This window comes from Streptomyces sp. NPDC006259, assembly GCF_042870975.1.
Classification (GTDB): Bacteria; Actinomycetota; Actinomycetes; order Streptomycetales; family Streptomycetaceae; genus Streptomyces.
This window is the reverse complement of sequence record NZ_JBIAHY010000001.1, coordinates 153,672-211,342: the sequence shown is the minus strand read 5'-3', so window position 1 is coordinate 211,342 and position 57,671 is coordinate 153,672. Positions and strand designations below refer to the sequence as shown.

Sequence of the window (57,671 nt, the reverse complement as noted above, 5' to 3'; positions counted from 1 at the left end):
TGAAGTGCCCCGCGCCGACCGCCACCATCGCCGAGAGCCTCGGGGGCATACGCGAACGTCCAGAGCGGGTCGGGGGAGGAGCCACCGACCCGGAGCGGTGCAGCCGACCCGGCGTGGTGCAGCCGACCCGGCGTGGTGCCACCGGCCTGGCGTGGTGCCACCGGCCTGGCGTGGTGCCACCGGCCTGGCGTGGTGCCACCGGCCTGGCGTGCCGCCACCGGTCCGGCGTGGTGCCGATGACCCGGCGCGGCGGCGCCCCCTGTCTCAACGACCGGCGGCTCCGATCCCCGCCTCCCACCCCCACCCGCCCAGCACCGCCTCCACGCCCGCCGCGATCCGCCGTCGCGCCTCCCGCCGCGGCACCCCGCTCATCAACAACCCGTCGTACGAAGTGTCCAGATGCCGTACGGACGCCGCGACCGCCGAGACCACCGCACCCTCGGACAACGCCCGCCCTGCGGCACTGCGCCCCACCCGTCCGCTGCCCCGCACCGACGCGTGCGCGGCGATCGCGGCGGCCCGGTCCTGCGGGCAGCCGGGAAACAACCGCAGGATCTCCGCCGCGAACGCCTCCGCGAACCGCGCGTCCTGTGCCGCCCGCCGCCGGGCGTCCCGCACCCGGCGTCGTCTGCGCGCCTCCACGTCGGCCAGGCATCGTGCCTCCGCCCGCACCAGCCCCGCCTCCTCGACGAGGACGCCCTGACGTTCGTAGCGCCCCCTGCGGCGGTTGAACCGGACGACGACCACCGAGAGCGGGCTCTCTTCCCGCGCCCTGCGGGTGAGCGCCGTGTCACCGCGCGGCAGGAACACCAGATGCCCCAGGTCCGCGCAGCCGAGGCAGCGCGGCGCGCCGTCCTCGACGACCAGCATCGGCAGCGGCCCACGCCGACATCCGGCACAGTGCCGCTGCCGCGACGGCTGGATCACGACAAGCCCGCCACGAGGCGGTGGAGTTGAGAGGACCTGCATACCGGCTGCATTCCCCCTCCCGAGCCACGCGGCACCACGCGATCACCATGCCGAACCGGAACACGCCCGCCGGTCCCCTCCGGGGCGACCACCGGCCCCGAGCCCGTGACGCGTCCGGACCGGCACCTGTCGCATGATGGCCGTGTGCGACTCGAAGCGATCACCTGGGAACGGCTCGGCGACCACCTCGCCGACCGCCTGCTCGACCTGAAGCCGGAGGACGGCGGTCCCTGGCCGCGGGTCGCCTTCGACGGCGCCCCGGCGGCCCGCCCCGGAGACCTCGCCGAACGCGTCGCCGAGGCGCTGCGGATACGGGGCCGCCCCTCCCGTGTCGTCGACACCCGGGGTTTCCTGCGCCCTGCCTCGGTGCGTCTGGAGTACGGCCATCATGATGTCGAGGCCTACTACGACGGCTGGTTCGACACCGGTGCCCTGTGGCGTGAGGTGTTCGGCCCTCTCGAACCCGGCGGCGACGGACGGATCCTGCCCGATCTGTGGGACCCGGTCACCGACCGCGCCACCCGCAGCCCCTACGTCCAACTGCCACCCGGCGGCGTTCTGTTGCTGCACGGACCCTTTCTGCTGCGGCACTGGTTCCCCTTCGATCTGACCGTCCATGTCCTCCTCTCCGCGCCCGCCCTGCGCCGGCGCACCGCCGAAGCGGACCGGTGGACGCTGCCCGCCTTCGAGCGCTACGACCAGGAGACCGGTCCGGCGGCCGCGGCGGACGTGCTCGTCCGCGCGGACGATCCGCGACATCCGGCGTGGAACGGGTGATCCACCACTGATCCGTAACCCTTTCACCGCGCCCCTTTTTAATGCACATGCATGAAACTAGAGTGCTGCCATGACGAACTCCTCCAGCGCCCCTGTCTCCCTGGACGCCTCGGTCCGCACCCTGCTGGACGGCAGGAACTTCGCGTCCGTCGCCACCCTCGGCCCCGACGGGGCTCCCCAGAACTCGGTCGTCTGGATCAAACGCGAGGGCGACACCGTCCTGTTCTCGTCCACCGACGGACGCCAGAAGGTGCGCAACCTCCGCCGCGACCCCCGCATCAGCCTCTCGGTCTTCGACCTCGCCAACCCCTACACGTCCGTGGAGATCCGCGGCACCGCCGAGATCCTCCCCGACGGCGACAAACGCCTGCCGCACGAGCTGTCGCACAAGTACCTCGGCATCGACCCGCCGGCCGAGAAGGACGACGAGGTGCGCCTGATCATCCGCGTCGTGCCACGGAAGGTCGTCGGGTTCTCGGCCTGACCCCCGGCCGCCCCGGCCTCCTCCCTGATGGGCGCCGCGCCGCACCCGCCCCCGCCTGGCGCGGCCCGACGCTCCCCGCCTGCCGACTCGGTCCGACCGCCTCCTGCCGGCTCCCACGGCCGCCTTCCGCACACCGCCGGACCTGCGGTCGGTGACCGGCCCGGCGAGAAGGGGGTGTGGGGGCACGAGTGCGGGGCGCGCCAGGACAGTGACGTACACCGTGCCGCGCCGACCGTCCCCTGCCGGGAGGCACACCATGCCGGTCGGACGGCCAGGTGGCCGCCGGGGCCTAGAGCGTCCACACCAGACACCAGGACCGGCGCCCCCGCTCCTGACACGTGCCGACCGCCCGCAGGCGCCGCCTCAGAGCCAGCCGTTGCGCCGGAAGCCGCGGTACAGGGACAGGCAGGCGAGGGTTATCAGCCCGATGGCCATGCCGTAGCCGTACTTCCAGTGCAGCTCCGGCATGTGTGCGAAGTTCATGCCGTAGACCCCGCAGATCATCGTCGGCACGGCGACGATCGCGGCCCAGGCGGTGATCTTCCGCATGTCCTCGTTCTGCGCGACGGTGACCTGTGCGAGGTGCGCCTGCAGAATCGAGTTGAGCAGTTCGTCGAAGGCCGCGATCTGTTCCGTCGCGCGCAGGAGATGGTCGGAGACGTCCCGGAAGTAGGCCTGTATCTCGGGGTCGACCACCCGCATCGGCCTGGTCGCGAGATCCTGGAGCGGCCGGCTCAGCGGCACCACCGCCCGCTTCAGCTCCAGCAGTTCGCGCTTGAGCTGGTAGATGCGACCGGGGTCGGCCCGCGCGCCGTTCTCCGCGAAGACGTCCGTCTCCACCTGGTCGATGTCGCCCTGGACGGCGTCGACGACGTCGAGGTAGTCGTCGATCACGTGGTCCGCGACCGCGTGCAGCACCGCCGACGGTCCCTTGGCGAGCTGACCGGGATCGGACTCCAGTTCCTCGCGCAGCGGGCCCAGCGAGCCGTGCCTCCCATGGCGCACGGTGATGACGAAGTCCGGGCCCACGAACACCATGATCTCGCCGGTGTCGACCACCTCGCTCGTCGCCGTGAGCTGCTCGTGCTCGACGTAACAGACCGTCTTGAACACCGCGAACAACGTCTCGCCGTACCGCTCCACCTTCGGGCGCTGATGGGCCTCCACCGCGTCCTCGACCGCCAGCGGGTGCAGGTCGAAGAGGTCGGCGATGCCCGCGAACTCCGCGTTCGTCGGCTCGTGGAGGCCGAGCCAGACGAATCCGTGTCCGCTCTTGCGCACCAACTCCACGGTGCGCACCAGATCGCCGCCGACCGGAACGCGCGAGCCCTCGCGGTAGGTCACGCAGTTCACCACCGACGACCCCAACGGCGACCGCGCCGGATGGCTCAGATCGACCCGCGCCCGACGACGGGCCAGACGCGCCACCCCGCGCAGACCGCCGACCCCGCGCAGACCGACGACCCCGCCCAGGCCGGTGACCTTCCGCAGATTCCCCGCCATGGTCATCCCGACCTCCTTCTGTGGTTCCCCGTGCGTGACCTCCACGCTCTGGCGCGCCAGTCTGCCAGGCTCGCGCAGACCGTGGGCAAGCCTGTGGAAAGGGGACGTTCCGCTTGGTTCCCGCCTGTGGACAAGGTGAACGGGGGTCTGCCCCGGAGACGCACTAGCTTCGTCGTCTCCACCCTGCCAGTACCGTCCCCGGCCACCGCGACCAGGCCGTGCGGTCCGCCTCGGCCGTCGGGAGAACTGGGATGCTTCCCCGTATGACGCGCAGCGACCGCTACCTCCTGGACAACCAGCGGACCGAGGCGGGGGAGCGTTTCGACGCGTTCGCCACCCTCTTCGATCCCACGACGTTCCGGCACATCGAAGGGCTGGGCGTGGGCCCGGGGTGGCGCTGCTGGGAGGTCGGCGCGGGCGGCACCTCGGTGGTGTCCTGGCTGGCGAAGAAGGTCGGCCCCACCGGCAAGGTCGTCGCCACCGACATCGACACCTCCCGACTGACCGGGGCCGCGCGCCCGCCGGTCGAGGTACGGGTGCACGACGTCGGTGCCGAGGAACCGCCCGACGAGGGCTTCGACCTGATCCACGCACGGCTCGTCCTCGTCCATGTGCCCGAGCGGGAACGGGCGCTGCGCTCCATGGTCGGAGCCCTGCGGCCGGGCGGACGGCTCCTCCTGGAGGACGCGGACCCGGCCCTCCAGCCGCTGCTCTGCCCCGACGAGCACGGCCCGGAGCAGCGGTTGGCGAACCGCCTGCGGCAGGGCTTCCGCGCACTCCTGGCCGACCGCGGCGCCGATCTGTCCTACGGCCGCAGGCTCCCACGCCTGCTTCGCGAGGCAGGACTGAACGGTGTGGAGGCCGACGCCTACTTCCCGCTCACCTCGCCGGCCTGCGCCGCCCTGGAGTCCGCGACGGTCCGCCAGATCCGCGCCGAACTCGTGACCGCCGGCATCGCGACCGACGAGGACATCGACCGCCACCTCGCCAACGTCGCCTCCGGCGACATGGACCTCGCGACGGCACCACTGATCTCGGCATGGGGGAGGAAAGCATGAGGTGGGCGGGCCACCGCGCCTCGGCCGACCCGGCGAGCAGCGGTCATCGCCTCCGACTCCCGTCGCGACCGGGCCTTGCCGGGCATTGAGGGCGGTGTGGCCCCGCCGCCGACTTCCGCCCCGGCGCGCCTCATCGGCAGTGGTGGCGAGGTGTGGTCGGCGGTGTCGGCTGCGTGTGTGTCTTGACTCCTGTCCTGTCCGCCGGTGTCCGCCGCCGTCCGCAGCGTCGGCCGTGTCGTCGTCGCAACTCTGCGTGTGTCGGCCGGTGTTCGACGCCGTCCGCGGTGCCGGCCGCGTCCCCTTCGTGACTTACCGCGTGTCCCCCGGTGTTGGCTCCTGCCGACAGTGCCGACAGTGCCGACAGTGCCGACAGTGCCGACAGTGCCGACAGTGCCGACCGGGCGGCCGTCCCCCCTCGGCGTACGACCCGCGGCGCCGTGCCGTCATCGCGCGGGGGTCGTCGCCTCCGCCCCCGTGGTCGTCGGAGGCCGGCCGCCCACCCGCTCCACCGCCAGCGCGCCGGCCCGGCACCCCTCGACCGCGGCCCGCGCGGGCTCGGCACCCGCGAGCAGGGCGGCGAGGAACGCGCCCGTGAAGGCGTCGCCCGCGCCCGTGGTGTCCCTCGGTGTGGCCGGGACGGCGGGGACGCGCGCGACCACGGCGCCGTCCCGGGCCACCACGGCTCCGGCCGCACCCTGCTTCGCCACCACCAGCGGCACGCTGCGGCTGAGGTCGGCGGCCGCGTCCGCTCCGTCGGCCGCTCCGGTCAGCAGACACGCCTCGTCCCGGCTGGGCAGCAGCAGGTCCACGCCCCGCACCAGAGCCAGGAACCGGTCGGCGCCCAGCTCGGCCAGGAAACCCGCCGACGCCGGATCCAGACTCACCGGCACCCCACGCGCGCGTGCCGACGCCAACGCCGCCCGCACCAGCGCCCGCCCCGACGCGGAGAACAGCAGGTAGCCCGACAGATGGAGCCGGGCGACCCCGTCGAGCATCGCCTCCGACCAGTCGGCCGGGTCGAGCCGCAGCGAGGCGCCGCTGTCGGTGAGGAACGTCCGCTCGGCCGCGGCCTCCGTGTCGACCAGACAGATCACCGTCCCGGTCGGCGCCTCGGGATCCACCACGAGCAGGGGCCGTACGCCGGAGGCCGCCAGCTCCCGTCCGTGCCAGGCCGCCGCCTCCGCACCCACCCGACCGAGCAGCCGTACGTCGGCACAGCCCCGGTGCGCCGCCCAGCACGCCACGTTGGCGCCCGCACCGCCCGGCAGGGTCCGGACCACCGCGGCCGTGTCCGTCCCCGAGGCCAGCGGCCCCCGGTGGCGCGCGACGACGTCCGTGACGACATCCCCGACGACCAGCAGCGCCCCGCCCTGCCGCCGTCGCCGCCCGAGGACCGACGCCGGAGCCGGATCCGTAGCCGTCCCTGTCCCGGAGCCGTCGGAGCCGTGCTTCACCTTGCTCGCCTCGCCCGTCACTCCCCGGTCCACGCCGAGGCGATCCGCGCCGCCAGCCGGACGTTGCCGCGCACCGCCGCCAGGTTGGCGCTCAGTGAGGCACCGTCCGTGTGGCGGACCAGGTGGTCGAGGAGGAACGGCGTGACGGCCTGGCCCGTGACCTTCTCCGCCGCACAGGCGTCCAGCGCCTCCGCGAGCACACGCGCGTGCAGCGCCGGATCCAACTGATCCTCCATCGGAACCGGGTTCGCGACGATCAGCGCCGACTCCGGTACCCCCAGCGAGTCCTGAGCCCGCATCACGTCCGCCACCTGACCGGGACTCTCCAGAGTCCAGTCCACCGGATGCCCGGAGTCGGACAGGTAGAAGCCGGGGAAGCGTCCCGTGCGGTACCCGGCGACGGCGACACCCAGCGTCTCCAACCGCTGAAGCGTCGCCGGCACGTCCAGGATCGACTTCACCCCCGCGCACACCACCGTGATCCGGGTACGCGCCAGCAGACCCAGATCGGCCGACTCGTCCTGGGTGACCGTCCACTCCCGGTGCACCCCACCGAGCCCGCCCGTCGCGAACACCCGCACCCCGGCCAGCGCCGCGAGCAGCGCGGTCGCCGACACCGTCGTCGCCCCGCTCGCCCTCGAGGCGACCGCGAGCGGCAGGTCACGATGGCCCAGCTTGCGGATCCCGTCCTCATGGGCGACCCGCTCCAACTGCTCCTCGTCGAGGCCGACACGGGGGCGCCCGTCCAGCACGGCGACCGTCGCCGGTACGGCGCCCTCCTCGCGCACCACCGCCTCCAGCTCCCGCGCCACCCGCAGGTTGCGCGGGCGTGGCAGGCCGTGGGCGATGATCGTCGACTCCAGTGCCACCACCGGTCGACGCGCCTCGATCGCCTCCCGTACCTCCTCCGACACCACCAGCACCACGCGCCCGCCTCCTGTCCGTCGGTCCTCCCTCATCTCTGGCGGGCGGCACGCCGGGCCAAACCCTTGCGCCCTGTGGGGGACGACACCAGCCTTGACGGCATGACCGACATCCCGCCTCGCCTCGACCACGTCGTCCTGTGGGCGCGCGACCCGCTCGCCGCGGCCGACTTCTACGAGAACGTCGTCGGCCTGGCGCCCGTCCGGCTCGCCGCTTTCGCCGCGGGCGAGGAGCCCTTCCCCTCCGTCCGGGTCGACGACGGGACCCTCCTCGACCTCATGCCGCTGACCATGGTGAAGGGCATGACGATGCTCCCCGGGGCGGCCGACAGCGCCGGACACCCCGTGAACCACATCTGCCTCGCCCTGTCCCGGACCGCCTTCGACGCCCTGCGCACCCGCCTGGCCGAGCACGCCGTCCCCGTCTCGGACGTCTCGTACGGCTCCTTCGGCGCCCGTGGCGAGGCCACCCGCAGCTGCTACTTCCGCGACCCGGACGGCAACATCGTCGAGATCAGGCACTACGACTGACGTGGGCACCGGTGGGCCGGCGCCGCCTCGCCGTGCCCCGTCGGCCGAACCCGTCGTGCCCTGGCCCCCGTGAACAGGACCAACGCCGCCAGGGGCAGGAGCAGGCATGCCGCGGCGGCGTTCAGCCATGCGTAGCCCGCCTTGGCGACCACCAGCCCGGCGACCGCCCCGCCGAGGCCCGCCGAGGTGTTCATCGTGAGGTCGGACAGGCCCTGGGCGGCGGCCCGGGCGGCCTGCGGCACGGCGTCCGTCAGCAGGGCCGAACCCGACACCAGCCCGGCCGACCAGCCGAGGCCCAGCACGAAGAGGCCGGCGGCGGTCTGCCCATGGCTGTCGCCCGCCGTCCCCGCCAGGAACATCCCGCAGGCCAGCAGCCCCGCCGCGAGCCCCGTCACGGACAGCCGCCCCACCCGGTCCGCCAGCCTCCCCATCAAGGGCGAGAACGCGTACATGCCCGCGATGTGCCCGCTGATGACCAGCCCGATCAGATCGATGCCCGCCCCGTGACGGGCGAGGTCGACCGGGGTCATCGACATCACCGAGACCATCGCCGTGTGCGACACGGCCACCGTCACGAGCGCGAGCCGCGCGTGGGGCGAGGCGGCGACCGCGGCCAGCCCGGCGCGCAGTGAACGCGCCTCGGCGGACCGCTCGTCCTCCGGCGCGAGGGCCCGAGCCGTCAGCAGCGGGTCCGGGCGCAGCAGTACGGCCACCACGACCCCCGATATCAGGAACGTGCCGGCCGCCCACAGGAACGGCCCCGCCGCCTCCGGTATCCCGAGCCCGGAGACGCTACGGCCGGCGGGAGCCGCGATGTTGGGGCCCAGCACCGCGCCGACCGTGGTCGCCCACACGACCAGGGAGATGGCCCGCGCCCGCCGCTGCGGTTCGGCCAGATCGGCCGCCGCGAACCGGGCCTGCAGGTTCGCCGACGATGCCCCGCCGAACGCGGCCATACCGCCCAACAGCAGCGGGAAGTTCCCCATGCGCGCGGCCACCACCACGACGACGGCACCCAGCGCGCCCACCAGGTAGCCCAGCACCAGACCAGGCCGGCGCCCCCGGGCCGACATCAGCGCGGCCATCGGCATCGACAGCACGGCCGTGCCGGCGACGGTCGCGGTCGGGGCGAGACCGGCCAGCGCCTCGGTGCCGCTGACCCGCTGCGCCAGCACCGTGCCCAGCGCGAGGCCCGTCGAGACACCGAGCCCGCCGAGGATCTGGCCGACGACCAGCACGGCCGTCGTACGGCGGCGGAGGGCGGGCAGGCCGGCCGCGGTGACGGGCGCGACGGGGGATCGCTCGACGGCGGTCACGGCGTACACCGGGCCGGGCGGCGGCCCGCGTGGAGCGCGGCGCCACGGCTGGAGGCACACGGGGTGCGGGTGGCATGGACCCGGTCGTGCCGAGGCCTGTGGTGGGTGGTCACCGGCGCAGTCTCCCCCCTGGCGTGCCGCCTGCCCAGATGCCCGTTCAGCCGCTCAGAACAGCGGCTCCGGCAGGACGCCCTCCAGAGCGAGCAGCCTGCGCTTGGCCTCCAGGCCGCCGCCGAAACCGCCGATCCCGCCGTCGCTCTCCACCACTCGGTGACAGGGCACGACGACCGGCAGCGGATTGGAGCCCATCGCCGCCCCGACCGCCTGCGCCGCACCGGGCTGGCCCACACGCTTGGCGAGATCGCCGTAGCCGACGACCGCGCCGTACGGGACGGTGGTCAGCTCGCGAAGGACCTGCCGGTTGAAACCGGTTATCAACGACCAGTCCAGGGGCAGCTCGAAGTCGCGCCGCTCGCCGGCGAAGTAGTCGCCGACCTGGTGTATCGCCTCGGACAGCAACGGTGATCCGGGTGACTCGACCGGCTCGGCGCCCAGCCGGTCCGCGAGGCGGTCGAGCGCCCTCTCCCGCACCGCTTCGTCGGCGTGGAACACGACATTGACCAGGCCCTCACGGGTCGCGGCGAGCAGCAGCGGGCCGATGCCGGTGCCGACGACGGCCCACACGACCTGCTGCTCGTACTGCCCATGGCTGTCCATGCGCCCACCGTACGACCTGCCACTGACAACGCCCCGGCCCGACGGCGGGCACGACGCGGGATCAGTCCCAGTACAGCGCTCGCGCCACCACGTCCGGCTTGTCGGTGATGATGCCGTCGACGCCGTAGTCGGCCATCGTCCTGGCCGCCGCCGCGTCGTCCACGGTCCAGACGAAGACCTTCAACAGGGCACCGTGCGGCCCTTCGACCGCGTGCACGGCGGAGACGTACTCCGGGGAGAGGGACACGTACGAGGGATTGATCAGGTCGGTGAACGTCGCGTACCCGGAGAGATCCCGTACCGGCGGCTTGCCCAGGAGGCCGGTCGTGACCGACGGCTCCAGGTCGTGGACGGTCCGCAGACTGCCGGCGCTGAAGCTCTGCACGACCAGCCGGCCGGCGAGATGCTCCCGGTCCAGCCACCCCTCGTCGGCGAGCACCTCGAGGGTGTCCCGTTCGATCCCCGGATACGACTCCGGGTTCTTCAGCTCCAGCAGCAGTTTCTGGTCGTGATACTCGACACGGCGGAGGTACTCCGGAAGCGTCGGTACGCGCGCGCCCGCGTACGCGGGGCCGAACCAGCTGCCCGCGTCGAGTCGCGCGATCTCTGCCGCCGTGAAGTCCTTCACCTTCCACGGCGCCCGCCCGGGAAAGACCTCCTCGACGTCGGTGGTCCGGTCCAGACCGTCGTCGTGGATCACCACGAGTTCGCCGTCCTTGGTGCGCTGGACGTCGTTCTCCACCCAGCGAACGCCCAGGTCCGCGGCCGCGTCGACGGCCGCCAGGGTGTTCTCGGGCGCCTGCGCGGAAGCGCCCCGGTGGGCGATCACCGAGGGCTTGCCGACGATGCCCGCCCGGGCGTCGTGGACGGGGAGCAGGAGCGCGACGACTCCCACCAGAGCGGTGGTCGTCGCGGCGACTGCGCGCGCGTGCATGCGTACTCCTCGCATCAGCCGGTGACTTACAGCACCACTCTGACAGCACAGCGTCATCGGCGGGCGCGTGCCGGAGGATCACACGACGAAGGTTGACGTGCGGCACCGCTCACCGATGCCGCACATTGAGGCAAGACCGTGTTTCTTTGCCGGATAATCGTTCGACCATTCCGGTGGCGGTCATACTGCTTCGCGTCAACCCTGACCGCTCGCGCGGTCCTGGGTACGGGGCGCGCTCCAGGCATTCCAGCAACAGGGCGGAAGGGCAACCGCGCATGCACGGCACGGTCGACGGATTCAGCTACGGACTCGTCACACCGCTGGTGGCCTACCTCATGGCCTGCCTCGGCGGTGCCCTCGGCCTGCGCTGCACCACCAGAGCACTGCTGGTCGCCCACTCCTGGCGCCCCGGATGGCTCGCCCTCGGCGCGGCCGCGATCGGCTCCGGCATCTGGACCATGCACTTCGTCGCCATGATGGGCTTCACCGTGGCGGGCGCCCCGATCCACTACGACAAGCCCATGACCTACGCCAGCCTCGGCGTCGCCGTCGTCATGGTGGGCCTCGGCATCTTCATCGTCGGCTACCAGGGAGCGACCGGCACCGCGCTGTTCACCGGAGGCACCATCACCGGTCTCGGCATCGCGTCGATGCACTACCTGGGCATGGCCGGCATGCGCTTCGACGGCAAGTTCGAGTACAACACCCTCACCGTCAGCGTCTCCGTGGCCATCGCGATGGCCGCCGCCACCGCCGCGCTGTGGGCCGCCGGGCAGGTCAGGGGCTTCCTGTGGAGCGTGGGCGCCAGTCTCGTCATGGGACTGGCCGTCACCGGCATGCACTACACGGGCATGGCCGCCCTCAGCGTCCATCTGCACACCACGGGCTCGCCGTCCGCCGGCGACTCGCCCGCGGGTCTCGTCGCGCCCATGCTGATCGGCCCGCTCGCCTTCCTCAGCCTCGCCGGCGTCGTGATGGTGTTCGACCCGCTCATGGTCATGGGCAAGCCGGACCGGACCCCCGCCCGGCGCAAGCCCGGCGTCCCGGCCCACCCGCACCCCGCCCGACCGGGCGGCGCGGCCAGGCTCCGCACCCGCCGCAAGGTGGTCCTCCATGAGAGCCGGACGCCGCAGAACCGCTGATCGGACCGCATTGTCAGTGGCGGGTCGTACGGTGGATGGCATGCGGCCCGTTTCCCACATCGAACGTACGGTGGCGCCTTTCGAGGTCGTCAGCCCCTACCAGCCCAGCGGTGACCAGCCGGCGGCCATCGCCGAGCTGGCCAAGCGCGTCGAGGCCGGTGAGAAGGACGTCGTCCTCCTGGGTGCGACCGGCACCGGCAAGTCCGCCACCACCGCGTGGATGATCGAGAAGCTCCAGCGCCCCACGCTCGTGATGGCGCCGAACAAGACGCTGGCCGCCCAGCTGGCCAACGAGTTCCGCGAGCTTCTGCCGAACAACGCGGTCGAGTACTTCGTCTCGTACTACGACTACTACCAGCCCGAGGCGTACGTCCCGCAGTCGGACACCTACATCGAGAAGGACTCCTCGATCAACGAGGAGGTCGAGCGCCTGCGCCACTCCGCGACCAACTCGCTGCTGACCCGCCGCGACGTCATCGTGGTCGCCTCGGTCTCCTGCATCTACGGCCTCGGTACCCCGCAGGAGTACGTGGACCGCATGGTCACGCTCAAGGTGGGCGAGGAGATCGACCGCGACCAGCTGCTGCGCCGCTTCGTGGACATCCAGTACACGCGCAACGACACGGCCTTCACCCGCGGCACCTTCCGCGTCCGCGGCGACACCATCGAGATCTTCCCCGTCTACGAGGAACTCGCCGTCCGCATCGAGATGTTCGGCGACGAGATCGAGGCCCTGTCGACCCTCCACCCGCTCACCGGCGAGATCATCAGCGACGACGAACAACTGTACGTCTTCCCCGCCACCCACTACGTCGCCGGCCCTGAGCGCCTGGAGCGCGCGGTCAACGACATCGAGAAGGAGCTGGGCGAGCGCCTCGCCGAACTCGAGAAGCAGGGCAGACTTCTCGAGGCACAGCGCCTGCGCATGCGCACCACGTACGACCTCGAGATGCTCCGCCAGATCGGCAGCTGCTCGGGCGTGGAGAACTACTCGATGCACTTCGACGGCCGCCTGCCCGGCTCCCCGCCGAACACCCTGCTCGACTACTTCCCCGACGACTTCCTGCTCGTCATCGACGAGTCGCATGTCACCGTCCCGCAGATCGGCGCCATGTACGAGGGCGACGCCTCCCGCAAGCGCACCCTCGTCGACCACGGCTTCCGGCTGCCCTCCGCCCTGGACAACCGTCCGCTGAAGTGGGAGGAGTTCCAGGAGCGCATCGGGCAGACCGTCTACCTGTCGGCGACGCCCGGCAAGTACGAACTCTCGCGCGGAGACGGCGTCGTCGAGCAGATCATCCGTCCCACCGGCCTCATCGACCCCGAGATCGTCGTCAAGCCCACCGAGGGCCAGATCGACGACCTGGTGCACGAGATCCGCACGCGCGTCGAGAAGGACGAGCGCGTCCTGGTCACCACCCTCACCAAGAAGATGTCCGAGGACCTCACCGACTACTTCCTGGAACTCGGCATCCAGGTGCGCTATCTGCACAGCGACGTCGACACCCTGCGCCGCATCGAGCTGCTGCGCGAACTGAGGGCCGGCGAGTTCGACGTGCTGGTCGGCATCAACCTCCTGCGGGAGGGCCTCGACCTGCCGGAGGTGTCCCTGGTGGCGATCCTCGACGCCGACAAGGAGGGCTTCCTGCGCTCCGGCACCTCGCTGATCCAGACCATCGGCCGCGCCGCGCGCAATGTCTCCGGCCAGGTCCACATGTACGCGGACAAGATCACCCCGGGCATGGAGCGGGCCATCGAGGAGACCAACCGCCGCCGGGAGAAGCAGATCGCCTACAACACGGAGCGGGGCATCGACCCGCAGCCGCTCCGCAAGAAGATCAACGACATCGTCGCGCAGATCGCGCGCGAAGAGGTCGACACCGAGCAGCTGCTGGGTTCTGGATACCGGGCGAAGAAGGACGGCGGAGGCACCAAGGCGCCGGTGCCCTCTCTCGGCGGCAAGGCGGCCAAGGGCGCGAAAACGACCAGGTCCGCGAAGGGGAAGGCCGACGCGACGGTCCCGACCGACCGCCCGGCGGCCGAACTCGCCGAGCAGATCGAGGAGATGACGGCGCGGATGCGGGCGGCCGCGGCGGACCTCCAGTTCGAGGTCGCGGCCCGACTGCGCGACGAGGTCTCCGAGATGAAGAAGGAACTGCGTCAGATGAAGGAGGCGGGTCTGGCCTGACGGAGCGCGCGAGCCGGTCGTCCCACGCGCTGTGTTGCAAGAACGACACAAAGTGCGCTCCCGGGTACGGCACTGTCGGTGCCCTTGCGTAGGGTTTTCGACAACCGCGGGGACCGCGGCAACAGGGGACAGTCCGAGAGGGGAATCAGCGCGTGACCGTGAACATGACCAAGGGTCAGGCCATCAGTCTGCAGAAGACCGACGGAGGCAGCCTGACCGCGGTGCGCATGGGTCTCGGCTGGCAGGCTGCCCCCCGGCGCGGCCTGTTCGGCTCCCGCACCCGGGAGATCGACCTCGATGCCTCCGCGGTCCTCTTCGCGGACAAGCAGCCGGTCGACGTCGTCTTCTTCCGCCACCTGGTGAGCGACGACGGCTCCGTCCGTCACACCGGTGACAACCTGGTCGGCGGCGTCGGCCAGGGCGGTGACGACGAGGCGGTCCTCGTCGACCTGTCCCGTGTGCCGGTCCACATCGACCAGATCGTCTTCACGGTGAACTCCTTCACCGGTCAGACCTTCCAGGAGGTGCAGAACGCGTTCTGCCGCCTGGTCGACGAGACCAACGGCCAGGAGCTGGCGCGCTACACGCTCGCGGGCGGCGGCGCCTACACGGCCCAGATCATGGCCAAGGTGCACCGGGTGGGCGCCGGCTGGAACATGACCGCCCTCGGCACCCCGGCCAACGGCCGCACCTTCCAGGACCTGATGCCGGCGATCCTGCCCGCGCTGTAACCGGGCCGGGCCGAGCGGCACACGACAACACGACACGCGACGCAGGGGGACCACAGGCGATGACGGTCGAGCTGGTGCGGGGCCAGAACCACCCGCTCTCCGAAGTCCGCCTCGAGATCAGGGTCTCGGCCGGCACCCCGGTCGTGGTGGCGGCCACACTCGGCGACGAGAGCGGCAGGATCCAGGGGGTGGAGTGGGTCGCCCACCCGGGCGCACCCACCCTGCCTGGCCTGGAGGTCTCCCGGCAGGCGGCCGCCGACCATCGCCTCGCGGTGGACCTGGACGCCGTCGCGGAGAGCGTGCACCGAGTCAGCGTCCTGCTCGCCCTGCCCACCGGGGCGGGCCAACCGGTCGACTTCGGTTCCCTCGCGGCGCCCTTCGTCGCCGTCACCGGCCTCGACGGCTCCGAGGTGGCCGGCTTCAGCCTCACCGGCCTCGGCCCCGAGTCGGCCGTCGTCGCCCTGGAGCTGTACCGGCGCCAGGGCGCCTGGAAGGTCCGCGCGGTCGGCCAGGGGTACGCGGGCGGCCTCGGCGCCCTCCTCGCCGACCAGGGCCTGGCACGGGCCCAGCAGCTCGCGTCCGGCATCAACGAGGCCGTGGCCCGGGGGCTGGCCCGCTCGGTCCCGGCCCCGCCGCCGCGTACGGCCGACGGGGACCGCGCCCGGCAGGCGGCCGCCTCCACCCTCGGTCCCGACCAGGGCGGAGTTCCTCACGGCGGGCAGGGCACCACCCAGGGTGGATCCGGCCCGTACGACGGTGCGCAGGGCGTCCAGGGCCCGAGGGAACCCGCGGATGCCGTGGCCGGGTACCCGTCAGGGCCCGGGGACCCCTCGGTGACCACCCAGCCGGGCACCCCCACGGCGGCCGGCACCGGCGGCCCCGTCGACTACAGCCACCCGCGCCGCCGGAACACGGCCCCGCCGCCCCCGCCCCCCGCGCCCGCGGCCGAGCCCGGCAGGCCCGCGCAGCCGGTCGCCGGCGACGCCACCGGCTGGTCCATGGAGGAGCGGCTGTACAACCAGGTCTGGGGCATGTTCGAGGACCTGGCCCGCAGCACGGCCGCGTACCGCAGCGCCGTCGACTTCGCCGACACGCGCATGGAGAGGGAACTCGACGAGGTCCTGTCCGACCCGCGCAGTCGCATCGGCGGCCAGGGCGACGCCGCCCGCGAGGCCGCTCGCGCCAAGCACGCCCAGCTCGTCGACCAGGCCCGGCAGGTGCTGGACCGGGACCTCGCCCAGCTCGCCGCCGAGGCTGACGTGGTCGAGCCGGCGCTGCCCCCCGCCTTCGCACGCTGGGACAATCCCGCCTGGCACGCCTACCGCGTCCCGATGGAAATGCCCATGGCCCTGCGCCTGGGCGACCTCCACCTGCCGGAGAGCGACCGGCTGCGCGTCCCCATGCTCATCCGCCTCCCGCTCGAGCGCGGGCTGTGGGTCGACAGCGGGCGGACGGGGTCGCCGGACGGTTCGTTCCTCGACTCCCACGAGCTGCGCCGTCTCGCGCTGGACACGGCGGTGGCGCACACGGCGCGGCTGCTCGCGGTCCATCCGGCTGACGAGTTCACCGTGCACGTCGTCGACCCGGCCGGTTCGGGCGCCCAGGCGCTCGCCCCGCTGGTGCGGAGCGGGGTGCTGGCGGCGCCGCCCGCTGTGGGCGCGGCCGGTGTGGCGGACGTCCTGACCCGCCTCACCCAGCACGTCGACCTGGTGCAGATGGCGGTGCGCGGCGGGGCGGCGGACTCGCTCCCGCCCGGCTTCGACACCGCCCAGCAGCTCCTGGTGGTCAACGACTTCCCGCACGGTTTCGACGACCGTGCCGTGACCCAGCTCCGCTACCTCGCGGACGAGGGCCCGTCCGTCGGCGTCCACCTGATGATGGTCGCCGACCGCGAGGACGCCGCCGGTTACGGTCCGTTGCTGGACCCCCTGTGGCGCGGGCTGATGCGTCTGACCCCGGTGCCGGACGATCACCTCGCCGATCCCTGGGTCGGGCATGCCTGGACGTACGAGCCGGCCCTTCTGCCGCCCGGCAGCCAGGTGCTCCAGCAGGTCCTGGCACAGGTCGCCGAGGCTCGCCGCCAGTGGCGGGGCTGATCACTCCCACGCCTTCACCAAGCAACCGTAAAGAGCCTCTGACCAGGAAATTTGAACTTAACTTTGCCGATTGCTTTACCTTTCCTTGGTGATTGGGTACTGTTTTCCGTACGGAGGGGAGTACTCCCTACCTGCTGCGGCGTACCCGTCAATACGGATCAGGCCTGATCCCGGGGCGTCGGCCCGTGTGGCTCCGCGCGCATGCTGTGCGCCGGGGCCCGGGGTGGAAGAGACCTCCGGCAGCGCGACGACGCTGATCACCTGCCGTTACGTACTGCCGGAGGCGCAGTGGATGTTTCCTTGACCCTTTGGGTCCTGACCATCGTGGGCCTAGCCGCCCTCATCGCGATCGACTTCTTCATCGGCCGCAAGCCGCATGATGTGTCGATCAAGGAAGCCGGTATCTGGACCGTCGTCTGGATCGCCCTGGCCGGCCTGTTCGGGCTCGGCCTGCTCATCTTCAGCGGGGGCCAGCCCGCCGGAGAGTTCTTCGCGGGCTTCATCACCGAGAAGTCGCTCAGCGTCGACAACCTCTTCGTGTTCGTCCTGATCATGGCGAAGTTCGCCGTCCCGTCGCAGTACCAGCAGCGGGTCCTGCTCGTCGGCGTGCTCATAGCCCTGGTCCTGCGGGCTGTCTTCATCGCCGCGGGCGCCGCGATCCTCGCCAGCTTCTCCTGGGTGTTCTACCTCTTCGGCGCCTTCCTGATCTGGACCGCCTGGAAGCTCATCCAGGAGGCCCGGGCCGACCAGGAGGACGAGGAGTTCGAGGAGAACAAGCTGCTCAAGGCCGCCGAGCGCAGGTTCGGTGTGGCCGACCGCTACCACGGCACGAAGCTGTGGATCGAGCAGAACGGCAAGCGGGTCATGACGCCGATGCTGGTCGTCATGCTCGCGATCGGCACCACCGACGTGCTCTTCGCCCTCGACTCGATCCCCGCCATCTTCGGCCTGACGCAGGACCCGTACATCGTGTTCACGGCCAACGCGTTCGCCCTGATGGGGCTGAGGCAGCTGTACTTCCTCATCGGCGGCCTGCTGAGGAAGCTCGTCCACCTCAGTTACGGACTGTCGATCATCCTGGGCTTCATCGGCGTGAAGCTGGTGCTGCACGCCCTGCACGAGTCGGGGGTCCACGTCCCCGAGATCGGCATCCCGGTCTCGCTCGGCGTCATCTGCGCAGTCCTGATCGTCACCACGATCACCAGCCTGCGGGCCTCCAAGAAGCTGGCGGCGGCCGAGCAGACCCAAACTGGGGGCGCGTCGAAGGACAGCATCGACGTCTGATCACCCACGGCGGAGGAACACCCCCTTCCGGGAGCGGCGCGCGGCGATGGCCGGGCGCCGCTCCCGGGCCTTCCAGCCCGGAATGCGCGGCCCGTGCCGCTCTGCGACGATCGCTGCATGATCGCTCGGCTCAGGTCGCTCGCGTCCCGCTGGACGGCCCTCGTGCCCGCGCTCGCCGTCGTCCTGCTGGCCCTGACCTGGGGCCGTGACCTCGCCCCGGCCGTCGTGGCCCTGGTCACGGTCGTCCTCGCCGGAGCGGTCCTGGCGGCCGTGCACCACGCGGAGGTCGTGGCCCACCGCGTCGGCGAACCGTTCGGGTCCCTGGTGCTCGCGGTCGCCGTGACGATCATCGAGGTGGCGCTCATCGTCACGCTGATGGTGGACGGCGGCGACAAGGGCTCCACCCTCGCCAGGGACACGGTCTTCGCCGCCGTGATGATCACATGCAACGGCATCGTCGGTCTGTGCCTCCTCGTCGCCTCCCTGCGCCACGGCACGGCCGTCTTCAACCCCGAGGGCACCGGCGCCGCCCTGGCCACCGTCGCCACCCTGGCCACACTCAGCCTGGTCCTGCCGACCTTCACCACCAGCAAGCCGGGCCCGGAGTTCTCCAGCGTCCAGCTCACCTTCGCCGCCCTGTCCTCACTGGTCCTCTACGGCCTGTTCGTGGCGACCCAGACCGTCCGGCACCGCGACTACTTCCTTCCGGTCACCCGGCAGGGCGACGTGATCACGGGCAACGACCACGCCGCCGTGCCCTCGTCCCGTACCGCACTGATCAGCCTGAGCCTGCTCGGCCTGGCACTGATCGGAGTGGTCGGACTGGCCAAGGGGGTCTCGCCCACGATCGAGGACGGCGTGGAGGCCGCCGGCCTCCACCACGCCGTCGTCGGTGTGGTCATCGCGCTGCTCGTGCTGCTCCCCGAGACCATCGCCGCGCTGCGCTCCGCCCGCCGCGACCGGGTGCAGACCAGCCTCAACCTCGCGCTCGGCTCCGCGATGGCCAGCATCGGCCTGACCATCCCGGCGGTCGCTCTGGCCTCCGTCTGGCTGTCAGGCCCACTCGTCCTCGGGCTGGGCCCCACCCACATGGTGCTGCTCGCGCTGACCGTCGTCGTCAGCTCTCTGACGGTCGTACCGGGAAGGGCCACGCCGCTCCAGGGCGGCGTGCATCTGGTGCTGTTCGCGGCCTATCTGGAGCTGGCGATCAATCCCTGACGGCAGGACGCCGACGCGACGACGCCGGCGCGTGACGCCGGCGCAACGCCCCCTCGACGCGACCGCCGTGGGCAGTCCCCTCTCGGCCTCCGCCCCTGATGCGGCTCTCCACTGCGGCCTCACCCCGCCGTCACCCGGACGCCCCCTCAGTCGCTCGGGGCTGTCCCCACCGCCCCCGCCCGCGCCGTTGCCCCCGCCGCCGTCTCCGCTCCTTCCGCCGTGCGCGCCTTCGGCGGAGGCACCGGTCGGGTCTCCGGCAGTAGGGCGAAGCAGCCGAGGCTGAGCAGGGCGATGCCCGTGAGGTAGGCGCCCACCCCCCACGGGACGCGCCCGGAGTGCTCGGTGAGGGCCGTCGCGGCGAGGGGGGTGAGCGCCCCGCCGAGGACTCCGCCGAGGTTGTAGCCGACCGCGGCGCCCGTGCAGCGGATCCGCGGTTCGTACAGCTCCGGAAGGTACGCGGCGACGACGGCGAACATCGTGACGAAAGCGAGCATGGCACCGAGGAACCCCAGGAACATCGGCATCGGCTCACCCGTGCCCAGCAGTACCACCAGGGGGAACATCCACAGCGCGGCGGCGGCGGAGCCGGCGAGGCACAACGGCCGTCGCCCGTAACGGTCGCCGAGCAGGGCCGCCACCGGCGTCAGCGCCCCCTTCACGACCACCGCCGCCATGATGCAGGTCAGGATGACGGTACGGCTCACCCCGAGCCGCTCCGTCGCGTACGCCAGCGACCAGGTGGTCACGGTGTAGAAGATCGCGTACCCGACGGCGAGTCCGCCGGCGGTGAGCAGGACGAGCCGCCAGTGGGAGCGGACCACCTCGGCGAGCGGCACGCGCGCGGGGTCCTCGATCTCCAGGAACCGGGGGCTCTCGGGCAGTGAGGACCTCAGCCACAGCCCGAGCGCCGCCAGCACTCCCGCGGCCCAGAAGGGCACCCGCCAGCCCCACCGCGCGAACTGCTCCGCGGTCAGGGTCGTGGACAGCGCCAGCACCAGCCCGTTGGCGAGCAGGAAGCCGACCGCGGGCCCCACCTGCGGGAAGCTCGACCACAGCCCGCGCCGCCCGGCGGGCGCGTGCTCCGCGGTCAGCAGCACCGCGCCGCCCCACTCCCCGCCGAGCCCCAGCCCTTGCAGGAACCGCAGCACGAGCAGCAGTACGGGAGCCGTCACGCCGATCGAGCCGTACGTCGGCAGGCAGCCGACGGCGACCGTCGAGGCGCCGGTCAGCAGCAGGGAGACGACGAGGACCGGCCGGCGTCCGCGCCGGTCCCCGACGTGACCGAAGACCACCGACCCCAGCGGCCGCGCCAGGAAGCCCACCCCGAACGTCGCGAAGGCGGCCAGCGTCCCCGCCAGGGGCGAGAACGTCGGGAAGAACAAGGGTCCCAGGACGAGCGCCGCGGCGGTTCCGTAGACGAAGAAGTCGTAGAACTCGATGGCCGTCCCGGCGAGTGAGGCGGCCGCGAGCCGCGGCATGGAAGGGACCCTCGCGCTGCTTACGGTGCGTACGTCGTGCATGCCGCGTCAACTACCCAGCGTGACCGCGAGTTACGGGGGCGCACGGTGTCGCGTCCGCGGGGCGCGGGACTCAGTAGGTGACGGTGATGCGCCGCGCCGGGCCGTCCACGCGGATCGTGCCGCCGTAGGGCAGCACGAGCTGCGGCTCCGTGTGGCCGAAGTCGACGTCGAAGACGGCGAGGGTGTCGGGCGCGTAGATCTCGAGCGCGCTCACCACGGCCTCGCGCTGCTCGGCGGCGTACCGGGCGGCGTCCGCGGGGCTGTTGGGCTGTTCGAAGGACCAGGTCTTGGCGCGGGCCATCAGGAAGGCGGAGAACCGCTGGAGGAGACCGCGCTCGCCCATGTTGCGCAGGATCCGGAAGACCTCCGTACCGCTGGGCAGTTCCTCCGAGGTTTCCAGGAAGAGCACGCCGCCGTCGTACACCGACAGGTCGTGGGAGATCTCGCGGTCGGCCATCAGGAGCCAGGCGAGGATCTCCAGGCAGCCGCCCCAGCCGCGGCCCTCGACCACCCGGTCGGGGTTGCGCCAGATCCAGCCGGTGCCCGGACGGGTCTCCGGTTCGGACGCGAAGGTCGCCGGGTCGGCCCAGTCGCGGTTGACGTCGTTCCAGCGCTCGGCGGGCCGCAGCTCGTAGGCGCCCGAGGTGAACAGGGCCGCCCGCAGGGAGTCGGCGGTCAGTGGGTCCATGGCCACCGGCCGCCCGAGCTGGACCATCACGGTCGCCCCGTGGTAGCCGACGATTCCCGTGTTGTACAGGAAGGCGAGCAGGTTGGTGTTGTCGCTGGTCCCGAAGAACGGCTTCGGGTTGGCCCGGATCAACTCCCGGTCCAGCAGCGGCAGAACGGTGATCTGGTCGTCACCGCCGATCGAGGCGATGACCGCCTTGACGCCGGGGTCGGCGAAAGCCGCGTGGATGTCGTCGGCCCGCTCCTGCGGCGTGGCCCCCATCCTGCGGGTCGTCGGGTACTCGACCGGCTCGAGGCCGAACTCCTCGCGCAGCCTCTCCAGGCCCAGCTCGTGGGGGACCGGGAAGAGTCCCGGGAGACCGGCGCCCGGCGAGAGGACGGCGATGCGGTCACCGGGCGAGGGCTTGGGAGGGTACGACGGTGTGGTCATGCCACGAGGCTAGAGCTTCCCGACCCGCTCTTTCACCGTGATAAACCGGGTCCGAGCAGCGGTCCGACGGGCCGCCCCCGCCCAACGGACCGGAGGAAACCGTGCCCCGCACCCTGGCCGACGCGCCCATCATGATTCTCAACGGCCCCAACCTGAACCTCCTGGGGCAGCGCCAGCCGGAGATCTACGGCTCCGACACGCTCGCCGACGTGGAGGCGCTCTGCGCGAAGGCGGCGACCGCGCACGGTGGCACGGTCGACTTCCGGCAGTCCAACCACGAGGGCGAGTTGGTGGACTGGATCCACGAGGCGCGGCAGAACCACTGCGGCGTGGTGATCAACCCCGGCGCCTACTCGCACACGTCGGTCGCGATCCTCGACGCGCTCAACGCCTGCGACGGACTGCCGGTGCTGGAGGTCCACATCTCCAACATCCACCGGCGGGAGTCCTTCCGGCACCACTCGTACGTCTCCCTGCGCGCCGACGGGGTCATCGCGGGCTGCGGGGTGCAGGGCTACGTGTTCGCCGTGGAGCGGGTCGCCGCCCTGGCGGGCGCCGGGCAGGCGAGCACGTGAGGACCGGCCGCGCCTGAGGACCGGCCGCCCCGGCCCTGAGCACCGGCCGCGCATGACGACCGGCAGCACCGGCCGCCCCACCCGTAAGCACCGGCATCCAGGCAGGCGCCCCTTACCGTCGGCGTCCGTCAGAGACGTCCGGCCTCCACGATCCGCCGCAGGAAGCGCCGCGTGCGCTCCTGCCGGGGATCGCCGAAGACCTGCGCCGGCGGGCCGTGCTCCAGCACCACACCGGCGTCCAGGAAACAGACCTGGTCGGCGACCTCGCGCGCGAACCCCATCTCGTGCGTGGCGAGCACCATGGTCATGCCGTCACCCTTCAGATCACGCACCACGTTCAGGACCTCGCCGACCAGCTCCGGGTCGAGCGCCGCGGTGATCTCGTCGAGCAGCAGCAGCCGGGGACGTACGGCGAGGGCGCGCACGATGGCCACACGCTGCTGCTGGCCGCCACTGAGCCGGTCCGGGTACTCGCCCGCCTTCCCGCCCAGCCCGAGCCGCTCCAGCAGCTGCCTGGCGTGTTCCTCGGCCTCCGCGCGGGCGACGCCGTGCACACGGCGAGGAGCGAGGGTGATGTTCTCCAGCACCGTCATGTGCGGGAAGAGGTTGTACGCCTGGAACACCACGCCGATACGGCGCCGTACCGCGTCCGGGTCGGCCCGTGGGTCGGTGATCTCCTCCCCGTCCAGCCAGATCGCCCCGTCGTCGATGTCCTCCAGCAGGTTGGCGCAGCGCAGCAGTGTGGACTTGCCGGAGCCGGAGGCGCCGATCAGCGCGGTCACCGTGTGCGGGGCGACCTCGAGGTCGACGTCCCGCAGGACGACGGAGTCGCCGAAGGTCTTGCGGACGGCCTCCATCCGCAGCACGGGTGAGCCCTCGGGGGAGGCGGGCGCGTCGCTCATGTCGTTCCTCCCTGGGCCCGCTGACGGTCCATCCGGGCCGTCACCCAGTCCGTGAACCGGGTCATCGGGATGGTCAGCGCCACGAAGACCAGCCCCGCGACGACGTACGGCGTGTAGTTGAGGCTGCGCCCCACGATGATGTCCGCCGCGCGTACGGCGTCGATGGCGCCGCCGATCGACACCAGCCCGGTGTCCTTCTGGAGGGACACCAGGTCGTTCAGCAGCGGCGGCACCTGACGGCGCACCGCCTGGGGGAGGACGACGTACCGCAGGGCCTGCCGGTTGCTCAGGCCCAGCGAGCGGGCCGCGGCGCGCTGCGAGGGGTGGACGGACTCGATGCCGGCGCGGAACACCTCGGCCACGTAGGCCGAGTACGTCAGCGTCAGCGCCGTGCCGCCGAGCAGCACCGGGTCGACGGTCACGCCCTGGAGGCGCAGGGCAGGCACGCCCAGTACCACGATCATCAGGTTGATGATGAGGGGCAGACCGCGGAAGAAGTCGGTGTAGGCGGCCGCGAGCGCCCGCAGCGGGAAGAAGACGGGACCGCGCAGGGTGCGGGCGACGGCGATGAGCATGCCGAGGACCAGCACGGCGGCTCCGCAGACCAGCAGCAGCCGGACGTTCAGCCACAGCCCTTCGAGGATTTTGGGGAACGCCTCGCGCGCGTACTGCCCGTCGAAGAACGTCTCCTTGGTGCGTTCCCAGCCCGGCGCGCTCACCACGACCAGGTAGAGGACGACACCGGTGACCAGGGTGGAGACCGCGGCGATCGCGGTCGCGCGGCGGGCACGCGCGCGGTGGTGGCGCTCGCGCTCCAGCCGCCGCTCCGAGGGCACGTACCCGTCGCCGGCGGCCTCCGTGCCGTCGTCGGCTCCGCCCGGCCCCGACTGCTCCTTCACGAGCGTCACTTGAGCACCGGGGCGTCGACGGCGTCGGCGAGCCACCGCTGCTCGATCCTCGCCAGTGTGCCGTTCTCGCGGAGGGTGTCCACGGCGTTCGTCACGCAGGGGGTGAGCGCGCTGCCCTTGTCGAGCACCAGCCCGAACTGCTCGGGAGTGCCGCCCTCGTTCGCGAACTGCCCGACGATCCGGGCGTCCGTGACCTCCGCGGCGGTGATGTAGAAGGCGGTCGGCAGGTCGGTGACGATGGCGTCGACCTGGCCGTTCTTCAGCGCGGACTTGGCCTGGTCGTTCTTGGCGTAGACGGCTGCCGCAGCGGTCGGCTTCACGACGTCGTCGATGTAGTCGAGGCTGGTGGTGCCGACCTGGGCGCCCAGCTTGAGGCCCTTGAGATCGGCGATGCTCTTCGCGCCGGCGGCCTTGGAGCCCTTCAGCGCGATGACGGCCTGGCGTACGTCGTAGTAGCCGGACGAGAAGTCCACGGCCTTCTTGCGCTCGTCGCTGATCGACACCTGGTTGATGTCGAAGTCGAAGGTCTTCACACCGGGCGCGAACGCCTTGTTGAACGGCACGCTCTGCCAGACGACGGCGCTCTTGTCGTATCCGAGCTGCTCCGCCACGGCGTAGGCCACCGCCGACTCGAAGCCCTCGCCGCTCGCGGGCTTGCCGCCCTTGAACCACGGCTCGTACGCGGGCTCGTCGGTGGCGATCGTCAGTGTGCCGGAGGTCCTGGTGGCCAACTTGCCCTTGGCGCAGGTGTCTCCGGCCGTACCGGACGGCGAGGCGGTCGCCTTCTCCTCCGGCTGCGGTGCGCAGCCGACGGCGGTGGCGAGGAGGGCGACGGTGAGGCCGGCGACGGCGCGGCGCAGGGTACGAGGGGCAGGGCGCATGGCGGGAGACTGGCAGCGAAAGCCGTGTTTGTCGAGGTCACGCCCCTACCTGTCCGCATGGTGGGAAGCAGTGTTGCGGTCACGTGAACACAGGGGGAAGAAGCCCGCCGGAGCCGCCGGTCGAGGCCGGGGAACGGAGACCGGCGGCCCGTACCGCGCCGGAGCCGTCGTCCCGCGCGGGGCTGCGACCGGTCGACCGCGTCAGCGGGTGCGCGGGGAGCGCCCGCGAGCCGTCGGAGCGTACGCGGCTTCACACCGGCGCGCACAGGACCGCGCGCCCCCTGGCTGTCGTGCGCGCGCCGGGTCGGCACATCCTCGGCGGGTACGCGCGGTGTTCACCACCCGCGCGCGTACCACTCCGGCAGGTGGGGGCGCTCGTCGCCCAGCGTGGTGTCGTCGCCGTGGCCCGGATAGACCCAGGTCTCGTCCGGGAGCACGTCGAAGATCTTCGTCTCCACGTCGTGGATCAGACGGGCGAACGCCTCGGGGTCCTTGCGGGTGTTGCCCACGCCACCGGGGAAGAGGCAGTCGCCCGTGAACACGTGCGGATGCCCGTGCGGGTCGTCGTACACGAGGGCGATCGAGCCCGGCGTGTGTCCGACCAGATGGCGTGCGGTGAGCCGTACGTTTCCCACCCGGACGACGTCGCCGTCGTCGACCAGGACGTCGGTCGGCACCGGAATGCCCTCGGCGTCGTGCCGGCCGGCGTACGTACGCGCGCGCGTGGCCGCGACGACCTCGGCGAGCGCCTGCCAGTGATCTCCGTGGCGATGGGTGGTGACGACGGAGGCGATGCCGTCGTCGCCGATCGTGCCGAGCAGGGCCCGCGCGTCGTTGGCCGCGTCGATCAGCAGCTGCTCGTCCGTGGCCCGGCAACGCAGCAGATAGGCGTTGTTGTCCATCGGGCCGACCGCGATCTTGGTGATCATCAGGTCCTTCAGCTCGTGCACGTCCGCCGGACCGCCGACCCGCACTTCTCCGCTGTACGTCATGACCGCCAGCCTATAGCGGGGGCAGGGCCGGGAGCGGGCCGCCGCGGACGGTGAGGGCGGCGCCGTCGCGGCGGCCGGCGAGCCACCCCAGGAGGTCCGCGCGGGAGCCCTCGACCGTCACCTCGGGGCCTTCCGCCTCCCGGCCGCTGTGCCACACGCGCGTGCCGTCCTCGATACGCGTCGGCGGCACGTCGGGGTGGCCTGCGAACCGCTCCGCGAGGAAGTCGATCTCCCGCACGGCGAACTCCTCCGGCAGATCCTCCAGCTCATAGCCGATTCCGAGGTCCACGTGGTGCAGCTCCACCTCGGCCCTCCGCCGGAAGGGCACCCTCGCCGCCGCGTCGGTGACGCCGTTGCGCAGCTCGACCGTGCGCGACCAGTCGGCGGGGGCGGCGCCGGCCTCCTGGAAGCGGGCGGCGCTGTCCCGGAGGTCCGCGAGCTGGACGGCCAGGGGGCGCGGGGCGTCCCGCTCGATGTCGGCGTCCCGCACGGTGGCGTCGACGTACATGGGACGGCCGTGGAGGACGTTCGCCAGGGCGTCGGCGTTGCGGGCCAGGTGGGCGAGGACGTGACCGCGGCTCCAGCCGGGCAGACGTGACGACTGCGTCACGGACGCGGCCTCCAGCTCGGCGACTGCGGTGAGGAGCCGCTCCGTCGCCTCACGTACAGACTCCAGGTCATGAGCGTGATCAATCATGGTGCTGACCCTAGCTTCGCCACACCTTCGGGTGAAGGTGGTCGGACCACGCCCGTGAATCGAATGTACGTGCTATATGGTCGGTGGCGGCGTCGGGCATGCTGGAGAGCAGGGGATTGTTGTCAACCCGTGAATCCGACCGGCGTTGTCAGTGGCTCCCCCTAGTCTGGGAAAGACGGGGGCCCCGCCCCTGTCACTTCTCTCAAGAAAGGTGCGGACCGGCGTGGCCGACCGTCTCATCGTCCGTGGCGCGCGCGAGCACAACCTCAAGAATGTCTCGCTCGACCTGCCGCGCGACTCGCTCATCGTCTTCACGGGCCTGTCAGGGTCGGGCAAGTCCTCGCTGGCCTTCGATACGATCTTCGCCGAGGGGCAGCGGCGCTACGTCGAGTCCCTCTCCTCGTACGCCCGGCAGTTCCTCGGCCAGATGGACAAGCCGGACGTCGACTTCATCGAGGGCCTCTCCCCGGCGGTCTCCATCGACCAGAAGTCGACCTCGCGCAACCCGCGCTCCACGGTCGGCACCATCACCGAGGTCTACGACTACTTGCGGCTGCTTTTCGCGCGCATCGGCAAGCCGCACTGTCCCGAGTGCGGCCGCCCCATCTCGCGCCAGTCGCCCCAGGCCATCGTGGACAGGGTGCTGGAGCTGCCGGAGGGCAGCCGCTTCCAGGTGCTGTCGCCGCTGGTCCGCGAGCGCAAGGGCGAGTTCGTCGACCTCTTCGCCGACCTCCAGACCAAGGGCTACAGCCGCGCGCGGGTGGACGGCGAGACCGTCCAGCTCTCCAACCCGCCCACGCTGAAGAAGCAGGAGAAGCACACCATCGAGGTGGTCATCGACCGCCTGACGGTGAAGGAGTCCGCCAAGCGCCGGCTCACCGACTCCGTCGAGACCGCCCTCGGCCTGTCCGGCGGCATGGTCGTGCTCGACTTCGTCGACCTGCCCGAGGGCGACCCCGAGCGCGAGCGCATGTACTCCGAGCACCTGTACTGCGCGTACGACGACCTCTCCTTCGAGGAGCTGGAGCCCCGCTCCTTCTCCTTCAACTCGCCCTTCGGCGCCTGCCCCGACTGCTCCGGCATCGGCACGCGCATGGAGGTCGACCCCGAACTGATCGTCCCCGACGAGGACAAGTCCCTCGACGAGGGGGCCATCCACCCCTGGTCCCACGGGCACACCAAGGAATACTTCGGCCGCCTGGTCGGGGCCCTCGCGGACGCCCTCGGCTTCCGCACCGACATCGCGTTCGCGGGCCTGCCGCAGCGTGCCAGGAAGGCACTCCTGCACGGCCACAAGACGCAGATCGAGGTCCGCTACCGCAACCGGTACGGCCGCGAGCGCGTGTACACGACGCCGTTCGAAGGCGCCGTTCCGTTCGTGAAGCGCCGGCACAGCGAGGCCGAGAGCGACGCCAGCCGCGAGCGCTTCGAGGGCTACATGCGCGAGGTGCCCTGCCCCACCTGTGAGGGCACCCGCCTCAAGCCGATCGTCCTCGCGGTCACGGTCATGGGGAAGTCCATCGCCGAGGTCTCCGCGATGTCGATCAGCGACTGCGCGGACTTCCTGGGCGAGCTGAAGCTCGACGCGCGCGACAAGAAGATCGCCGAACGCGTCCTGAAGGAGGTCAACGAGCGACTGCGGTTCCTGGTCGACGTGGGCCTGGACTACCTCTCGCTCAACCGGGCCGCCGGCACCCTCTCCGGCGGCGAGGCCCAGCGCATCCGCCTGGCCACCCAGATCGGCTCCGGCCTCGTCGGCGTGCTGTACGTCCTCGACGAGCCGTCGATCGGCCTGCACCAGCGCGACAACCACCGGCTGATCGAGACCCTCGTCCGGCTGCGCGACATGGGCAACACGCTCATCGTCGTCGAGCACGACGAGGACACCATCAAGATCGCCGACTGGATCGTCGACATCGGCCCCGGCGCCGGTGAGCACGGCGGCAAGGTCGTGCACAGCGGCTCCCTCAAGGAGCTGCTCGCCAACGACGAGTCGCAGACCGGGCAGTACCTGTCCGGCAAGAAGGCCATCCCGCTGCCCGACATCCGGCGCCCACTCGACCCGGCCCGGCAGCTCACCGTGCGGGGTGCCCGCGAGAACAACCTGCGGGACATCGACGTCTCCTTCCCGCTGGGCGTCTTCACCGCGGTCACGGGCGTGTCCGGCTCCGGGAAGTCGACCCTGGTCAACGACATCCTGTACACCCACCTGGCCCGCGAACTGAACGGCGCGAGGAACGTGCCGGGGCGCCACACGCGCGTGGACGGCGACGACCTCGTCGACAAGGTCGTCCACGTCGACCAGTCGCCCATCGGCCGCACCCCGCGGTCGAACCCGGCGACCTACACCGGCGTCTTCGACCACGTCCGCAAGCTGTTCGCCGAGACCACCGAGGCGAAGGTCCGCGGCTACATGCCCGGCCGCTTCTCCTTCAACGTCAAGGGCGGCCGCTGCGAGAACTGCGCGGGCGACGGCACGATCAAGATCGAGATGAACTTCCTCCCGGACGTCTACGTCCCGTGCGAGGTCTGCCACGGCGCCCGCTACAACCGGGAGACCCTGGAGGTCCACTACAAGGGCAAGTCCATCGCCGACGTCCTGAACATGCCGATCGAGGAGGCGACCGGGTTCTTCGAGGCCGTCCCCGCGATCGCCCGCCACCTCAACACCCTCAAGGACGTCGGTCTCGGCTACGTCCGTCTCGGCCAGTCCGCGACCACCCTGTCCGGCGGTGAGGCACAGCGCGTCAAGCTCGCCAGCGAGCTGCAGCGCCGCTCCACCGGCCGCACGGTCTACGTCCTGGACGAGCCGACCACGGGTCTGCACTTCGAGGACATCAGCAAGCTCCTCAAGGTCCTCTCCGGCCTCGTGGAGAAGGGGAACACGGTCATCGTCATCGAGCACAACCTCGACGTGATCAAGACCGCCGACTGGGTCGTCGACATGGGTCCCGAGGGAGGCGCGGGCGGCGGCATCGTCGTGGCGGAGGGGACGCCGGAGGAGGTGGCCGGGGTCCCGGCCAGCCACACCGGCAAGTTCCTGCGCGAGGTCCTCGGCGACCGCGTCAGCGACGCGCAGCCGGTCAAGGCCCCGCGCAGGACGGCGGCGAAGAAGACCGTCGCGGCCAGGACGACGGCGAGGAAGACGGCCACCGCCAAGGCGAACGCCGACAGCGCGACGACGAAGAAGGCCGCCGCGGCCGCGAAGAAGTCGGCCGCGACCAAGTCGGCCGCGAAGAAGGCGGCAGGGAAGTAGGACACCGCACGAGCGGTACGGCGCCCCGCGGGAACTCCCCGCGGGGCGCCGGCCGTTCACAGCTCGCCGAGTTCCGAGGCGTACGGCGGTTCCGCGCCCGCCCGCGAGCAGGTGATCGCCGCCGCGCGGGCCGCGAAGCGCAGCAGCCGTTCCCAGCCGTCGTGTCCCAGGTCCGCGAGGGCCGCGGGCGACAGGGCGTCCCCGACCGAAAGGGCGTGCAGCAGCGCCGCGTTCACCGTGTCCCCGGCGCCGATGGTGTCCACGACGTCGACCTTCTCGCCGGGCACCGGGTACACGGAGCCGTCCCGGGTGAAGGCGGTCAGCCCGTCACCCCCGTGCGTGATCACGACGGCGGCGGGCCCGGCGGCCAGCCACTCGCGCGGGGTGCCGCCCAGCCACAGGGCGTCCTCCTCGGAGAGCTTGAGCAGGGACACCGAGGGCAGCCAGCTCCTGAAGCGCGCCCGGTGGGCGTCGGCGTCCGGGATCAGACCGGGGCGGATGTTCGGGTCCATGGCGACGAACAGACCCCGCCCGGCCGCGGCCCGCATCAGCTCCTCGTACGCGCTCGCCCCCGGCTCCAGGACCAGCGAGCAGGTGCCGAAGGACACCGCCCGGGTCGCGACGGGCAGGCCGGCCGGGGCGGTGAACAGCCGGTCGGCGGTGCCCTCGACGTAGAAGGAGTAGGCGGCCGAGCCGTCCCCGTCGAGCGTGGCGACCGCGAGGGTGGTCGGCTCCGCGCCGCGCTGCACCGCCGACACGTCCACGCCCGAGTCCCGCAGCCTGCCGAGGAGCGCCTCGCCGAAGGCGTCGTAGGAGACGCGGGAACAGAAGGCGGTGGGGGAGCCGAGGCGGCCGAGGGCCACGGCCGTGTTGTACGGGCCGCCGCCGAGGGCCGGTTGCAGAGCCGCGAGGGCGCCACGGCCCTGCGGTACCAGGTCGATCAGGGCCTCACCGGCGACGACGATCACGGGGCGGTTCCTCTCTCCGGTGGCTCGGTGAGCGCACCGCTCGGGCTGTCGGTGGCCAAGCGTCGCATGAAGCCCGGCTGCGGCGTGGTCCCGCACCGGACGGTGGGCGGAGGCGCTGACGCGAACGCGCCCGTCCGCACAACCCCGCCCGTCCGCACAACCCCCGCGCGCGCTCCTGCGCGACCGTCCCGCCACAACCTGTGGCATTCCGTACCAACCCGCCGCGTCCCGGTGCGATCCCTCCCGATATGGTGCGCGGGGCGACGGCCCGCCCTCCGTACGCCGTACGGCCGCCGTTCCGCCGGTCGCCCCCTGCCTCGGTCTTCGGGAGGTTATGCACCCCGAAGCCCCCGAGACCCTTGAACCCGAACCCTGGAGATCCGCATGCCCGCCAGTCAGTCAGCGACCCGCCGTACCGTCCTGCGGGGAGCGGCCCTCGCGCCTGTCGCGGGGCTCGGTTCGGCCGCCTGTTCGGCGACCGGAGGGACCACCGCCCCCGCCACGCCGACCGCGCCCGTCGAACTGGGGGCGGACGGCGAGGTCGCGAAGGGGGGAGCCAGGCTCTACCGGGACCACAACGTGGTGGTCGGCCGGTCCGCGAGCGGCGAACTGAAGGCATACAGCACGATCTGCACGCACGCGGGTTGCCCCATCAACAAGCTCGACGGGACGACTCTGGTCTGTCCCTGCCACGGCAGCGAGTTCGACGCCACGACCGGCGAGGTGCTGCGGGAACCGGCGACCGTACCGCTGCACGAACTCCCGGTCAGGACCGAGAACGGCAAGATCGTGTCCGGGCCCGCCGCCTGATCCGGGCGCCCGCCCGGCCGCCGGATCAGCGGTGAGCCGGCCGCCCGCTCACTCCCAGTCCCAGCCGATGCCCACCATGCCGGACCGCACCCGCGCCTCCACGAGGTGCACCGATCGGTGCTGCCGGCTGACGGCGAGTTCCTCGCGTCCGCCGCGCGGGGCCGCCGCGGAGTGCCGCGTGAAGCGGTGGCACCGCACCGGCACGGCGTTCTCGTCGAACCGGACCTGTAGGGCGTACTGGCCGCCCGGGGCGCCGAAACCGCGGACGTACTCGCGGGAGACTCCGGCGGTGCCGTCCTCGACGCCGTAGCCGAAGAGGAAGGTCTCACCGGCGCGCAGACGGGTGTCGAAGAGGAACTCGGCCACCAGGACGCCGGTGTCGTGGTGCCGGCGGACGCGACCGGTCCGGCAGTTCTCCAGGGCGTGCACGGTCATGCGTTCCGGGGCGCAGCCGGGGTCCCCGTGGTGGACGGCGACGAATCGGTCCACGCCGTCGCGGTCGGCGCGCACGATGTGCTGCGACTCGCGCTCCAGCAGCTCTCGGCAGGCCCCGACACGGACCCGTTCATGGTGGCCGAGGGTGTGCAGCCCGTCGTCCAGCGGGCACTCCAGTTCGACGAGCAGTTTGTCCAGGACGTCCGAGGCCTCCAGGAACGAGCGGTAGGTCCGTCCGGGCGGCTGTCCCGGGGCCGCCTTCTCGTCGGTCTCCGTGAGCAGCCGGATCAGTGACTCGTCCGGCAGCTGGAGGATCTCCTCCAGGGCCCGCACGGCCCGCAGCGACTCCGGGCGCTGCGGGCGCCGGGCTCCCTGCTGCCAGTAGCTCAGGCTCGTGACGCCCACCTTGACCCCGTGCCGCGACAGATGGTGCTGGACGCGCTGCAGGGGCAGCCCCCGGGCGGCGATCGCGGCGCGCAGGGCGACGTGGAAGGGGCCGCCGCGCAGCACCGCGTCCAGCCCGGCGCCGGTGTCGTGGGAAGAGGACCGCGTGCCGGTCTCCGTGGCGGTGAGCGCGTCGGCGTCCGCGTGCTGTGGGGCGTCCGGCATGCCTGGGCCTTTCTGTGAATGCTCGCGACGGCTGGTCGGACCGTTCGCGAGGGTGACCGGGCCGCCCCGGTGACGCGGGGCGTGCCTTCACGTCCGTGCCGCGTGGTTCACCGCCCGGAGTTCCCCCGCATTGAAGCGTGTTGACCTGGTCCCGACAACAGCTGCCGCCGGAACGCGGCCCGGCCGTGGCCGAGTCCGCGCCCCCCGACGTCCCCGCGCCGTTGTCCACAGCCCCGCCGGACTGTCACCGCGCGCCAGTAGGGTGTGAGACATGGCCGACCCCTCCAGCTACCGCCCCAAGCCGGGACAGATCCCCGACTCTCCCGGGGTGTACCGATTCCGCGACGAGCACCGCCGGGTGATCTACGTCGGAAAGGCGAAAAGCCTGCGCCAACGCCTGGCGAACTACTTCCAGGACCTGGCCGGCCTCCACCCGCGCACCCGCACCATGGTCACCACGGCCGCGTCCGTGGAGTGGACAGTGGTGTCCACGGAGGTCGAGGCGCTCCAGCTGGAGTACTCGTGGATCAAGGAGTACGACCCCCGGTTCAACGTCAAGTACCGCGACGACAAGAGCTACCCGTACCTCGCGGTGACGATGAACGAGGAATTTCCGCGCGCGCAGGTGATGCGCGGGCACAAGAAGAAGGGCGTCAGGTACTTCGGGCCGTACGCGCACGCGTGGGCGATCCGGGACACCGTCGACCTCCTCCTGCGGGTCTTCCCGGTCCGCACCTGCTCGGCCGGCGTCTTCAAGAACGCCGCCCGCACCGGACGCCCCTGTCTGCTCGGCTACATCGGCAAGTGCTCCGCGCCCTGTGTCGGCCGGATCTCGCCCGACGACCATTGGGAGCTGGCGGACGAGTTCTGCGACTTCATGACCGGCCGCACCGGCACGTACCTGCGCCGTCTGGAGGCGCAGATGACGGAGGCAGCCGAGGAGATGGAGTACGAGCGGGCCGCCCGCCTGCGCGACGACATAGGGGCCCTGAAGAAGGCCATGGAGAAGAACGCGGTCGTGCTCGCCGACGCGACCGACGCCGACCTGATCGCGGTCGCCGAGGACGAGCTGGAGGCGGCCGTCCAAATCTTCCACGTCCGGGGCGGGCGCGTCCGCGGCCAGCGCGGCTGGGTCACCGACAAGGTCGAGGACATCACCACCGGCGCCCTCGTCGAACACGCCCTTCAGCAGCTCTACGGCGAGGAGACCGGTGACGCGGTCCCCAAGGAGGTACTGGTCCCCGCCCTGCCCGACCCGCTGGAGCCGGTCCAGGAGTGGCTCACCGCCCGCCGCGGGTCCGGTGTCTCGCTGCGCATCCCGCAGCGCGGCGACAAGCGGGCCCTGATGGAGACCGTGGAGCGCAACGCCCAGCAGGGCCTCGTCCTGCACAAGACCAAGCGAGCCTCCGACCTCACCACGCGCTCGCGCGCCCTGGAGGAGATCGCCGAGGCCCTCGACCTGGACAGCGCCCCGCTGAGGATCGAGTGCTACGACATCTCGCACCTCCAGGGCGACGACGTCGTGGCCTCCATGGTCGTCTTCGAGGACGGCCTGGCCCGCAAGAGCGAGTACCGCCGCTTCCAGATCAAGGGCTTCGAGGGCCAGGACGACGTCCGCTCCATGCACGAGGTGATCACCCGTCGCTTCCGCCGCTACCTCGCCGACAAGGAGCGGACGGGGGAGTGGGTCGACGGCGACACGGACGCCACGGCCGTCTCCGCCGAGACTCCCGCCGGAGCCGGAGCCGGAGCCGGAGCCGGAGCCGGAGCCGGAGCCGGAGCCGGAGCCGGAGCCGGAGCCGGCGCCGGCGCCGTCGCCGTCGACGGCCCGGTCGCCAGCAGTCTCACCGAGGAAGACGGCCGGCCCAGGCGGTTCGCCTACCCGCCCCAGCTCGTCGTCGTCGACGGCGGACAGCCCCAGGTGGCGGCGGCCAAGCGGGCGCTGGACGAGCTGGGCATCGACGACATCGCCGTCTGCGGCCTCGCCAAGCGCCTGGAGGAGGTCTGGCTGCCGCACGACGACGATCCGGTCGTCCTGCCCCGCACCAGCGAGGGCCTCTATCTGCTCCAGCGGGTCCGCGACGAGGCCCACCGCTTCGCGATCAGCTACCAGCGGACCAAGCGGGCCAAGCGGTTCCGCGCCGGCCCGCTGGACGACGTACCGGGTCTCGGCGAGACGCGCAAGCAGGCGCTCATCAAGCACTTCGGTTCGATGAAGCGGCTGCGGGCCGCGACGATCGACCAGATCTGCGAGGTACCCGGCATAGGCCGGAAGACGGCCGAGACGATCGCCGCGGCCTTCGCCCGTGCGGCCGCGCCCGCACCCGCCGTGAACACGGCGACCGGAGAGATCATGGATGAGGAGGAGCCCGACACGACGGCGGGCTCCCCCGGGGAGCCCGTGGCCGCGGGAGCTCCGGAAGACCGACGGGGGCAGGAGACATGACCGAGCACGACGCACGACCCGCACCGGAGCGGGAACCGCCACCCACGGCGACCGCCGGGGCCGCGCCCCGGCAGGGGCACAGCCGGACCGGCGAGGACCGCCCGCAGCACCATCCCCGGCACGACCCGGACCCCACCGGGGCCGAACACCCCGCGGACGCCCCCGGCGCCGCGAACACCGCAGGTCACGAAGACGGAGCACAGGTGAGTACCGACGTCACGCCGCCCGGGATCCCCGAGGCGGCCATCCCCGAGCTGGTGATCATCTCCGGCATGTCCGGGGCCGGCCGTTCGACGGCCGCCAAATGTCTGGAGGACCTCGGCTGGTTCGTCGTCGACAACCTCCCGCCCGCGCTGATCCCCACCATGGTGGAGCTGGGCGCCCGCTCCCAGGGCAACGTGGCGCGGATCGCGGTCGTCGTCGACGTACGCGGCCGCCGATTCTTCGACAACCTCCGCGAGTCCCTCGCCGACCTCGAGGCCAAGGGCGTCACCCGGCGGATCGTGTTCCTGGAGTCCTCCGACGACGCCCTGGTGCGCCGCTTCGAGTCCGTGCGCCGCCCGCACCCCCTCCAGGGCGACGGACGCATCGTCGACGGCATCGCCGCCGAGCGCGAACTGCTGCGCGAACTGCGCGGCGACGCCGACCTGGTGATCGACACCTCCAGCCTCAACGTGCACGAGCTGCGCGCCAAGATGGACGCCCAGTTCGCCGGCGACGAGGAGCCCGAGCTGCGGGCCACCGTCATGTCCTTCGGCTTCAAGTACGGCCTGCCCGTGGACGCCGACCTGGTCGCGGACATGCGCTTCCTGCCCAACCCCCACTGGGTCCCGGAGCTGCGCCCCTTCACGGGGCTGAACGAGGAGGTCTCCGCGTACGTCCTCAACCAGCCGGGGGCGAAGGAGTTCCTCGACCGGTACGCCGAACTCCTCCAGCTGGTCGCCGCGGGCTACCGCCGGGAGGGCAAGCGCTATGTGACCATCGCGGTCGGCTGTACGGGCGGCAAGCACCGCTCGGTCGCGATGTCGGAGAAGCTGGCCGCGCGCCTCGCGGCCGAGGGCGTGGAGACGGTGGTCGTGCACCGGGACATGGGACGGGAATGACAGGACGTACTCCGCGGCTGGGCCGGCTGCGCAGAACGGCGTCGGAAGGGCGCGCGAGCCGGCCGGTCGAGGCCCGCGGCGGCAAACCGCGCCGCCGCGGCACCCAGCCCAAGGTCGTCGCCCTCGGCGGCGGCATGGGGCTGTCCGCCTCGCTCACCGCACTGCGCCGGATCACGGGCGACCTCACCGGCGTCGTCACCGTGGCCGACGACGGCGGTTCCAGCGGGCGTCTGCGCGACGAGCTGGGCGTGCTGCCGCCCGGCGACCTGCGCAAGGCCCTGGCCGCCCTGTGCGGGGACGACGACTGGGGCCAGACCTGGGCCAGGGTCATCCAGCACCGCTTCCAGTCGCAGGGCGAGATCAACGGCCACGCCGTCGGCAATCTGCTGATCGTCGCCCTGTGGGAGCAGCTCGGCGACCATGTCCAGGCCCTGGACCTGGTCGGAAAGCTGCTGGGCGCACAGGGACGCGTGCTGCCCATGTCCGCCGTACCACTGGAACTCCAGGCGCTGGTCAAGGGGCACGATCCGACCCGCCCCGAGGACGTCGACACCGTGCGCGGGCAGGCGACCGTCGCGCTCACCACCGGCGAGGTGCAGTCCGTGCACCTCGTGCCGCCCGACCCGCCGGCCGTCCCGGAGGCGGTGGCGGCCGTCCTCGACGCGGACTGGGTGGTGCTCGGCCCCGGCTCCTGGTTCTCCTCGGTCATCCCGCACCTGCTGGTGCCCGAACTGCTGGACGCGCTCACCGAGACGAAGGCACGCCGGGTACTCTCCCTCAATCTCGCGCCGCAACCGGGAGAAACCGAGGGCTTCTCCCCGCAGCGTCATTTGGAGGTTTTGGGACGACACGCCCCTAAACTCGCCCTGGACGTGGTGCTGGCCGACGAGGCCGCCGTGCCCGACCGCGACTCCCTGACCGATGCCGCCAAACGGTTCGGGGCCGCGGTCGAGCTGGCGCCGGTGGCCCGGCCCGATGGGACCCCGAGGCACGACCCGGAGCTGTTGGCCGCCGCGTACGACCGTATTTTTCGGATGCATGGAAGGATCGGCCCATGGCGATGACGGCAGCGGTGAAGGACGAGATCTCCCGGCTCCCCGTCACCCGGACCTGCTGCAGAAAGGCGGAGGTCTCCGCCATCCTGCGGTTCGCCGGCGGCCTCCACCTGGTGAGCGGGCGCATTGTGATCGAGGCGGAGCTGGACACGGCGATGGCGGCCCGTCGGCTCAAGCGGGACATTCTGGAGATCTTCGGCCACAGTTCGGAACTGATCGTGATGGCTCCCGGCGGACTGCGCCGCGGCTCGCGTTACGTCGTACGGGTGGTCGCGGGCGGCGATCAGCTGGCCCGCCAGACCGGCCTGGTGGACGGCCGCGGACGACCCATCCGCGGGCTGCCCCCACAGGTGGTCTCCGGCGCCACCTGTGACGCGGAGGCGGCCTGGCGCGGGGCCTTCCTGGCGCACGGCTCGCTCACCGAGCCCGGCCGGTCCTCCTCCCTGGAGGTCACGTGTCCGGGTCCGGAGGCCGCGCTCGCGCTGGTCGGCGCCGCCCGTCGGCTGTCGATCGCCGCGAAGGCCCGCGAGGTGCGCGGAGTCGACCGGGTCGTGGTCCGCGACGGCGACGCGATCGGCGCGCTGCTCACCCGCCTCGGCGCCCACGAGTCCGTACTGGCCTGGGAGGAACGCCGGATGCGCCGCGAGGTGCGCGCCACGGCGAACCGTCTCGCCAACTTCGACGACGCCAACCTGCGCCGCTCCGCCCGTGCCGCCGTCGCCGCCGGGGCCCGCGTCCAGCGTGCCCTGGAGATCCTCGGCGACGAGGTGCCCGAGCATCTCGCGGCGGCCGGCCAGCTGCGCATGGAGCACAAGCAGGCCTCCCTGGAGGAGCTGGGCGCGCTCGCCGACCCCCCGCTGACCAAGGACGCGGTCGCCGGCCGGATCCGCCGGCTCCTCGCGATGGCCGACAAGCGTGCCTCGGACCTCGGCATCCCGGGCACCGACGCCAATCTCAGCGAGGAACTCGCCGACAACCTGGTGGGCTGACGCCGGACCGGGCTCGGTCGGCGGGGGCCTGACCCGGCTTGGTGTCTGACCGGGCTAGGTCGGCCGGTGGCCCGTCCCGGCCTTGGCACCTGGCCGGGCCGGGTCGACCAGCGTCCTGGCGAACCGGGCGTCTGGCGGGTTCGGTTGCTTGGCCGTTTGGTGCTCCGGGGTCTGATCGGGCGGGTTGGCGGATGGCCGGTGCCCTCAGTGCCTGACCGTGCTCGATCGGCCGGCTGCCCGACGAACCAGGCCTTCGACGGCTTCGGTTGACCGACGATCTCGTGCCCGGGGGCTGTACGGGCGGATCGGCCGCTGGGTCGCCGGCCTGAGTGCCCGACCCGGCGGTGACCCGACGGCCTGGCTATCTGACTGCGCCCGGCCGGTCGGCATACTGACGAACCGGGCGTCTGGCGGGCTCGGTCGGCCAAACACCTGGTGGGCCGGGGCCTGACCTGCGGGCCGCTGAACGAACCGGCGGCCTGGGTGTCTGACCGGGCTAGGTCGGCCGGTGGCCCGTCCCGGCCTTGGCACCTGGCCGGGCCGGGTCGACCAGGGTCCTGGCGAACCGGTCGTCTGGCGGGTTCGGCCGACGGACGGCCCCACGGCGTGGGTGGCCCGGCGGCGTGGGCAGCCCGACGGCCTGCCCGGTGGACCGGGCCACGCTGGCCGGTAGCCCCGGTAGCCCCGGTAGCCCCGGTAGCCCCGGTAGCCCCGGTAGCCCCGGTAGCCCCGGTAGCCCCGGTAGCCCCGGTAGCCCGATGCCACGACAACCGGGTGGCCTGAGCACCTCACCGGGCTCCGGGCAGGCACCCTCCCCGAGTGGGCTCAGCCTCTCCACCACGCTCTGATCAGTTGTCCCCGAGCCTGGCCGAGTCCGGCCGAGCCTGCCCGGCCGAGCCTGCCCGGCCGAGTCCGGCCGTCCGCCCCGGCCCGCCCGACACGGGGTTCCGGCGGCACGCCGATGTCCACCGCACTCCGGCGCCGGAGGTACGGCGTGCCCCCCTCCCGCACCCCCGTGCCGACGGCAAGTCACGCCGTCACGACCCTTTTTGACGCACCCTTGACTCGATCATGAACAGTCATGAGCCTGACTGTGTTCGCTGCTGTGGCGAACTCACGCAAGGGGGGTTCATGAGACGTAGAGCGAGATCGATCCTCGCTGTCGGCGCGCTCCTGGTCGGTGGAGCGAGCATCGCACCCATCGCCCAGGCGCAGCCCGCACGTTCCTCCGACAAGTCCGACGCGGACGAGGTCAAGGTCTTCCGCGCCGAGGTCACCAAGAAGCAGGTACCCCTGCTGCTGGCGGCCGGCCAGGACGGCCACGAACTCAGTGAGCAGGCGCCCGAACAGGGCACCGCCACCGTAGAGGTGTACCTCACCGACGACCAGGCGAAGAAGCTGGAGAAGCAGGGCGTCCCGCTCACCGAGCACACCCTTTCGGCCAAGGCCGAGAGCCGCGTACGGGCCGCCGCGGACGGCGTGTTCCGGCCGTACAGCGGCAGCGGCGGCCTGCGGGAGGAGATCCTCCGCACCGCCCAGCGCAACCCGGGCCTCACCAAGGTCGTCTCCATCGGCAAGACGGTCCGCGGCCAGGACATCCTCGCCCTCAAACTGACCAAGAACGCGAAGAAGTCCGGGGACGGCTCCAAGCCGTCGGTGCTGTACATGTCCAACCAGCACGCGCGCGAGTGGATCACCCCGGAGATGACCCGGCGGCTGATGCACCACTACCTCGACAGCTACAGGACCGACAAGCGCGTCAAGAAGCTGGTCGACTCGACCGAGTTGTGGTTCGTCCTGTCGGCCAACCCCGACGGCTACGACTACACCTTCCAGGACGCCGCGAACCGCCTGTGGCGCAAGAACCTGCGGGACGTCAACGCCGACGGCGAGATCCGCACCGGCGACGGCGTCGACCTCAACCGCAACTTCGCCTACAAGTGGGGCTACGACGACGAGGGTTCGTCGCCCAACGCCACCAGCCAGACCTACCGCGGCGCGGGCCCGAACTCCGAGCCCGAGACCAAGGCGCTGGACGCCTTCGAGAAGCGGATCGGCTTCGCCTACGGCATCAACTACCACTCCGCGGCGGAACTCCTCCTCTACGGCGTCGGCTGGCAGGTCGCCACCGACAGCCCCGACGACGTCGCGTACAAGGCGCTGGCGGGCACCCCGGAGAACTCCGCGATCCCCGGCTACCGTCCGCAGGTCTCCTCGGAGCTGTACACCACCAACGGCGAGGCCGACGGCCACGCGTCCAACGTCAACGGCACGGCGATGTTCACCCCCGAGATGTCGACCTGCCAGACGGCCTCGAACCTCTCCCCGGACGACCAGTGGAACGCCGCCGACTGCCAGTCGGTGTTCAGCTTCCCGGACGACGAGAAGCTGATCCAGCAGGAGTTCGCGAAGAACGTCCCCTTCGCACTGTCCGTCGCCGAGAGCGCCGCCCGCCCCGACCAGCCGAAGTCCTCGATCGGCCTGAGCGCCGCCGACTTCACTCCGGCCGCCTTCACCACGTCGTACTCGCGCGGCGCCGACCAGGAGGTCTCCGTCGTCGTACGGAAGGCGATCCGCGACAAGGAACTCAGGTACCGCGTCAACGGCGGCCGCACCCACGACCAGGCGCTCAGGCGCTGGAAGGGCGGCGAGACCTTCGGCGGCGAGGACGACCTCTTCTACGACGAGTACCGGGCGAAGGTCCGGGACGGCGAGCCCGGCGACAAGGTCGAGGTGTGGTTCACCGGCGAGACGAGCCACGGCAGGAAGGTCTCCAGCTCGCACTTCACCTACACCGTCGCCGAGCGGCCGCGGGCCGACACCCTCGTCGTCGCCGAGGAGGGCACGACCGCCACGCAGGCGCGGACGTACGTCGACGCGCTGAAGGCCAACGGGCGCCGGGCGATCGTCTGGGACGTCGCCGCGCAGGGCCCGCCCGACGCGCTCGGCGTGCTGGGCCACTTCCGCACGGTCGTCCACTACACGGGCGCGAGCCTCCCCGGCAACCCGACCCAGCTGGAACTGCGCGCCTTCCTCAACGAGGGCGGCAAGCTCATCGAGGCCGGCGAACTGGCCGGCGGCAACGTCGACCTTGGCGACGGCACCCCGTCCAACGACTTCAGCCAGTACTACCTGGGCGCCTACTCCCGTACGTCCACCCCCGGCGCCACCGGGTTCACCGGCTCCGCGGCGCTCGACGGGTACACCGGACCGCTCGTCGGCGCCCCCGGCAACCCGCTGGACCGGGCCGGCACCTACGGCGTCACCTCCGACGAGCTGCCCGCCGCCACGTATCCGCAGTTCGCGAGCGCGGGCGCGGGACAGTTCGCCGGGACCGTCAACCCCTACGGGCCCTACGCGGGCACCTCCATGGCGGCCGCCATCCACACCGACGACGCCTACAAGCGCCTCACCCGCACCATCGACCTCACCGGTGTCACCGCCGCCGACCGGCCCGCCCTGCGCACCCAACTGCTGTGGGACACCGAGCCGGGCTACGACAACGCGCTGGTCGAGATCCACACGGTCGGGTCCGACGACTGGACGACCCTGCCGGAGGCCGGCGGCGCCACCAGCCCCGCCGTACCCGCCGAGTGCGGGGCCGGGTACTACATCGGGGAACACCCCCAGCTCCGCCACTACCTGACCCTGACCGCGGACGCGTGCACCGCGACCGGCACCACCGGCTCGTGGAACGCGCTCACCGGCGCCTCCGACGGCTGGCAGCAGGTGAACTTCGACCTGAGCGCCTACGCCGGCACGTCCGTCGAGGTCTCCCTCGGTTACGTCACCGACCCGGGCAGCGGCGGTCACGGCGTCCTCGCCGACGAGGCTTCGCTCGTCGTCGGCGGTACCGCCACCCAGACCGAGGGGTTCGAGACCTCCCTCGGCGCCTGGCAGGTCGCCGGACCGCCCCCGGGCAGCCCGGCCGTCCTGAAGGACTGGACGCGCACCGGCACGCTGTTCCGGACGTACGGGGCGGTCACCACCGACGACACGGTGCTGCTGGGCTTCGGCCTGGAGCATGTCGCCGCGTCGGCCGACCGCACGGCGCTCATCGGAAAGGCTCTGGACTCACTTGACGACTGACGGCCGACGACTCGACGACAGGCACCGAACGGCACGCTGAGGTCCGGCGCCCGTGACACAGCGTGACCGAATCGGCTGAACGGCCCTGGAGAGCCGGGCGGTCCGTACCCCTACTGGTGGGTACGGACCGCCCTGCCGTGTATGGGCCGACTCGATGTCACCCCGGCGGCCTCGGAGAGGTAGGGTCGTGGGTGGTCGGGGACATCCCAAATACAGCTCGCCGGCACCTCGTGGCCGGCGTACCAACGAGGAGATCGGTTCGTGACGATCCGCGTAGGCATCAACGGCTTTGGCCGCATCGGTCGTAACTACTTCCGCGCGCTGCTGGAGCAGGGTGCTGACATCGAGATCGTGGCTGTCAACGACCTGGGTGACACCGCGACAACCGCTCACCTGCTCAAGTACGACACCATCCTGGGCCGCCTGAAGGCCGAGGTGTCGCACACCGCCGACACGATCACCGTGGACGGCCACACCATCAAGGTCCTGTCCGAGCGCAACCCCGCCGACATCCCGTGGGGCGACCTCGGCGTCGACATCGTCATCGAGTCGACGGGCATCTTCACGAAGAAGGCCGACGCCGAGAAGCACATCGCCGGCGGCGCCAAGAAGGTCCTCATCTCGGCTCCGGCCAAGGACGAGGACATCACCATCGTGATGGGCGTCAACCAGGACAAGTACGACGCGGCCAACCACCACGTCATCTCCAACGCCTCCTGCACCACCAACTGTGTGGCGCCGATGGCCAAGGTCCTCGACGAGAACTTCGGCATCGTCAAGGGTCTGATGACGACGGTCCACGCGTACACCAACGACCAGCGCATCCTGGACTTCCCGCACTCGGACCTGCGCCGCGCCCGCGCCGCCGCCGAGAACATCATCCCGACCACGACGGGTGCCGCCAAGGCCACCGCCCTGGTCCTGCCGCAGCTCAAGGGCAAGCTCGACGGCATCGCGATGCGCGTCCCGGTCCCGACCGGCTCGGCCACCGACCTGGTCGTGACTCTCCAGCGCGAGGTCACCAAGGACGAGGTCAACGCCGCGTTCAAGAAGGCCTCCGAGGACGGCGACCTCAAGGGTTTCCTGACCTACACCGAGGACCCGATCGTCTCCTCCGACATCGTCGGCGACCCGTCGTCCTGCACCTTCGACTCCTCCCTGACCATGGTCCAGGAGGGGAACTCGGTGAAGATCCTCGGCTGGTACGACAACGAGTGGGGCTACTCCAACCGCCTCGTCGACCTGACGGTCTTCGTCGGCAACCAGCTCTGATCGACGGAGCAGGCACCTCGACGTGAAGGCAGGGCCCGGACGGCGCGGGGACGCGCCGTCCGGGCCCTGACTCACGTGCAGATCGGCCCTGTCTACGATCACGGAGCAACACGAGCCCTCCCGGGAGCCCTTTACATGAAGACGATCGACGAACTCCTCTCCGAAGGCGTGGCCGGCAAGCGGGTCTTCGTCCGCGCCGACCTCAACGTGCCGCTGGACGGCGGCACCATCACCGACGACGGCCGCATCCGCGCCGTCCTCCCGACCGTCAAGGCCCTCGCGGACGCGGGCGCCAAGGTGGTGGTCGCCTCGCACCTGGGCCGCCCCAAGGGAGCCCCCGACCCGGCCTTCTCGCTCGCCCCCGCCGCCGCCCGCCTGGGTGAACTCCTGGGTACCGACGTGGCGTTCGCGACCGACACGGTCGGCGACTCCGCCCGCTCCACCGTCGCGGGCCTCACCGACGGCCAGGTCGCCGTCATCGAGAACCTGCGCTTCAACGCGGGGGAGACGGCCAAGGACGACGCCGAGCGCGGCGCCTTCGCCGACCGGCTGGCCGAACTCGCCGACGTGTACGTGAGCGACGGCTTCGGCGCCGTCCACCGCAAGCACGCCTCGGTCTTCGACCTCCCGGCACGGCTGCCGCACGCCGCCGGCCACCTCATCGCCACCGAGGTCGCCGTCCTGAAGAAGCTCACCGAGGACGTCAAGCGGCCCTACGTCGTCGCCCTCGGCGGCTCCAAGGTCTCCGACAAGCTCGCCGTCATCGACCAGCTGCTCGGCAAGGCGGACCGCCTCCTCATCGGCGGCGGCATGGTGTTCACCTTCCTCAAGGCCAAGGGGTACGAGGTCGGCGCCTCCCTCCTCCAGGAGGACCAGATCCCGGTCGTCCGGGAGTACATCGAGCGGGCGCAGAAGAACGGCGTCGAGCTGGTCCTCCCCGTCGACGTGGTGACCGCCACCGAGTTCCCGGACCTGAAGACCAAGGCGCCGGGACACCCCCACACCGTCGCCGCGGACGCCATCCCCGCCGACCAGCTGGGCCTGGACATCGGCCCCGAGACCCGCAAGCTGTACGCCTCGAAGCTCGCCGACGCCGCCACCGTCTTCTGGAACGGCCCGATGGGCGTCTTCGAGCACCCCGACTACGCCGAGGGGACCAAGGCGGTCGCCCAGGCACTCCTCGACTCCCCGGCCTTCACGGTCGTCGGCGGTGGCGACTCCGCCGCGGCCGTCCGCCTGCTGGGCTTCGACGAGAACGCATTCGGCCACATCTCGACCGGCGGCGGCGCCTCCCTCGAATACCTCGAGGGCAAGACGCTCCCCGGCCTCGCCGCACTGGAGGACTGACCCCGCATGAGCACCCGTACGCCGCTGATGGCGGGCAACTGGAAGATGAACCTCAACCACCTCGAGGCCATCGCCCACACCCAGAAGCTCGCCTTCGCCCTGGCCGACAAGGACTACGAGGCCGTAGAGGTCGCCGTCCTGCCGCCCTTCACCGACCTGCGCTCCGTGCAGACGCTGGTCGAGCACGACAAGCTGAAGATCAAGTACGGCGCCCAGGACATCTCCGCGCACGACGGCGGCGCCTACACCGGCGAGATCTCCGGCCCGATGCTCGCCAAGCTGCGGTGCACCTACGTCGCGATCGGCCACTCCGAGCGCCGCCAGTACCACGGCGAGACCGACGAGCAGGTGAACGCCAAGGTCAAGGCCGCCTACAAGCACGGCCTCACCCCGATCCTGTGCGTCGGCGAGGAGCTGGACGTCCGCGAGGCGGGCAACCACGTCTCGCACACCCTCAGCCAGGTCGAGGGCGGTCTGAAGGACGTCCCGGCCGAGCAGGCCGAGACGGTCGTGGTCGCCTACGAGCCGGTGTGGGCCATCGGCACCGGCAAGGTCTGCGGCGCCGATGACGCCCAGGAGGTCTGCGCCGCCATCCGCGGCAAGCTCGCCGAGCTGTACTCCCAGGACGTGGCCGACAAGATCCGCATCCAGTACGGCGGCTCCGTGAAGTCGGGCAACGTCGCCGAGATCATGGCGCAGGCCGACATCGACGGTGCCCTGGTCGGCGGTGCCTCGCTGGACCACGAGGAGTTCGTCAGGATCGTGCGCTTCCGCGATCAGTGACCGGGCTGTGAGTAGGCGGTAGCGGCGATCCGTCGTACCCTTGCGGGGGCACAGCGCAGAAGCTGTGCCCCCGTCGTTATCCGAATCCGAGGAAGTTGGTCCAGCCGTGGTTTTGGGGTTCTCGATCGCCCTGATCGTCTTCAGCCTGCTGCTGATGCTGCTGGTGCTGATGCACAAGGGGAAGGGCGGCGGTCTCTCCGACATGTTCGGTGGCGGCATGCAGTCCTCCGTCGGTGGCTCCTCGGTCGCCGAGCGCAACCTCGACCGCATCACCGTCGTGATCGGTCTGCTCTGGTTCGCGAGCATCATCGTCCTCGGCATCCTGATGAAGACGAACAGCTGATCAGCCTCTCGCAGGCACACATTCCGTACGTAAGGCCCCATGTTCGGTACGCGCAGCTGAGCGCGGCCTATCATGGGGCTTGCGTCTACGTGTGGGGGGATGTAGCTCCAATCACTGGACGCGCGTTGGGCCTTACGTAGACTGAGGCGCTCGCAGCGAAGCGAAGCCGACTCGCTTCCGGCACCATCACGCAGGGAGTTACGACCGTGGCAAGTGGCAACGCGATCCGTGGAAGCCGGGTCGGGGCGGGGCCGATGGGCGAGGCCGAGCGTGGCGAGTCCGCGCCGCGTGCGCGCATCTCTTTCTGGTGCTCCAACGGGCACGAGACGGAGCCCAGCTTCGCCAGCGACGCGCAGGTCCCCGATACCTGGGACTGCCCGCGCTGCGGCTTCCCGGCCGGCCAGGACCGGGACAACCCCCCGGCCCCGCCGCGCACCGAGCCCTACAAGACGCACCTCGCCTATGTGCGGGAGCGGCGCAGCGACGCGGACGGTGAGGCGATCCTCGCCGAGGCGCTCGCGAAACTCCGGGGCGAGATCTAGGAGTTGAGCAACGGCCAGGTCGCCCGCGGGCACTTGGCCGCATCTGAGCCGCGCGCCCGTGTGCGCATGTACCGCGCGCCCGTACCGCGCAAAGGGTTCGTCCCCGGGCTCCGTGCCCCGGCGGTCCGCCGCCGACTGGGTCGTCCGTGCTGCCCGGCGACGCTCACACCGCCCTTCGCCCCGCCCCTTCGCCCCTTCACCCTTTCGGGCCTCGCGCTGAGACCCACGGGCCGCGCGACCGTACCTGTTGTCGCACCGCGGGACGGTCCCACGACAGCTCACGTCATGCGCTGATCAATTAGGTTGGGAACGGGGACAAGACGCGCGGCACGGACAGGTGAGAGAAGAGGGCTGGGTCCGACATGAACGCAGACGGCCGTACGAGGCTCAACCAGACGCCCGAGTGGACCGCTCTGGCCAAGCACCGTGAGGAACTCGGCGAGGTGCGGCTGCGTGAGCTGTTCGCCGCCGATCCGGGGCGCGGCAGCGGGTACACACTGCACGTCGGCGACCTGCGGATCGACTACTCCAAGCATCTGATCACCGACGAGACGCTCGCGCTGTTGCGTGAGCTGGCCGCGGCCACCGATGTCTTCGGGCTGCGGGACGCGATGTTCCGCGGCGAGAGGATCAACACCACCGAGGACCGGGCGGTGCTGCACACCGCGCTGCGCGCTCCGCGTGAGGCGGTGATCGAGGTCGACGGGGAGAACGTCGTGCCCCAGGTGCACGCCGTGCTGGACCGGATGGCCGATTTCGCCGGCCGCGTCCGTTCCGGCGAGTGGACCGGCCACACCGGCAGGCGCATCCGCAACGTCGTCAACATCGGCATCGGCGGCTCCGACCTGGGCCCCGCGATGGCGTACGAGGCACTGCGCGCGTTCACCGACCGCGACCTCACCGTCCGCTTCGTGTCGAACGTGGACGGCGCCGACCTGCACGAGGCGGTACGCGACCTCGACCCGGCCGAGACACTGTTCATCGTGGCGTCCAAGACGTTCACCACCATCGAGACGATCACCAACGCCACCTCCGCCCGCAGCTGGCTGCTCGACGGCCTGGGCGGGGAGGACAAGGCGGTCGCCAAGCACTTCGTCGCCCTGTCGACGAACGCCGAGAAGGTCGCCGGCTTCGGCATCGACCCGGAGAACATGTTCGCGTTCTGGGACTGGGTCGGCGGCCGCTACTCCTTCGACTCGGCGATCGGTCTCTCCCTGATGATCGCCATCGGCCCCGACCGCTTCCGCGAGATGCTGGACGGCTTCCACACGGTCGACGACCACTTCCGCACCGCGCCCGCCGAGGCCAACGCCCCGCTGCTGCTGGGCCTGCTGGGCATCTGGTACGGCAACTTCTTCGACGCCCAGTCGCACGCGGTGCTGCCGTACAGCCACTACCTGTCGAAGTTCACCGCCTATCTCCAGCAGCTCGACATGGAGTCCAACGGCAAGTCGGTGGACCGTGCGGGACGGCCCGTGGAGTGGCAGACCGGGCCCGTGGTGTGGGGCACACCGGGGACCAACGGGCAGCACGCCTACTACCAGCTGATCCACCAGGGCACCAAGCTGATCCCGGCCGACTTCATCGGCTTCGCCCGCCCCGTCGGCGACCTGAGCGACGAACTCGCGGCCCAGCACGACCTGTTGATGGCGAACTTCTTCGCGCAGACGCAAGCGCTCGCCTTCGGCAAGACCCCCGACGAGGTACGCGCCGAAGGAGTCCCCGAGGAACAGGTCGCGCCCCGCACCTTCCAGGGCAACCACCCGACGACCACGATCCTCGCGGCCGAACTGACCCCGTCGGTACTCGGCCAGCTCATCGCCCTGTACGAGCACAAGGTGTTCGTCCAGGGCGCCGTCTGGGACATCGACTCCTTCGACCAGTGGGGCGTCGAGCTGGGCAAGGTCCTCGCCAAGCGCGTCGAACCCGCCCTCACCCAGGGCGCCGACGTCCCCGGCCTGGACGCGTCCACGAAGGCGCTCGTCGCCACGTACCGGGAGCTGCGCGGCCGGTCGTGAGCGCTCGCGGTGGGACGGGGGGGCCACCCGGTGCCCCCGTCCCGGCGCTCTCAGATCACCGAGCTGAGCGTGTCCGCGAGGCGCCTGCGGGCGGCGCGAGCGGCCGGTACCGGCGGCGAGCGCGGTCGCGCCCGGCACCGCCGCGGTGCCGAACAGCAGCAGGACGGGCGACGGACCGGGGGCGATCCCGGCGTCGATGCCGGCACCGATGCCGGTCGACCTGCCCTGGGTGTCGGCAGGCCCGGTGGGCCGGCCGGCCTCGCCATCTTCCCGTTCCCGTGGGTGGGGAACGACGTGCCGGTCGTGCTGCTCGCCGACGGCTCCGCACCGCCGTTGGCGGGCAACTCCTGTCGCGGACGAGAGAGTTGAGGTGAGCGGCCCACGCGTGGGGGCGGCGGAGCGAGCGGTCACGCGTGGGGGCGGCGGGCTTCCGGGCCCGCCGCCCCCACGCGTGTCACGGCGAAGCCGGCGGATACAGCGAGCGCGGCAGTTGCGACGCCGCCGCCGAGTCCAGCAGCCACAGGGTCCGGGAGCGGCCCCGGGCACCCGCCGCCGGGGCCTGGATCTCGCCCGCGCCCGACAGCGCGATCGCCGCCGCCCGCGCCTTGTCCTCGCCGGCCGCCAGCAGCCACACCTCACGCGCCGCCCGGATCGCCGGGAGGGTGAGGGTCGTACGGGTCGGCGGAGGCTTGGGTGCGCCGCGCACGCCGACCACCGTGCGCTCGGTCTCCCGCACGGCCGGCAGCTCGGGGAAGAGCGAGGCGACGTGGGTGTCCGGGCCGACGCCCAGCATCAGGACGTCGAAGGTGGGCACGGAACCGTGGTTCTGTGAACCGGCCGCGCGGGCCAGCTCCTCCGCGTAACCGGCCGCGGCCGCCTCCACGTCGGAGCCGTAGGAACCGTCCGACGCGGGCATGGCGTGCACGCGCTCGGGGTCCAGGGGGACGGCGTCCAGCAGGGCCTCGCGGGCCTGCGTGACATTGCGGTCCGGGTCGCCCTCGGGCAGGAACCGCTCGTCGCCCCACCACAGGTCGAGCCGGCCCCAGTCCACGGCGTCACGGGCGGGCGCCGCCGCCAGCGCGGCCAGCAGACCGTTGCCGTTGCGGCCGCCCGTGAGGACCACGGACGCATGACCCCGGGAGGCCTGCGCGTCCACGATCTTCGTGATGAGACGGGCCGCGGCGGCCTGGGCCATCAGCTCCTTGTCGCGGTGCACGACGAGCTGGGGCGTACTCACTTCGCGGCCGCCTTCTTCACCGGGGTCTGCGCCGTCGATTCCTTCGCGGGCGCTTTCGCAGCCACTTCGAGGGGAGTGGGAACCGCGACCGGCTCTCCCTCGGCTTCTCCTTTGGCCACGGCTTCCGGAGCCTCGGCCGAAGCCTTCGGAGCGCCGGCAGAACCCTGCCCGCCCCGGCCGCTCCTGTCGTCCTCCGTGTTCTTGTCGTTCTTGTCGTTCTCGCCGTTCTCGTCGCTCTTGCCGACCGGGGTGGTCAACCGCTCCACACCGAATCGCAGCGCCGAGGCGTACGTGTCGTCGGGGTCGAGCCGCCGCAGCTCCTCCGCGATCAGCTCCGCCGTGTCACGGCGCTTCAGCGCCACCGCACGGTCGGGCTGGCCGTCGATGGAGAGCGTGGCCAGGGAGCCGTCGGCCCGGTCCAGCACGATCGGGCCGCAGTCCGTGGACAGCCTGACCGCCGTGAGGCCCGGTCCGCCGGACACCGAGCGCTGGACGGGCACGCCCAGCCGGTCGCCGAGCCACATCGCCAGCAGCTCGCAGCTCGGGTTGAACTCCTCGCCCTCCACCTCGACCGACTCGACCCGGCACGTGACCTGGTCGAGAGCCGCGGCCAGCATCGAGCGCCAGGGCGTGATGCGGGTCCACGACAGGTCGGTGTCGCCGGGCGTGTAGGCCTGGGAGCGGGCCGTCAGATCCCGTACCGGCTGCTCGGCGGTGTAGGTGTCGGTGACGCGGCGCTGGCCCAGCGCGCCGAGCGGGTCGGCGGCCGGGTCGAGCGGGGCGTTCACCGGCCACCAGACGACGACGGGGGCGTCCGGCAGCAGCAGCGGCAGCACCACCGACTGCGCGTGGTCGGCCACCTCGCCGTACAGCCGCAGCACGACCGTCTCGCCGGTGCCCGCGTCCGCGCCCACCCGTACCTCGGCGTCCAGACGGGACTGGGTACGGTCGCGCGGGGAGCGGGAGACGCGCTTGATGACCACGAGCTTGCGCGAGGGGTGCTCGCGCGAGGCGTCGCCCGCGGCCTTGAGCGCGTCGTAGGCGTTCTCCTCGTCGGTGACGATGACCAGGGTGAGCACCATGCCCACGGCAGGGGTGCCGATGGCGCGGCGGGCCTTCACCAGCGCCTTGTTGATCTTGCTGGCCGTGGTGTCCGTGAGGTCTGTCTTCATGGCCGGCGCCAGCTCCGTCCGTCTCGCTCGAGCATCTCGTCCGCCTCGACGGGCCCCCAGGTACCGGACTGGTACTGGGCCGGCTTGCCGTTCGCGTCCCAGTACTGCTCGATCGGGTCGAGGATCTTCCAGGACAGCTCGACCTCCTCGGTGCGCGGGAAGAGGTTCGAGTCGCCGAGCAGCACGTCGAGGATGAGGCGCTCGTACGCCTCCGGGCTGGACTCCGTGAAGGACTCGCCGTACGCGAAGTCCATCGACACGTCCCGGATCTCCATGGAGGTGCCGGGCACCTTGGAGCCGAAGCGGACGGTGACGCCCTCGTCGGGCTGGACGCGGATGACGATCGCGTTCTTGCCCAGCTCCTCCGTCGCCGTGTGGTCGAAGGGGGAGTGCGGGGCGCGCTGGAAGACGACCGCGATCTCGGTGACCCGGCGGCCCAGGCGCTTGCCGGTGCGCAGATAGAAGGGGACGCCCGCCCAGCGGCGGTTGTCCACCTCCAGCTTGACGGCCGCGTAGGTGTCGGTCTTCGACGCGGGGTCGATGCCCTCCTCCTGGAGGTAGCCGACCGCCTTCTCGCCGCCCTGCCAGCCGGCCGCGTACTGACCGCGCACGGTGTCGCGGCCCAGGTCCTTCGGCAGCCGGACGGCGCCGAGCACCTTGGTCTTCTCCGCGGCGAGCGCGTCCGCGTCGAAGGCGGCGGGCTCCTCCATCGCGGTGAGCGCCATCAGCTGGAGCAGGTGGTTCTGGATGACGTCACGGGCGGCGCCGATGCCGTCGTAGTAGCCGGCGCGGCCGCCGATGCCGATGTCCTCGGCCATCGTGATCTGGACGTGGTCCACGAAGGACCGGTTCCAGATGGGCTCGAACATCGTGTTGGCGAAGCGCAGCGCCAGGATGTTCTGGACGGTCTCCTTGCCCAGGTAGTGGTCGATGCGGAAGACCTGGTCGGGAGCGAAGACCTCCTCGACCGTCGCGTTCAGCTCCTCGGCCGACTTCAGGTCGTGGCCGAACGGCTTTTCGATGACCGCGCGCCGCCACGAACCCTTGGACTGGTCGGCCAGCCGGTGCTTCTTGAGCTGCCGGATGACCACGGGGAAGGCGCCCGGGGGCACCGACAGGTAGAAGGCGAAGTTGCCGCCCGTGCCCTGTGCCTTGTCGAGTTCCTCGATCGTCGAGCGCAGCCGCTCGAAGGCGTCGTCGTCGTCGAAGGTGCCCTGGACGAAGCGCATGCCCTGGATGAGCTGGTGCCAGACCTCCTCGCGGAAGGGGGTGCGGGCGTGCTCCTTCACCGCGTCATGGACTTCCTGGGCGAAGTCCTCGTTGGCCCATTCGCGGCGGGCGAACCCGACCAGCGCGAAGCCCGGCGGCAGCAGACCCCGGTTGGCGAGGTCGTACACCGCGGGCATCAACTTTTTACGTGACAAATCGCCCGTGACACCGAAGATGACCAGACCCGACGGCCCCGCGATGCGCGGGAGCCGTCGGTCTGCGGGGTCACGCAGCGGATTGCTGCTCGACAAATTCTCAGCCCTCCGAAGGGGCGAGGCGCTGCAGCTCCGCCTCGGTCGACTTGAGCAGGTCGGTCCAGGACGCCTCGAACTTCTCGACGCCCTCGTCTTCCAGGAGCTGCACCACGTCGTCGTAGGCGATCCCGAGCTTCTCGACCGCGTCGAGGTCGGCACGGGCCTGCTCGTAGGTGCCGGCCACGGTGTTGCCCGTGACCTCGCCGTGGTCCTCGGTGGCGAACAGGGTCGCCTCCGGCATGGTGTTCACCGTGTTCGGCGCCACCAGGTCGACGACGTACATCGTGTCCCGGTAGGCCGGGTCCTTCACGCCGGTGGAGGCCCACAGCGGACGCTGCTTGTTGGCGCCCGCCTTCTCCAGCGCGCTCCAGCGGTCGCCCGCGAAGATCTCCTCGTACGCCTGGTAGGCGAGCCGGGCGTTGGCGACGCCGGCCTTGCCGCGGGCGGCCTTGGCCTCGTCGGTGCCGAGCGCGTCGAGCCGCTTGTCGATCTCGGTGTCCACGCGGGACACGAAGAAGGACGCCACGGAGTGGATCTTCGACAGGTCCAGTCCGCGCTCCTTGGCCTGCTCCAGGCCGGCCAGGTAGGCGTCCATCACCTGGCGGTAGCGCTCCAGCGAGAAGATCAGCGTGACGTTGACGCTGATGCCGAGGCCGATGACCTCGGTGATCGCCGGAATGCCGCCCATCGTGGCCGGGATCTTGATCAGCGTGTTGGGGCGGTCGACCAGCCACGCCAGCTGCTTGGCCTCGGCGACCGTCGCCTTGGTGTCGTGGGCGAGCCGCGGGTCGACCTCGATCGACACCCGGCCGTCCTGGCCGCCGGTGGCGTCGAAGACCGGGCGCAGGATGTCGGCGGCGTCACGGACGTCCGCCGTCGTGATCATGCGGATGGCCTCTTCGACGGTGACCTTGCGGGCGGCGAGGTCGGAGACCTGCTGGTCGTAGCCGTCGCCCTGGGAGATCGCCTTCTGGAAGATCGACGGATTGGTGGTGACGCCCACGACGTGCTGCTGGTCGATCAGCTCGGCGAGGTTGCCGGACGTGATCCGCTTGCGCGACAGGTCGTCCAGCCAGATCGCGACGCCCTCCTCGGAGAGGCGCTTGAGTGCGTCTGTCATGGAATTACATCTCCTACGTGTCGTGTATGGGCGTCAGCGCTGGGCGGCCGCGAGGGATTCCCGGGCCTTGTCGGCCACGTTCTCGGCGGTGAAGCCGAACTCGCGGAAGAGGACCTTGCCATCGGCCGAAGCACCGAAGTGCTCCAGGGAAACGATGCGGCCGGCGTCCCCCACGTACTTGTGCCAGGTGAGACCGATGCCCGCCTCGACGGCGACACGGGCCTTCACGGAGGACGGCAGCACGCTCTCCCGGTACCCCTGGTCCTGCTCCTCGAACCACTCCACGCAAGGCATCGACACGACCCGCGTCGGCACCCCGTCGGCCTCCAGCCGCTCACGGGCCTCGACGGCCACGTGCACCTCGGAACCGGTCGCGAGGAGGATCACCTCGGGCGTTCCGCCGGAGGCCTCGAACAGGACGTAACCGCCCTTGGCCGCGCCTTCGCCGGGCTCGTACGTCGGCACGCCCTGACGGGTCAGGACCAGACCGTGCGGGGCGCCCTTGCCGAAGACCTTGGTGTAGCGCTTGAGGATCTCGCGCCAGGCGATCGCGGTCTCGTTGGCGTCCGCGGGACGGACGACGTTCAGGCCGGGGATGGCGCGCAGCGAGGCCAGGTGCTCGACCGGCTGGTGCGTCGGGCCGTCCTCGCCGAGACCGATGGAGTCGTGCGTCCACACGTACGTCACCGGCAGGTGCATCAGGGCCGAGAGCCGCACCGCGTTGCGCATGTAGTCGGAGAAGACGAGGAAGGTACCGCCGTAGATACGGGTGTTCCCGTGCAGCGCGATGCCGTTCATCTCCGCGGCCATCGAGTGCTCGCGGATGCCGAAGTGCACCGTGCGGCCGTACGGGCTCGCCTCCGGGAGCGGGTTGTCCGCCGGGAGGAACGACGACGTCTTGTCGATCGTCGTGTTGTTGGAGCCGGCCAGGTCGGCCGAGCCGCCCCACAGCTCGGGGATGACCGCGCCGAGGGCCTGGAGCACCTTGCCGGACGCGGCACGGGTGGCGACACCCTTGCCCGTCTCGAAGACCGGGATCTTCTCCTCCCAGCCGGCCGGCAGCTCGGCCGCGGCGATGCGGTCGAACTCGGCCGCGCGCTCCGGGTTGGCGTCCCGCCACAGCTGGAAGGACTTCTCCCACTCGGCCTTCGCCTGGGCGCCGCGCTCCAGGGCGCCCCGGGTGTGGGCGAGGACCTCGTCGGAGACCTCGAAGGACCGCTCCGGGTCGAAGCCGAGGACGCGCTTGGTGGCCGCGACCTCCTCGTCGCCGAGCGCCGAGCCGTGCGCGGCCTCGGTGTTCTGCGCGTTCGGGGCGGGCCAGGCGATGATCGAGCGCATGGCGATGAAGGACGGCCGGTCCGTGACCTGCTTCGCCGCCTCGATCGCGTCGTACAGGGCCTGCGGGTCGAGGTCGCCGTCCGGCTTCGGGGCGACGCGCTGCACGTGCCAGCCGTACGCCTCGTAGCGGCGGACCGTGTCCTCGGAGACGGCCGTCTCCGTGTCGCCCTCGATCGAGATGTGGTTGTCGTCCCACAGCAGCACGAGGTTGCCGAGCCTCTGGTGACCGGCCAGCGAGGACGCCTCGGCGGAGATGCCCTCCTGGAGGCAGCCGTCACCGGCGATGCAGTAGACGAAGTGGTCGAAGGGGGACTCGCCCTGCGGAGCCTCCGGGTCGAACAGACCGCGCTCGTAGCGGGCGGCCATGGCCATGCCCACCGCGTTGGCGACACCCTGACCCAGCGGACCGGTGGTGGTCTCGACACCCACGGTGTGCCCGTACTCCGGGTGACCGGGAGTCTTGGAGCCCCACGTCCTGAAGGACTTCAGATCGTCCAGCTCCAGGCCGAAACCGGCCAGGTACAGCTGGGTGTAGAGGGTCAGGGACGAGTGGCCCGCGGACAGCACGAAGCGGTCGCGGCCGACCCAGTCGGCATCGGCGGGGTCGTGGCGCATCACCTTCTGGAAGAGGGTGTACGCGGCAGGCGCCAGGCTCATCGCCGTACCGGGATGGCCGTTGCCGACCTTCTGTACGGCGTCGGCGGCCAGGACGCGGGCGGTGTCCACGGCCCGCTGGTCCCACTCGGTCCACTCGAGGTCTGTGGTGGTCGGCTTGGTGCTCACCCTGGGTCAGGGCTCCTCTCCACATGTCGAATACCGGTTGCTCCGGGCGTGCGCCCACCGGCTGCCGGTGACTGGATAACCACCGGCCGTCGTCGAGCCTACCCCCGTGAGGACGTGCGTCTTTTCGAGTCGTTCCAGACTGCCGGGCCGTCCGGGGATCCGCCTCCCGACCGGCCGGAGCCGCTTTCGGCACATGAATACGGAGCCGCTCATCTGACTGCTCAATCGAGCCCCAGTGCGAGAGATGAGCGCACCCCGGCGCGAGCGGGAAACGGCTGCTGAGCGACGTCTCCCAACACGACCCCACCCCCGCGAAGGCCGGGGTATGGGCAACGTCTACAGTGGCGTGGTACGCGCGAGCCTTTACCCCTACTTCACACGGGGAGGCTTGCTGGGATGTCTCTGTCAGGGGTGTGCGTGACGGCCGTTGAATCCCGTCCAGCGGGGGGTATCGGGACGAGCCGGAGCCCGAGCCGGCGGCCGGTGGGGGCCCGCGTCATGGCGTTCGTGGCGCTGACCAAGCCGCGGATCATCGAGCTGCTGCTCATCACCACCGTTCCGGTGATGTTCTTGGCCCAGCAGGGCGTGCCGGACCTCGGTCTGGTGCTGCTCACCTGCCTGGGCGGCTATCTCTCCGCGGGCGGCGCCAACGCCCTGAACATGTACATCGACCGCGACATCGACGCTCTGATGGACCGCACCTCGCAGCGTCCGCTGGTCACCGGAATGGTCAGCCCCCGCGAGTGCCTCGCCTTCGGCATCACCCTCGCGATCGCCTCGACGCTCCTGTTCGGCCTGACCGTCAACTGGCTGTCCGCCTGGCTCGCCCTCGGGGCGCTCCTCTTCTACGTCGTCGTCTACACGATGATCCTCAAGCGCCGTACCTCGCAGAACATCGTGTGGGGCGGCATCGCCGGCTGCATGCCGGTCCTCATCGGCTGGTCCGCCGTCACCGACTCCCTCTCGTGGGCGCCGGTCGTCCTCTTCCTCGTGATGTTCTTCTGGACGCCGCCGCACTACTGGCCGCTGTCCATGAAGGTGCGCGAGGACTACGCGCGCGTGGGCGTGCCGATGCTGCCGGTCATCGCCTCCAACAAGGTGGTCGCCAAGCAGATCGTCATCTACAGCTGGGTGATGGTCGTCGTCTCGCTGCTGCTGACCCCGCTCGGCTACACCGGCTGGTTCTACACCACGGTCGCCCTCGCGGCCGGCGGCTGGTGGCTGTGGGAGGCGCACTCCCTCCAGAACCGCGCGAAGGCGGAGACCGAGGGCGGGAAGCTCAAGGAGATGCGGCTGTTCCACTGGTCCATCACCTACGTCTCGCTGCTGTTCGTGGCGGTCGCGGTGGACCCCTTCCTGCGGTAGGCGGCTTCTGGAACGGCCGACGGCCGGGGGGGGGGGGCCAAACCCCCCCCCCCCCCCGCCGCCCGTTGTTAGAACCCCGGGGGGCCAACATGGCCATGGCGCACCCCAACCCGGGGTTGCCACCCCCCCGCCCCACGCGGGCCGCCACCCC

The 57,671-nt window shown here is 71.3% G+C and carries 46 protein-coding genes; 25 read left to right on the top strand and 21 right to left on the bottom strand.

Going from position 1 to position 57,671, the window contains the following annotated elements; all coding sequences use genetic code 11:
• Positions 1-264: 264 nt before the first annotated feature.
• Positions 265-969: a DUF2293 domain-containing protein gene (locus tag ACFYO5_RS00960; protein WP_388702715.1), complete on the bottom strand. Its 705-nt coding sequence runs from the start codon at positions 967-969 to the stop codon at positions 265-267.
• Positions 970-1,113: 144 nt separating this feature from the next.
• Between ACFYO5_RS00960 and ACFYO5_RS00955 the strand changes: the two genes are divergently transcribed.
• Both ACFYO5_RS00955 and ACFYO5_RS00950 read left to right on the top strand, forming a co-directional pair.
• On the top strand, positions 1,114-1,746 hold the full coding sequence (locus tag ACFYO5_RS00955; RefSeq protein ID WP_388702712.1) for a uridine kinase: 633 nt from the start codon (positions 1,114-1,116) through the stop codon (positions 1,744-1,746).
• 70 nt (positions 1,747-1,816) lie between these two features.
• Entirely contained in the window at positions 1,817-2,230 is a 414-nt protein-coding gene (locus ACFYO5_RS00950; RefSeq protein ID WP_388702709.1) for a PPOX class F420-dependent oxidoreductase, read from the top strand.
• 363 nt (positions 2,231-2,593) lie between these two features.
• Here ACFYO5_RS00950 and ACFYO5_RS00945 read toward each other — a convergent pair whose 3' ends face one another.
• On the bottom strand, positions 2,594-3,739 hold the full coding sequence (locus ACFYO5_RS00945; RefSeq protein ID WP_388702708.1) for a magnesium and cobalt transport protein CorA: 1,146 nt from the start codon (positions 3,737-3,739) through the stop codon (positions 2,594-2,596).
• Positions 3,740-3,996: 257 nt separating this feature from the next.
• Here ACFYO5_RS00945 and ACFYO5_RS00940 point away from each other — a divergent pair, with 257 nt between their 5' ends.
• Complete coding sequence (locus ACFYO5_RS00940; RefSeq protein ID WP_388702705.1) at positions 3,997-4,791, top strand: methyltransferase domain-containing protein; 795 nt, start codon at positions 3,997-3,999, stop codon at positions 4,789-4,791.
• 443 nt (positions 4,792-5,234) lie between these two features.
• On the opposite strand, the gene ACFYO5_RS00935 is transcribed toward ACFYO5_RS00940, so the two are convergent.
• Both ACFYO5_RS00935 and ACFYO5_RS00930 read right to left on the bottom strand, forming a co-directional pair.
• Positions 5,235-6,152 carry a carbohydrate kinase family protein gene (locus ACFYO5_RS00935; protein WP_388704674.1) on the bottom strand — a complete coding sequence of 306 codons (918 nt, stop codon included), beginning with the start codon at positions 6,150-6,152 and terminating at the stop codon, positions 5,235-5,237.
• A 110-nt stretch (positions 6,153-6,262) separates the two neighbouring features.
• Positions 6,263-7,168, bottom strand: coding sequence for a pseudouridine-5'-phosphate glycosidase (locus ACFYO5_RS00930; RefSeq protein WP_388704670.1), 906 nt, complete (start codon positions 7,166-7,168; stop codon positions 6,263-6,265).
• 102 nt (positions 7,169-7,270) lie between these two features.
• On the opposite strand from ACFYO5_RS00930, the gene ACFYO5_RS00925 reads away from it, so the two are divergent.
• Positions 7,271-7,699 carry a VOC family protein gene (locus ACFYO5_RS00925; RefSeq protein ID WP_356569206.1) on the top strand — a complete coding sequence of 143 codons (429 nt, stop codon included), beginning with the start codon at positions 7,271-7,273 and terminating at the stop codon, positions 7,697-7,699.
• Here the strand turns inward: ACFYO5_RS00925 and ACFYO5_RS00920 are convergent.
• The 3 genes from ACFYO5_RS00920 to ACFYO5_RS00910 all read right to left on the bottom strand — a co-directional run bounded on the left by ACFYO5_RS00920 (position 7,690) and on the right by ACFYO5_RS00910 (position 10,666).
• Entirely contained in the window at positions 7,690-9,015 is a 1,326-nt protein-coding gene (locus ACFYO5_RS00920) for an MFS transporter (protein WP_388702703.1), read from the bottom strand. The two genes, ACFYO5_RS00925 and ACFYO5_RS00920, sit on opposite strands and share 10 nt — an antisense overlap.
• Positions 9,016-9,180: 165 nt before the next feature.
• A complete protein-coding gene (locus ACFYO5_RS00915) occupies positions 9,181-9,732 on the bottom strand; it encodes a methylated-DNA--[protein]-cysteine S-methyltransferase (protein WP_388702700.1) in 552 nt (183 codons plus the stop codon).
• Between the two features lie 61 nt (positions 9,733-9,793).
• Complete coding sequence (locus ACFYO5_RS00910) at positions 9,794-10,666, bottom strand: glycerophosphodiester phosphodiesterase (RefSeq protein ID WP_388702697.1); 873 nt, start codon at positions 10,664-10,666, stop codon at positions 9,794-9,796.
• A 275-nt stretch (positions 10,667-10,941) separates the two neighbouring features.
• Between ACFYO5_RS00910 and ACFYO5_RS00905 the strand changes: the two genes are divergently transcribed.
• From ACFYO5_RS00905 to ACFYO5_RS00880, 6 genes are all read left to right on the top strand, one after another.
• Positions 10,942-11,808, top strand: a complete 867-nt coding sequence (locus tag ACFYO5_RS00905; protein ID WP_388702694.1) for an MHYT domain-containing protein — start codon at positions 10,942-10,944, stop codon at positions 11,806-11,808.
• Positions 11,809-11,848: 40 nt separating this feature from the next.
• On the top strand, positions 11,849-13,996 hold the full coding sequence (gene uvrB / locus ACFYO5_RS00900) for an excinuclease ABC subunit UvrB (RefSeq protein ID WP_388702691.1): 2,148 nt from the start codon (positions 11,849-11,851) through the stop codon (positions 13,994-13,996).
• Between the two features lie 152 nt (positions 13,997-14,148).
• A complete protein-coding gene (locus ACFYO5_RS00895; protein WP_356569195.1) occupies positions 14,149-14,727 on the top strand; it encodes a TerD family protein in 579 nt (192 codons plus the stop codon).
• Positions 14,728-14,786: 59 nt separating this feature from the next.
• Positions 14,787-16,823, top strand: a complete 2,037-nt coding sequence (locus ACFYO5_RS00890) for a TerD family protein (RefSeq protein WP_388702688.1) — start codon at positions 14,787-14,789, stop codon at positions 16,821-16,823.
• Between the two features lie 288 nt (positions 16,824-17,111).
• Entirely contained in the window at positions 17,112-18,107 is a 996-nt protein-coding gene (locus ACFYO5_RS00885) for a TerC family protein (RefSeq protein ID WP_388702685.1), read from the top strand.
• A gap of 117 nt (positions 18,108-18,224) precedes the next feature.
• Entirely contained in the window at positions 18,225-19,325 is a 1,101-nt protein-coding gene (locus tag ACFYO5_RS00880; protein WP_388702682.1) for a calcium:proton antiporter, read from the top strand.
• A gap of 146 nt (positions 19,326-19,471) precedes the next feature.
• Here the strand turns inward: ACFYO5_RS00880 and ACFYO5_RS00875 are convergent, their stop codons facing one another.
• Both ACFYO5_RS00875 and ACFYO5_RS00870 read right to left on the bottom strand, forming a co-directional pair.
• Positions 19,472-20,803: an MFS transporter gene (locus tag ACFYO5_RS00875; protein ID WP_388702680.1), complete on the bottom strand. Its 1,332-nt coding sequence runs from the start codon at positions 20,801-20,803 to the stop codon at positions 19,472-19,474.
• Positions 20,804-20,915: 112 nt separating this feature from the next.
• Positions 20,916-21,962: a S66 peptidase family protein gene (locus tag ACFYO5_RS00870; RefSeq protein ID WP_388702678.1), complete on the bottom strand. Its 1,047-nt coding sequence runs from the start codon at positions 21,960-21,962 to the stop codon at positions 20,916-20,918.
• Between the two features lie 101 nt (positions 21,963-22,063).
• Here ACFYO5_RS00870 and aroQ point away from each other — a divergent pair, with 101 nt between their 5' ends.
• Positions 22,064-22,537 (top strand): type II 3-dehydroquinate dehydratase, encoded by a 474-nt coding sequence (gene aroQ / locus ACFYO5_RS00865; protein ID WP_356569183.1) that lies wholly within the window; start codon positions 22,064-22,066, stop codon positions 22,535-22,537.
• Between the two features lie 128 nt (positions 22,538-22,665).
• Here the strand turns inward: aroQ and ACFYO5_RS00860 are convergent, their stop codons facing one another.
• From ACFYO5_RS00860 to ACFYO5_RS00840, 5 genes are all read right to left on the bottom strand, one after another.
• Positions 22,666-23,439 carry an amino acid ABC transporter ATP-binding protein gene (locus tag ACFYO5_RS00860; protein WP_388702676.1) on the bottom strand — a complete coding sequence of 258 codons (774 nt, stop codon included), beginning with the start codon at positions 23,437-23,439 and terminating at the stop codon, positions 22,666-22,668.
• On the bottom strand, positions 23,436-24,347 hold the full coding sequence (locus tag ACFYO5_RS00855; protein WP_388702674.1) for an amino acid ABC transporter permease: 912 nt from the start codon (positions 24,345-24,347) through the stop codon (positions 23,436-23,438). Before ACFYO5_RS00855 ends, ACFYO5_RS00860 begins: the two co-directional genes overlap by 4 nt.
• Positions 24,344-25,228, bottom strand: coding sequence for an ABC transporter substrate-binding protein (locus ACFYO5_RS00850; protein WP_388702672.1), 885 nt, complete (start codon positions 25,226-25,228; stop codon positions 24,344-24,346). The genes ACFYO5_RS00855 and ACFYO5_RS00850 overlap by 4 nt, the downstream gene beginning before the upstream one ends.
• 335 nt (positions 25,229-25,563) lie before the next feature.
• A complete protein-coding gene (locus ACFYO5_RS00845; protein ID WP_388702670.1) occupies positions 25,564-26,220 on the bottom strand; it encodes an MBL fold metallo-hydrolase in 657 nt (218 codons plus the stop codon).
• 10 nt (positions 26,221-26,230) lie between these two features.
• Complete coding sequence (locus tag ACFYO5_RS00840; RefSeq protein ID WP_388702669.1) at positions 26,231-26,917, bottom strand: maleylpyruvate isomerase family mycothiol-dependent enzyme; 687 nt, start codon at positions 26,915-26,917, stop codon at positions 26,231-26,233.
• Between the two features lie 223 nt (positions 26,918-27,140).
• Between ACFYO5_RS00840 and uvrA the strand changes: the two genes are divergently transcribed.
• Positions 27,141-30,173: an excinuclease ABC subunit UvrA gene (gene uvrA / locus ACFYO5_RS00835; protein WP_388702667.1), complete on the top strand. Its 3,033-nt coding sequence runs from the start codon at positions 27,141-27,143 to the stop codon at positions 30,171-30,173.
• A 56-nt stretch (positions 30,174-30,229) separates the two neighbouring features.
• On the opposite strand, the gene ACFYO5_RS00830 is transcribed toward uvrA, so the two are convergent.
• A complete protein-coding gene (locus tag ACFYO5_RS00830; RefSeq protein WP_388702665.1) occupies positions 30,230-31,141 on the bottom strand; it encodes a carbohydrate kinase in 912 nt (303 codons plus the stop codon).
• Positions 31,142-31,525: 384 nt separating this feature from the next.
• Between ACFYO5_RS00830 and ACFYO5_RS00825 the strand changes: the two genes are divergently transcribed.
• Positions 31,526-31,951 carry a Rieske (2Fe-2S) protein gene (locus tag ACFYO5_RS00825; RefSeq protein ID WP_388702663.1) on the top strand — a complete coding sequence of 142 codons (426 nt, stop codon included), beginning with the start codon at positions 31,526-31,528 and terminating at the stop codon, positions 31,949-31,951.
• A gap of 48 nt (positions 31,952-31,999) precedes the next feature.
• Here the strand turns inward: ACFYO5_RS00825 and ACFYO5_RS00820 are convergent, their stop codons facing one another.
• The gene (locus ACFYO5_RS00820) at positions 32,000-32,995 is read right to left on the bottom strand and encodes a hypothetical protein (protein WP_388702662.1); all 996 of its coding nucleotides are present in this window, start codon (positions 32,993-32,995) and stop codon (positions 32,000-32,002) included.
• Positions 32,996-33,266: 271 nt separating this feature from the next.
• Here ACFYO5_RS00820 and uvrC point away from each other — a divergent pair, with 271 nt between their 5' ends.
• The 11 genes from uvrC to pgi all read left to right on the top strand — a co-directional run bounded on the left by uvrC (position 33,267) and on the right by pgi (position 48,982).
• A complete protein-coding gene (gene uvrC / locus ACFYO5_RS00815; protein WP_388702660.1) occupies positions 33,267-35,441 on the top strand; it encodes an excinuclease ABC subunit UvrC in 2,175 nt (724 codons plus the stop codon).
• Entirely contained in the window at positions 35,438-36,544 is a 1,107-nt protein-coding gene (rapZ, locus tag ACFYO5_RS00810) for an RNase adapter RapZ (protein ID WP_388702658.1), read from the top strand. The genes uvrC and rapZ overlap by 4 nt, the downstream gene beginning before the upstream one ends.
• Complete coding sequence (gene yvcK, locus ACFYO5_RS00805) at positions 36,541-37,608, top strand: uridine diphosphate-N-acetylglucosamine-binding protein YvcK (protein ID WP_356569161.1); 1,068 nt, start codon at positions 36,541-36,543, stop codon at positions 37,606-37,608. The genes rapZ and yvcK overlap by 4 nt, the downstream gene beginning before the upstream one ends.
• On the top strand, positions 37,599-38,588 hold the full coding sequence (whiA, locus tag ACFYO5_RS00800) for a DNA-binding protein WhiA (RefSeq protein WP_388702657.1): 990 nt from the start codon (positions 37,599-37,601) through the stop codon (positions 38,586-38,588). The genes yvcK and whiA overlap by 10 nt, the downstream gene beginning before the upstream one ends.
• A 1,131-nt stretch (positions 38,589-39,719) precedes the next feature.
• Positions 39,720-42,677 (top strand): M14 family zinc carboxypeptidase, encoded by a 2,958-nt coding sequence (locus ACFYO5_RS00795; protein WP_388702655.1) that lies wholly within the window; start codon positions 39,720-39,722, stop codon positions 42,675-42,677.
• A gap of 261 nt (positions 42,678-42,938) precedes the next feature.
• Positions 42,939-43,949, top strand: a complete 1,011-nt coding sequence (gene gap / locus ACFYO5_RS00790) for a type I glyceraldehyde-3-phosphate dehydrogenase (RefSeq protein ID WP_388702654.1) — start codon at positions 42,939-42,941, stop codon at positions 43,947-43,949.
• Between the two features lie 135 nt (positions 43,950-44,084).
• A complete protein-coding gene (locus ACFYO5_RS00785) occupies positions 44,085-45,296 on the top strand; it encodes a phosphoglycerate kinase (RefSeq protein WP_356569155.1) in 1,212 nt (403 codons plus the stop codon).
• A gap of 6 nt (positions 45,297-45,302) precedes the next feature.
• Positions 45,303-46,079: a triose-phosphate isomerase gene (tpiA, locus tag ACFYO5_RS00780; RefSeq protein WP_388702652.1), complete on the top strand. Its 777-nt coding sequence runs from the start codon at positions 45,303-45,305 to the stop codon at positions 46,077-46,079.
• 112 nt (positions 46,080-46,191) lie between these two features.
• Positions 46,192-46,422 carry a preprotein translocase subunit SecG gene (gene secG / locus ACFYO5_RS00775; protein WP_356569274.1) on the top strand — a complete coding sequence of 77 codons (231 nt, stop codon included), beginning with the start codon at positions 46,192-46,194 and terminating at the stop codon, positions 46,420-46,422.
• Positions 46,423-46,628: 206 nt separating this feature from the next.
• Positions 46,629-46,964: an RNA polymerase-binding protein RbpA gene (locus ACFYO5_RS00770; RefSeq protein ID WP_388702651.1), complete on the top strand. Its 336-nt coding sequence runs from the start codon at positions 46,629-46,631 to the stop codon at positions 46,962-46,964.
• Between the two features lie 362 nt (positions 46,965-47,326).
• Complete coding sequence (pgi, locus tag ACFYO5_RS00765) at positions 47,327-48,982, top strand: glucose-6-phosphate isomerase (protein ID WP_388702650.1); 1,656 nt, start codon at positions 47,327-47,329, stop codon at positions 48,980-48,982.
• Positions 48,983-49,436: 454 nt separating this feature from the next.
• On the opposite strand, the gene pgl is transcribed toward pgi, so the two are convergent.
• From pgl to tkt, 5 genes are read right to left on the bottom strand one after another with little or no spacing between them, the layout of a single operon-like run.
• Positions 49,437-50,219: a 6-phosphogluconolactonase gene (pgl, locus tag ACFYO5_RS00760; RefSeq protein ID WP_356570124.1), complete on the bottom strand. Its 783-nt coding sequence runs from the start codon at positions 50,217-50,219 to the stop codon at positions 49,437-49,439.
• Positions 50,216-51,391 (bottom strand): glucose-6-phosphate dehydrogenase assembly protein OpcA, encoded by a 1,176-nt coding sequence (opcA, locus tag ACFYO5_RS00755; protein ID WP_388702648.1) that lies wholly within the window; start codon positions 51,389-51,391, stop codon positions 50,216-50,218. Before opcA ends, pgl begins: the two co-directional genes overlap by 4 nt.
• The gene (zwf, locus tag ACFYO5_RS00750; RefSeq protein ID WP_356570126.1) at positions 51,388-52,911 is read right to left on the bottom strand and encodes a glucose-6-phosphate dehydrogenase; all 1,524 of its coding nucleotides are present in this window, start codon (positions 52,909-52,911) and stop codon (positions 51,388-51,390) included. Before zwf ends, opcA begins: the two co-directional genes overlap by 4 nt.
• A gap of 4 nt (positions 52,912-52,915) precedes the next feature.
• Positions 52,916-54,034 carry a transaldolase gene (tal, locus tag ACFYO5_RS00745; RefSeq protein ID WP_356570127.1) on the bottom strand — a complete coding sequence of 373 codons (1,119 nt, stop codon included), beginning with the start codon at positions 54,032-54,034 and terminating at the stop codon, positions 52,916-52,918.
• Between the two features lie 33 nt (positions 54,035-54,067).
• Positions 54,068-56,155 (bottom strand): transketolase, encoded by a 2,088-nt coding sequence (gene tkt / locus ACFYO5_RS00740; protein ID WP_388702646.1) that lies wholly within the window; start codon positions 56,153-56,155, stop codon positions 54,068-54,070.
• A gap of 411 nt (positions 56,156-56,566) precedes the next feature.
• On the opposite strand from tkt, the gene ACFYO5_RS00735 reads away from it, so the two are divergent.
• Positions 56,567-57,520, top strand: a complete 954-nt coding sequence (locus tag ACFYO5_RS00735) for a heme o synthase (RefSeq protein ID WP_388704668.1) — start codon at positions 56,567-56,569, stop codon at positions 57,518-57,520.
• Positions 57,521-57,671: the final 151 nt, after the last annotated feature.

What these genes read in the sequence shown, in the direction of transcription:
- ACFYO5_RS00960 (WP_388702715.1), bottom strand. Translation starts at nt 969, where the DNA reads ATGCAGGTCCTCTCAACTCCACCGCCTCGTGGCGGGCTTGTCGTGATC.
- ACFYO5_RS00950 (WP_388702709.1), top strand. Translation starts at nt 1,817, where the DNA reads ATGACGAACTCCTCCAGCGCCCCTGTCTCCCTGGACGCCTCGGTCCGC.
- ACFYO5_RS00945 (WP_388702708.1), bottom strand. Translation starts at nt 3,739, where the DNA reads ATGACCATGGCGGGGAATCTGCGGAAGGTCACCGGCCTGGGCGGGGTC.
- ACFYO5_RS00940 (WP_388702705.1), top strand. Translation starts at nt 3,997, where the DNA reads ATGACGCGCAGCGACCGCTACCTCCTGGACAACCAGCGGACCGAGGCG.
- ACFYO5_RS00925 (WP_356569206.1), top strand. Translation starts at nt 7,271, where the DNA reads ATGACCGACATCCCGCCTCGCCTCGACCACGTCGTCCTGTGGGCGCGC.
- ACFYO5_RS00915 (WP_388702700.1), bottom strand. Translation starts at nt 9,732, where the DNA reads ATGGACAGCCATGGGCAGTACGAGCAGCAGGTCGTGTGGGCCGTCGTC.
- ACFYO5_RS00910 (WP_388702697.1), bottom strand. Translation starts at nt 10,666, where the DNA reads ATGCACGCGCGCGCAGTCGCCGCGACGACCACCGCTCTGGTGGGAGTC.
- ACFYO5_RS00905 (WP_388702694.1), top strand. Translation starts at nt 10,942, where the DNA reads ATGCACGGCACGGTCGACGGATTCAGCTACGGACTCGTCACACCGCTG.
- uvrB (WP_388702691.1), top strand. Translation starts at nt 11,849, where the DNA reads ATGCGGCCCGTTTCCCACATCGAACGTACGGTGGCGCCTTTCGAGGTC.
- ACFYO5_RS00890 (WP_388702688.1), top strand. Translation starts at nt 14,787, where the DNA reads ATGACGGTCGAGCTGGTGCGGGGCCAGAACCACCCGCTCTCCGAAGTC.
- ACFYO5_RS00880 (WP_388702682.1), top strand. Translation starts at nt 18,225, where the DNA reads ATGATCGCTCGGCTCAGGTCGCTCGCGTCCCGCTGGACGGCCCTCGTG.
- ACFYO5_RS00875 (WP_388702680.1), bottom strand. Translation starts at nt 20,803, where the DNA reads ATGCCGCGGCTCGCGGCCGCCTCACTCGCCGGGACGGCCATCGAGTTC.
- ACFYO5_RS00870 (WP_388702678.1), bottom strand. Translation starts at nt 21,962, where the DNA reads ATGACCACACCGTCGTACCCTCCCAAGCCCTCGCCCGGTGACCGCATC.
- ACFYO5_RS00860 (WP_388702676.1), bottom strand. Translation starts at nt 23,439, where the DNA reads ATGAGCGACGCGCCCGCCTCCCCCGAGGGCTCACCCGTGCTGCGGATG.
- ACFYO5_RS00850 (WP_388702672.1), bottom strand. Translation starts at nt 25,228, where the DNA reads ATGCGCCCTGCCCCTCGTACCCTGCGCCGCGCCGTCGCCGGCCTCACC.
- ACFYO5_RS00845 (WP_388702670.1), bottom strand. Translation starts at nt 26,220, where the DNA reads ATGACGTACAGCGGAGAAGTGCGGGTCGGCGGTCCGGCGGACGTGCAC.
- ACFYO5_RS00840 (WP_388702669.1), bottom strand. Translation starts at nt 26,917, where the DNA reads ATGATTGATCACGCTCATGACCTGGAGTCTGTACGTGAGGCGACGGAG.
- ACFYO5_RS00825 (WP_388702663.1), top strand. Translation starts at nt 31,526, where the DNA reads ATGCCCGCCAGTCAGTCAGCGACCCGCCGTACCGTCCTGCGGGGAGCG.
- ACFYO5_RS00820 (WP_388702662.1), bottom strand. Translation starts at nt 32,995, where the DNA reads ATGCCGGACGCCCCACAGCACGCGGACGCCGACGCGCTCACCGCCACG.
- uvrC (WP_388702660.1), top strand. Translation starts at nt 33,267, where the DNA reads ATGGCCGACCCCTCCAGCTACCGCCCCAAGCCGGGACAGATCCCCGAC.
- rapZ (WP_388702658.1), top strand. Translation starts at nt 35,438, where the DNA reads ATGACCGAGCACGACGCACGACCCGCACCGGAGCGGGAACCGCCACCC.
- yvcK (WP_356569161.1), top strand. Translation starts at nt 36,541, where the DNA reads ATGACAGGACGTACTCCGCGGCTGGGCCGGCTGCGCAGAACGGCGTCG.
- whiA (WP_388702657.1), top strand. Translation starts at nt 37,599, where the DNA reads ATGGCGATGACGGCAGCGGTGAAGGACGAGATCTCCCGGCTCCCCGTC.
- ACFYO5_RS00795 (WP_388702655.1), top strand. Translation starts at nt 39,720, where the DNA reads ATGAGACGTAGAGCGAGATCGATCCTCGCTGTCGGCGCGCTCCTGGTC.
- ACFYO5_RS00785 (WP_356569155.1), top strand. Translation starts at nt 44,085, where the DNA reads ATGAAGACGATCGACGAACTCCTCTCCGAAGGCGTGGCCGGCAAGCGG.
- tpiA (WP_388702652.1), top strand. Translation starts at nt 45,303, where the DNA reads ATGAGCACCCGTACGCCGCTGATGGCGGGCAACTGGAAGATGAACCTC.
- pgi (WP_388702650.1), top strand. Translation starts at nt 47,327, where the DNA reads ATGAACGCAGACGGCCGTACGAGGCTCAACCAGACGCCCGAGTGGACC.
- opcA (WP_388702648.1), bottom strand. Translation starts at nt 51,391, where the DNA reads ATGAAGACAGACCTCACGGACACCACGGCCAGCAAGATCAACAAGGCG.
- tal (WP_356570127.1), bottom strand. Translation starts at nt 54,034, where the DNA reads ATGACAGACGCACTCAAGCGCCTCTCCGAGGAGGGCGTCGCGATCTGG.